General features: G+C 74.9%; 45 protein-coding genes and 1 pseudogene. 27 read left to right on the forward strand and 19 right to left on the reverse strand.

The features are described from left to right. The first annotated feature begins 205 nt into the window (after positions 1-205). From ACWGJO_RS23340 to ACWGJO_RS23350, 3 genes are all read left to right on the forward strand, one after another. Positions 206-934 carry a class I SAM-dependent methyltransferase gene (locus tag ACWGJO_RS23340; protein WP_452186487.1) on the forward strand — a complete coding sequence of 243 codons (729 nt, stop codon included), beginning with the start codon at positions 206-208 and terminating at the stop codon, positions 932-934. A gap of 55 nt (positions 935-989) precedes the next feature. Further along, a complete protein-coding gene (locus tag ACWGJO_RS23345; RefSeq protein ID WP_452186489.1) occupies positions 990-1,778 on the forward strand; it encodes an SDR family NAD(P)-dependent oxidoreductase in 789 nt (262 codons plus the stop codon). 113 nt (positions 1,779-1,891) lie between these two features. Beyond that, positions 1,892-2,497, forward strand: a complete 606-nt coding sequence (locus ACWGJO_RS23350; RefSeq protein WP_452186491.1) for a TIGR03086 family metal-binding protein — start codon at positions 1,892-1,894, stop codon at positions 2,495-2,497. A gap of 123 nt (positions 2,498-2,620) precedes the next feature. On the opposite strand, the gene ACWGJO_RS23355 is transcribed toward ACWGJO_RS23350, so the two are convergent. The 3 genes from ACWGJO_RS23355 to ACWGJO_RS23365 form a co-directional block, all read right to left on the reverse strand. Next, complete coding sequence (locus ACWGJO_RS23355; RefSeq protein ID WP_452186493.1) at positions 2,621-3,787, reverse strand: alpha/beta hydrolase; 1,167 nt, start codon at positions 3,785-3,787, stop codon at positions 2,621-2,623. Positions 3,788-3,954: 167 nt separating this feature from the next. Continuing rightward, positions 3,955-4,422, reverse strand: a complete 468-nt coding sequence (locus tag ACWGJO_RS23360) for a (2Fe-2S)-binding protein (RefSeq protein ID WP_387693503.1) — start codon at positions 4,420-4,422, stop codon at positions 3,955-3,957. Between the two features lie 44 nt (positions 4,423-4,466). Further along, a complete protein-coding gene (locus ACWGJO_RS23365; RefSeq protein WP_452186495.1) occupies positions 4,467-6,557 on the reverse strand; it encodes a molybdopterin cofactor-binding domain-containing protein in 2,091 nt (696 codons plus the stop codon). A gap of 866 nt (positions 6,558-7,423) precedes the next feature. Between ACWGJO_RS23365 and ACWGJO_RS23370 the strand changes: the two genes are divergently transcribed. The 4 genes from ACWGJO_RS23370 to ACWGJO_RS23385 all read left to right on the forward strand — a co-directional run bounded on the left by ACWGJO_RS23370 (position 7,424) and on the right by ACWGJO_RS23385 (position 11,781). Further along, entirely contained in the window at positions 7,424-8,698 is a 1,275-nt protein-coding gene (locus ACWGJO_RS23370) for an MFS transporter (RefSeq protein WP_452186496.1), read from the forward strand. A gap of 163 nt (positions 8,699-8,861) precedes the next feature. Then, positions 8,862-9,686, forward strand: coding sequence for a Mut7-C RNAse domain-containing protein (locus ACWGJO_RS23375; protein WP_452186498.1), 825 nt, complete (start codon positions 8,862-8,864; stop codon positions 9,684-9,686). Between the two features lie 95 nt (positions 9,687-9,781). Then, entirely contained in the window at positions 9,782-9,907 is a 126-nt protein-coding gene (locus tag ACWGJO_RS23380; RefSeq protein WP_452186499.1) for a hypothetical protein, read from the forward strand. Further along, a complete protein-coding gene (locus tag ACWGJO_RS23385; RefSeq protein ID WP_452186500.1) occupies positions 9,904-11,781 on the forward strand; it encodes a CocE/NonD family hydrolase in 1,878 nt (625 codons plus the stop codon). Before ACWGJO_RS23380 ends, ACWGJO_RS23385 begins: the two co-directional genes overlap by 4 nt. Positions 11,782-11,847: 66 nt before the next feature. Here the strand turns inward: ACWGJO_RS23385 and ACWGJO_RS23390 are convergent, their stop codons facing one another. Further along, positions 11,848-12,924 (reverse strand): restriction endonuclease, encoded by a 1,077-nt coding sequence (locus ACWGJO_RS23390; RefSeq protein ID WP_452186501.1) that lies wholly within the window; start codon positions 12,922-12,924, stop codon positions 11,848-11,850. A gap of 298 nt (positions 12,925-13,222) precedes the next feature. Here ACWGJO_RS23390 and ACWGJO_RS23395 point away from each other — a divergent pair, with 298 nt between their 5' ends. Beyond that, entirely contained in the window at positions 13,223-13,723 is a 501-nt protein-coding gene (locus ACWGJO_RS23395; RefSeq protein ID WP_387693510.1) for an inorganic diphosphatase, read from the forward strand. Positions 13,724-13,774: 51 nt separating this feature from the next. On the opposite strand, the gene ACWGJO_RS23400 is transcribed toward ACWGJO_RS23395, so the two are convergent. Then, positions 13,775-15,034: a pyroglutamyl peptidase gene (locus ACWGJO_RS23400; RefSeq protein ID WP_452186502.1), complete on the reverse strand. Its 1,260-nt coding sequence runs from the start codon at positions 15,032-15,034 to the stop codon at positions 13,775-13,777. 223 nt (positions 15,035-15,257) lie between these two features. Between ACWGJO_RS23400 and ACWGJO_RS23405 the strand changes: the two genes are divergently transcribed. Beyond that, positions 15,258-16,340, forward strand: coding sequence for a TerD family protein (locus ACWGJO_RS23405; RefSeq protein WP_452186503.1), 1,083 nt, complete (start codon positions 15,258-15,260; stop codon positions 16,338-16,340). Positions 16,341-16,457: 117 nt separating this feature from the next. Beyond that, positions 16,458-17,072, forward strand: a complete 615-nt coding sequence (locus ACWGJO_RS23410; RefSeq protein ID WP_452186505.1) for an SUKH-4 family immunity protein — start codon at positions 16,458-16,460, stop codon at positions 17,070-17,072. A gap of 153 nt (positions 17,073-17,225) precedes the next feature. Here the strand turns inward: ACWGJO_RS23410 and ACWGJO_RS23415 are convergent, their stop codons facing one another. Beyond that, complete coding sequence (locus ACWGJO_RS23415) at positions 17,226-17,861, reverse strand: TetR/AcrR family transcriptional regulator (RefSeq protein ID WP_452186507.1); 636 nt, start codon at positions 17,859-17,861, stop codon at positions 17,226-17,228. A gap of 117 nt (positions 17,862-17,978) precedes the next feature. Here ACWGJO_RS23415 and ACWGJO_RS23420 point away from each other — a divergent pair, with 117 nt between their 5' ends. Further along, positions 17,979-19,016, forward strand: coding sequence for an aldo/keto reductase (locus tag ACWGJO_RS23420; protein WP_452186553.1), 1,038 nt, complete (start codon positions 17,979-17,981; stop codon positions 19,014-19,016). A gap of 140 nt (positions 19,017-19,156) precedes the next feature. On the opposite strand, the gene ACWGJO_RS23425 is transcribed toward ACWGJO_RS23420, so the two are convergent. Continuing rightward, complete coding sequence (locus ACWGJO_RS23425) at positions 19,157-20,125, reverse strand: NAD-dependent epimerase/dehydratase family protein (protein WP_452186509.1); 969 nt, start codon at positions 20,123-20,125, stop codon at positions 19,157-19,159. A gap of 383 nt (positions 20,126-20,508) precedes the next feature. Here ACWGJO_RS23425 and ACWGJO_RS23430 point away from each other — a divergent pair, with 383 nt between their 5' ends. The 7 genes from ACWGJO_RS23430 to ACWGJO_RS23460 all read left to right on the forward strand — a co-directional run bounded on the left by ACWGJO_RS23430 (position 20,509) and on the right by ACWGJO_RS23460 (position 29,690). Next, complete coding sequence (locus ACWGJO_RS23430; RefSeq protein WP_452186511.1) at positions 20,509-23,292, forward strand: SdrD B-like domain-containing protein; 2,784 nt, start codon at positions 20,509-20,511, stop codon at positions 23,290-23,292. A gap of 119 nt (positions 23,293-23,411) precedes the next feature. After that, positions 23,412-24,221 (forward strand): hypothetical protein, encoded by an 810-nt coding sequence (locus ACWGJO_RS23435; protein WP_452186513.1) that lies wholly within the window; start codon positions 23,412-23,414, stop codon positions 24,219-24,221. A gap of 182 nt (positions 24,222-24,403) precedes the next feature. After that, complete coding sequence (locus ACWGJO_RS23440; protein ID WP_452186514.1) at positions 24,404-25,294, forward strand: ABC transporter substrate-binding protein; 891 nt, start codon at positions 24,404-24,406, stop codon at positions 25,292-25,294. A 31-nt stretch (positions 25,295-25,325) separates the two neighbouring features. After that, a complete protein-coding gene (locus tag ACWGJO_RS23445; protein ID WP_452186516.1) occupies positions 25,326-26,375 on the forward strand; it encodes an amino acid ABC transporter permease in 1,050 nt (349 codons plus the stop codon). Beyond that, positions 26,372-27,172, forward strand: a complete 801-nt coding sequence (locus tag ACWGJO_RS23450; RefSeq protein ID WP_387693519.1) for an amino acid ABC transporter ATP-binding protein — start codon at positions 26,372-26,374, stop codon at positions 27,170-27,172. Before ACWGJO_RS23445 ends, ACWGJO_RS23450 begins: the two co-directional genes overlap by 4 nt. 29 nt (positions 27,173-27,201) lie before the next feature. Continuing rightward, on the forward strand, positions 27,202-28,830 hold the full coding sequence (locus ACWGJO_RS23455) for an N-acyl-D-amino-acid deacylase family protein (RefSeq protein ID WP_452186518.1): 1,629 nt from the start codon (positions 27,202-27,204) through the stop codon (positions 28,828-28,830). Next, positions 28,827-29,690, forward strand: a complete 864-nt coding sequence (locus ACWGJO_RS23460; protein ID WP_452186520.1) for a serine hydrolase — start codon at positions 28,827-28,829, stop codon at positions 29,688-29,690. The genes ACWGJO_RS23455 and ACWGJO_RS23460 overlap by 4 nt, the downstream gene beginning before the upstream one ends. A gap of 50 nt (positions 29,691-29,740) precedes the next feature. On the opposite strand, the gene ACWGJO_RS23465 is transcribed toward ACWGJO_RS23460, so the two are convergent. The 3 genes from ACWGJO_RS23465 to lysA all read right to left on the reverse strand — a co-directional run bounded on the left by ACWGJO_RS23465 (position 29,741) and on the right by lysA (position 32,293). Continuing rightward, positions 29,741-29,914, reverse strand: coding sequence for a hypothetical protein (locus tag ACWGJO_RS23465; RefSeq protein WP_387693522.1), 174 nt, complete (start codon positions 29,912-29,914; stop codon positions 29,741-29,743). 96 nt (positions 29,915-30,010) lie between these two features. Then, a complete protein-coding gene (locus ACWGJO_RS23470; protein WP_387693523.1) occupies positions 30,011-30,937 on the reverse strand; it encodes a LysR family transcriptional regulator in 927 nt (308 codons plus the stop codon). Between the two features lie 9 nt (positions 30,938-30,946). Then, positions 30,947-32,293: a diaminopimelate decarboxylase gene (gene lysA / locus ACWGJO_RS23475; protein ID WP_452186523.1), complete on the reverse strand. Its 1,347-nt coding sequence runs from the start codon at positions 32,291-32,293 to the stop codon at positions 30,947-30,949. 180 nt (positions 32,294-32,473) lie between these two features. Here lysA and ACWGJO_RS23480 point away from each other — a divergent pair, with 180 nt between their 5' ends. Continuing rightward, on the forward strand, positions 32,474-33,163 hold the full coding sequence (locus ACWGJO_RS23480; protein ID WP_452186525.1) for a GntR family transcriptional regulator: 690 nt from the start codon (positions 32,474-32,476) through the stop codon (positions 33,161-33,163). Between the two features lie 89 nt (positions 33,164-33,252). Beyond that, positions 33,253-34,512 (forward strand): MFS transporter, encoded by a 1,260-nt coding sequence (locus ACWGJO_RS23485; protein ID WP_452186527.1) that lies wholly within the window; start codon positions 33,253-33,255, stop codon positions 34,510-34,512. A gap of 249 nt (positions 34,513-34,761) precedes the next feature. Here the strand turns inward: ACWGJO_RS23485 and ACWGJO_RS23490 are convergent. Continuing rightward, positions 34,762-34,851: pseudogene (locus ACWGJO_RS23490) on the reverse strand (Uma2 family endonuclease); the annotation flags it as partial. 164 nt (positions 34,852-35,015) lie between these two features. Beyond that, positions 35,016-35,924, reverse strand: a complete 909-nt coding sequence (locus ACWGJO_RS23495; protein ID WP_452186529.1) for a hypothetical protein — start codon at positions 35,922-35,924, stop codon at positions 35,016-35,018. A gap of 260 nt (positions 35,925-36,184) precedes the next feature. Between ACWGJO_RS23495 and ACWGJO_RS23500 the strand changes: the two genes are divergently transcribed. Then, on the forward strand, positions 36,185-37,690 hold the full coding sequence (locus ACWGJO_RS23500) for an MFS transporter (protein ID WP_452186531.1): 1,506 nt from the start codon (positions 36,185-36,187) through the stop codon (positions 37,688-37,690). Then, positions 37,687-38,328, forward strand: coding sequence for a maleylpyruvate isomerase N-terminal domain-containing protein (locus tag ACWGJO_RS23505; protein WP_452186533.1), 642 nt, complete (start codon positions 37,687-37,689; stop codon positions 38,326-38,328). The genes ACWGJO_RS23500 and ACWGJO_RS23505 overlap by 4 nt, the downstream gene beginning before the upstream one ends. 103 nt (positions 38,329-38,431) lie before the next feature. Here the strand turns inward: ACWGJO_RS23505 and ACWGJO_RS23510 are convergent, their stop codons facing one another. Continuing rightward, positions 38,432-39,307 carry an ABC transporter permease subunit gene (locus ACWGJO_RS23510; protein WP_452186534.1) on the reverse strand — a complete coding sequence of 292 codons (876 nt, stop codon included), beginning with the start codon at positions 39,305-39,307 and terminating at the stop codon, positions 38,432-38,434. Further along, on the reverse strand, positions 39,304-40,227 hold the full coding sequence (locus ACWGJO_RS23515; protein WP_452186536.1) for an ATP-binding cassette domain-containing protein: 924 nt from the start codon (positions 40,225-40,227) through the stop codon (positions 39,304-39,306). The genes ACWGJO_RS23510 and ACWGJO_RS23515 overlap by 4 nt, the downstream gene beginning before the upstream one ends. A 126-nt stretch (positions 40,228-40,353) precedes the next feature. Here ACWGJO_RS23515 and ACWGJO_RS23520 point away from each other — a divergent pair, with 126 nt between their 5' ends. Next, positions 40,354-41,571, forward strand: a complete 1,218-nt coding sequence (locus ACWGJO_RS23520) for a sensor histidine kinase (protein WP_452186537.1) — start codon at positions 40,354-40,356, stop codon at positions 41,569-41,571. Positions 41,572-41,621: 50 nt separating this feature from the next. Continuing rightward, positions 41,622-42,263 (forward strand): response regulator, encoded by a 642-nt coding sequence (locus ACWGJO_RS23525; protein WP_401053574.1) that lies wholly within the window; start codon positions 41,622-41,624, stop codon positions 42,261-42,263. 64 nt (positions 42,264-42,327) lie between these two features. Here the strand turns inward: ACWGJO_RS23525 and ACWGJO_RS23530 are convergent, their stop codons facing one another. Then, on the reverse strand, positions 42,328-43,167 hold the full coding sequence (locus tag ACWGJO_RS23530; protein ID WP_452186539.1) for an SAM-dependent methyltransferase: 840 nt from the start codon (positions 43,165-43,167) through the stop codon (positions 42,328-42,330). A 122-nt stretch (positions 43,168-43,289) separates the two neighbouring features. After that, positions 43,290-44,039, reverse strand: a complete 750-nt coding sequence (locus tag ACWGJO_RS23535; protein ID WP_452186541.1) for a hypothetical protein — start codon at positions 44,037-44,039, stop codon at positions 43,290-43,292. A gap of 454 nt (positions 44,040-44,493) precedes the next feature. On the opposite strand from ACWGJO_RS23535, the gene ACWGJO_RS23540 reads away from it, so the two are divergent. Next, a complete protein-coding gene (locus ACWGJO_RS23540) occupies positions 44,494-47,301 on the forward strand; it encodes a hypothetical protein (RefSeq protein WP_452186543.1) in 2,808 nt (935 codons plus the stop codon). Positions 47,302-47,406: 105 nt separating this feature from the next. On the opposite strand, the gene ACWGJO_RS23545 is transcribed toward ACWGJO_RS23540, so the two are convergent. The 3 genes from ACWGJO_RS23545 to ACWGJO_RS23555 all read right to left on the reverse strand — a co-directional run bounded on the left by ACWGJO_RS23545 (position 47,407) and on the right by ACWGJO_RS23555 (position 50,668). Continuing rightward, complete coding sequence (locus tag ACWGJO_RS23545) at positions 47,407-48,420, reverse strand: DUF1648 domain-containing protein (protein ID WP_452186545.1); 1,014 nt, start codon at positions 48,418-48,420, stop codon at positions 47,407-47,409. Beyond that, complete coding sequence (locus ACWGJO_RS23550) at positions 48,417-48,764, reverse strand: GntR family transcriptional regulator (RefSeq protein ID WP_452186547.1); 348 nt, start codon at positions 48,762-48,764, stop codon at positions 48,417-48,419. The genes ACWGJO_RS23545 and ACWGJO_RS23550 overlap by 4 nt, the downstream gene beginning before the upstream one ends. Before the next feature lie 113 nt (positions 48,765-48,877). Further along, positions 48,878-50,668 carry an oleate hydratase gene (locus tag ACWGJO_RS23555; protein ID WP_452186549.1) on the reverse strand — a complete coding sequence of 597 codons (1,791 nt, stop codon included), beginning with the start codon at positions 50,666-50,668 and terminating at the stop codon, positions 48,878-48,880. Positions 50,669-50,951: 283 nt separating this feature from the next. Here ACWGJO_RS23555 and ACWGJO_RS23560 point away from each other — a divergent pair, with 283 nt between their 5' ends. Further along, positions 50,952-51,500: a universal stress protein gene (locus ACWGJO_RS23560; protein ID WP_359900302.1), complete on the forward strand. Its 549-nt coding sequence runs from the start codon at positions 50,952-50,954 to the stop codon at positions 51,498-51,500. 6 nt (positions 51,501-51,506) lie between these two features. Further along, a complete protein-coding gene (locus ACWGJO_RS23565) occupies positions 51,507-51,923 on the forward strand; it encodes a hypothetical protein (protein WP_452186551.1) in 417 nt (138 codons plus the stop codon). Positions 51,924-52,012: the final 89 nt, after the last annotated feature.

Consider the following 52,012-nt stretch of genomic DNA (forward strand, 5'->3'; position numbering starts at 1 on the left):
CCCGGCGGGGGGGGACCGCCCCGAGGGTGTCTTGCCCCCGGGCCGGGGCGCCGCCCTCGCCGGGCGGGGCCGCCGCGGCCGGTTCCGGTGCGTTCGCGGGCCGTTAACGGCCCGTTACGGCCCGCTGCGAGCCCTGGCAGGCCCTTGCGGGGCCCCGTCCTCCGCGTGCGGTCGGCTGTCGCGCCCCCGCCGGTAGGGTCGGCCGATGATCCGACTGATCGACGACAGCGAGCTCACCGCCTCCCCGGTGGTGGCCAACAGCACGATGAACCGCGAGCGCGGGCTCACCGGGGTGAACAGCTACGCCCGCGAGCTCGGCTTCGACCCGCTCGCCTGGCTGGCGGAGCACGGGGGTGCGACGCCGGGGTGGCTGGACCTGTGCAGCGGCGAGGGCCGGGCGCTGCTGGCGGCGGCCCGGAGGCGGACCCCGGGTGCGGTCGTGGAGCTGACCGGTGTGGACCTGGTCGGCCCGCCGGCCCCGCCGCCGGACCTGGCGGAGCTGCCGCACCTGCGCCTGGTCACGGCGGCGGTGGCGGACTGGGAGCCGGAGCGGTCCTACGACCTGATCACCTGTGTGCACGGGCTGCACTACCTCGGTGACCAGCTCGGTGCGATCACCCGCGCCGCGTCCTGGCTGACCCCGGACGGCCGGTTCGCCGCGCACTTCGACCCGGAGTCGGTGCGCCGCCCGGACGGCTCCGGTGCGGCCCGCGCGGTGGTGGCGGCGCTGCGGTCGGCCGGCTTCGAGTACCGGGCGCGCCGGCACCTGCTGGTCCTGGACGGCGGGCGGAAGGTCGCGCTGCCCTTCGCCTACGCCGGAGCCGACCCGGCGGCCGGGCCCAACTGGACGGGTCAGCCGGCGGTCGGGTCGTACTACCACTGGCGGGCGTGTGCGCCGGGGTGCGGGGCGCCGCACGGAATTGTTGAACGTTGAACGCAACGTCCGAATACCGCCGGAGGTTTGAAGCCCGCCGGACCAGGATCGAGTCATGTCCGAGATCGGAACGAGGAGTTCTGGAGATATGACGATGAACGGTGCGACGGTGCTCGACGGCAAGGTGGCCCTGGTGACCGGCGGCAGCCGGGGGATCGGGGCGGCGGTCGCCCTGCGGCTGGCCGAGGACGGCGCCGACGTGGTGGTGACCTACCAGGGCGCTGCGGAGCGGGCCGAGGAGATCGCCGCGAAGATCACCGCGATGGGGCGGACCGGCTGGGCCGTACGGGCGGACAGCGCCGACCCGCAGGCGGTGGAGGGCGTGGTCGAGGCCGTCGTCGAGCGGTTCGGGAAGCTGGACGTCCTCGTGAACAACGCCGGGGTCGGCGTCCTCGGCCCGATCGGCGACCTCACCCTGGCGGACGTCGACCGGGTGCTGGAGGTGAACGTCCGGGCACCCTTCCTCTACGCCCGGGCGGCCTCCGCGCACTTGGCCGAGGGCGGACGGATCGTCACCGTCGGCAGCTGCATCGCCCAGCGCGTCGCCTTCCCCGGCGCCACGCTGTACGCGACCAGCAAGGCCGCGCTGATCGGCCTGACCAAGGCGCTGGCCCGGGAGCTCGGGCCGCGCGGGATCACCGCCAACCTGGTCCACCCGGGGCCGATCAACACCGACATGAACCCGGTCGACGGCCCGTCGGCGGAGTTCCAGCGCGGGCTCACCGCGCTCGGCCGCTTCGGCACCGGCGCGGACGTCGCCGCCGCCGTCGCCTACCTGGCGGGCGAGGACGGCCGGTACGTCACCGGCGCCGAGCTGGCGGTGGACGGCGGCTTCGCCGCCTGACGCACGGGACCCGGCGGCACGGTGTCGTGCCGGGCGGTTGTCTGCGCCCGCGCTTACGATCGCCCGGCACGACCCGTGCTCCCGCACCGGGACCCCGTACCGAGAGGTGTGCCATGACCGCAGCGGAAGACCCGATCGGGCTGCTCGCCCGGGCCCTCGCGCAGACCGCCGGGCTGATCGACGGCACCGGCGTCGAGCTGGCCGGCCACCCGACGCCCTGCCGCTCCTGGGACGTCGGCGACCTGATCAGCCACCTCCTGCACGACCTGCGGCAGTTCACCGTACGGGCGAAGGGCGGGCAGCCGGACTGGTCGCAGCCCTTCGAACGGGTCGAGGACGACTGGCTGCACGCCTTCGAGGCCGGGGCCGAGGAACTGGTCGACGCCTGGCGCGCGGCCGGCGACCTCGGCGGCACCCTGGAGATCCCCGGCTTCGGCGCCCTGCCGGCCCGCTTCCCGGTCGACCAGCAGACCGCCGAATTCGCCGTCCACGGCTGGGACCTGGCCCACGCCACCGGCCAGTCCACCGAGGGCCTGGACCACGAGGTCGCGCTCGCCGCGCTCGCCTGGGCCGGCGGTGCGCTCAAGCCCGAGTACCGCGGCGCGGAGGAGGAGCGGCACGCCTTCGGCCCCGCCGTCGCCGTCCCCGACGACGCCCCGGCGTACGACCGGCTCGCCGCCTTCTTCGGCCGCGACCCGGCGGCGGGCCCGATGAGTTAGGCAGGGCCTGTCTTCGGACCCCCGGCTGCGGGGAGGCGCGCCACCGGCCCGGCGGCCGGGAGGTGTTCCCGGCTGCGCCGTGCGATGCGCGCACCCCGGCGCCGCACCCCGGCGCCGGAGTGCCTACGAGTGGCTCCAGCGGAACTCGATCTCCGGGTGGCGCGGGGACGGGGCGTCGAGGAGCGGGGCGGGGCGGCCGCGGAGGAAGTGGTCGGCGAAGGCCCGGACGTAGGTGCGGGTGAGCGCCGTGGCGCGGGCGGGGGCGATGGTGCCGAGCAGCCTGGTGTAGACCTCGGGGGGCAGGTGGGCCGGGAGGTTGCCGGGGACGGCGGCGTGCGGCAGGTCGGTGAAAGTGAGGTGGCCCGCGCCCAGGGTGCGCAGTTGGCGGCCCCAGGAGCGGTGGTGCTCGCGCCAGCGCTGCCAGGTGTCGTGGTCGTCGATCGAGGTGAGCAGCAGGAACGGCCGGTCCAGCCCGAGCTCCGGGACGGGGGAGCCGAACAGGCCGCCGTCGAGGTCGAGGCCGATCCGGAAGCGCGGGTCCAGGCGCAGTGCCTCGGCGGCCGCGGCTCCGCCCATGGAGTGGCCGAGCACGCCGATCCGTTCCTCGTCGACCCGGAACGGCAGTCGGCCGTCGGTCAGTTCATCGGTGACGAAGCGCAGGTCGCCGACCCGCGCGGCGATCTCCTTGCGCTCGGCGGCGTCCCAGTCCGGCGGGTCCTCCGGCAGGACGCTGCGCACCAGCCGGCCGTCCGGGAACTCGACGGCGGCGGCGTCGTAGGTGTGGTCGACGGCCGCGACGAGGTAGCCGTGCGCGGCCAACTCCTCGGCCAGCGCGGTGCAGTTGCTGCGTCCGCCCGTGCGGCCGTGGCCGAGCAGCAGCAGGGGGAGCGGGCCGGGGTGGGCGGGTGCGCCGGCGCGGGCGGTGGGGCGGACCAGGTCGAGGGTGCCCGGGTCCAGCGGCAGGATCTGTTCGATCGCGGCCGCGACCCGGGGAGTGGTGTAGGGCACGCGGGGCCGGCCGGCGGTGCCGCGCGCCGGGTACCAGAACTGCACCATCAGCTCGCGCGGGCCGGGGGTGGGTGCGAACGGGTCGGGTCGGTCGTGGTCCACCAGGTGCAGGCTCGTGGTGCCGACCGGCCGGCCGACGGTGGGCGCGGGCAGGTCGATGGTGCGCGGCGGCGCGGGCAGGTCGACGGTCCGCGGCGGGGCGGCGAGGGCGGGCCCGGCGGGCAGCAGGGCGGCGGAGCCTCCCAGGCCCGCGAGGGCGAGCAGTGAACGGCGCCTGATCATGCGTCATCCTTGCCGGCTCGGCGACGTGGTCCGGCAAGCCTAGGTGCTCCGGGCCGGCCGGGCCAGGGGCCGCGGGGTGCCGGTCGGCCCACGGCGGTTCAGGGCAGTTCAGGGCAGTTCAGGGCGGTTCGGGGCGGTTCGGGGCGGTTCAAGCCGACTCGGGCGGCTCAGGGCTTGGCGGCCTGCCGCGCGGCGGCCTGCTTGATCGCCTCACGGATGCGCGGGTAGGTGCCGCAGCGGCAGACGTTCTGGATCCGGTCGATGTCCGCGTCCGTCGGGTTCGGGGTGCGGCGCAGCAGGGCGACGGCGGTCATGATCTGGCCGGGCTGGCAGAAGCCGCACTGGGCGACGTCGCAGGCGAGCCAGGCCTCCTGGACGGGGTGGAGGACCTCGCCGTCGGCCAGGCCCTCGATGGTGGTGACGGTGCGGCCCCCGCAGTCCTTGACGGACCGGGTGCAGGGCTGGAACTCCTCGCCGTCCAGGTGGCTGGTGCAGGCGCGGCAGACGCCCACCCCGCAGCCGTACTTGGGGCCGGTGACGCCGAGCTTGTCGCGCAGGACCCAGAGCAGCGGCATGTCGTCCGGGGCCTCGACGCTGACGGGCCGCCCGTTGAGGACGAAGGTGTGGGTGGGCATGGGGAGTCGGGATTCCTCAGCAGGTGGTCGGATGGTGCCGGAGGTCAGAATTCGATCGGGAAGGAGCGGGGGCTGGTGCCGGTCGCGCGGGCATAGGCGTTGGCGACGGCGGCCGAGGCGGCCGGGACGCCCAACTCACCCGCGCCGCCGGGCGGTCCGCTCGGCGGCATCAGGTGGACCTCGACCACCGGCGGGGTGTGCCGCTGCCGGGCGTAGTGGAAGTCGCCGTAACTTCCTTCCCGGAAGGCCCCGTTGTCCAGGTGGTTGCCGGCCTGCAGGATCACCGAGATGCCGTCGACCAGCGCGCCGGTCAGCTGGGCCTCCAGGCCCTTGGGGTTGATCACCCGGCCGACGTCGGCGACGACGACGGCCTTGGTCACCCGGGGGTTGGCGCGGTCGGTGGCGTCCAGCTCGACCAGGTACCCGGCGCTGGCGCTGTGCTCGTCGTGGTAGCCGATGCCCTGGGCGTGGCCGGGAGGCATCGGGCGGCCCCAGTTGCCGCGCTTGGCGAGCTCGTCCAGCACCGCCCGCCCGGCGGCGCTGCGCATCCGGTCGCGGCGGAAGCCCAGCTCGTCCTGGCCCATCCGGCGGGCGAGTTCGTCCATCATGATCTCGTCGGTGACCCGGACGGTGCCCGAGTAGACCGAGCGCCAGCTTCCGGTGTTCAGCTCCAGCGGCACCTCGGCGAGCAGCTGGGTGGGCACTCCGACGTCGTACGGGATCTTCTCGGTGAGCAGGAAGAACAGTTCGGAGGCGGTGAGCCCGGCCAGCGGGAGGTTGTAGCCGGCGGCGGTGAGCATGTCGCCGAGGCCGTGTCCGAGGTCGGTCCGGACGCCGGCCACGTGGTGCTCCCAGCTGAACACCTGGCCGAGGCCGTAGGTGGCCCGGACGACGTGGTGGCTGGCCGGGCGCACCCGGCCGTGGCGCATGTCGTCGTTGCGGGTCCACATCAGCTTGACCGGGCGGCCGGCGGCCTTGGAGACCTGGGCGGCCTCCAGGGCGGCGTCGAAGAACAGCCGGCGGCCGAACGAGCCGCCGCCGCGCACCACGTGGACGGTGACGGCGTTCTCCGGCAGGCCGAGTTCGGCGGCGATGGTGCCCTGGGCGAGGATCGGGCTCTGCGAGGCGAACCACAGCTCGGCGCGGTTCGGCCGGACGTCGGCGACGGCGGTGAGCACCTCCATCGGGGCGTGGTTGACGAAGGCGAAGTCGAACTCCGCCTGCACCCGGTGGGAGAGCAGCGGCGGCGGGAGCGAGGGCAGGTGGGCGGCGCGCAGCCGGGACCGGACGTCGGCGTCGGACAGGCCCGCGACCGGGCCCGGGTTCCAGGTGGTGCGCAGCGCGTCGCGGGCCTTGAGCGCCTGGTCGAAGGTCTCGGCGAGGACGGCGACGCCGGTCGGGATCGGCACCACGCCGAGCACCCCGGGCATGGCGCGGGCGGCGGAGGCGTCCAGGGACTTGAGGGTGCCGTTGACGGTGGTCGGCCGGGCGACCACGGTGGGCACGGCGCCCGGGATCTGGAGGTCCCCGGCGTACTTGGCGCGGCCGGTGACGATGTCGCGGGCGTCGATCCGGCCGGTCGGCCTGCCCACCAGGCGCAGCTGGTCGGGGGTCTTGGGGACGGCCGGGACGGCGGGTACGGCGACTTTGGCCGCCTCGGCGGCGAGGTCGCCGTAGCCGAGTCGGCGGCCGTCGGGGGCGAGGACGGCGGAGTCGGCGGTGCGCAGGGTGGCCGCGGGAACGTTCCAGCGCCTGGCGGCGGCGGTCACCAGCCGGGCGCGGGCGGCGGCGGCCGCGGCGCGCACCGGGTCGTAGAGCGAGCGGATCGAGTTGGAGCCGCCGGTCAGCTGGTTGAAGAGCAGTTCGGGGCGGGAGTCGCAGAGCGGGACGTCGACGTCGGAGAGGCGGGCGTCGAGCTCCTCGGCGACGATCATGGCGATCGAGGTGGTGAGGCCCTGGCCGACCTCCAGCCGGGGCAGGTGCAGCGCGGCCCGGCCGGCGGGGGTGACTTCGAGGACCAGCAGGTGCGCGGTCGGCAGACCGGCGATGATCATCGCGTCGCCGAGGTCGACGATGTCGGGGATGCCGGGCAGGCCGATCAGCTGATGGGGGAGGGCGGTCTCCCGGACGGGCACGGCGGCCGAGGCGGGCCGCGGGACGGGGGTCGGGGCGGCGGCCCGTGCGGGGGCGGGCGCGGCGGCGTCGAGGCCGAGACCGGCGGCGACGGTGAGGGTGGGCGCGGCCAGCAGGTAGGTGAGGAAGCGCCGGCGGCGGGTGGCCCCGTTCGGGGCCGCGGTGTCCGGGGCGGTGGGGACGGTGGGGCCGGTGGGGGTATCCGGGGAGGTCGGGGCGGTCGGGGCGGCGGCGGGGCCCGGGCCGCCGGGGAGGGCGCGGGTGTGCGGGTGGTCGGTGCCGCCGGGTCGGCTGGGGGAGTCCGAGGGGGCGGTGGAGGTGCTGATGGGGGGCCACCCTTCGAGCCGGGGACGGCGACGGGAACGGGCGGGCGGCGTGGCCCCGGCCCGGTGCCGGATCGCGAACGCCGTTGAGCATAAAAGGGCGCTACTGACGGGTCAACACGGTCAAAGTTGGCCCCTGGTCTGCCCGATCGCGGTTTCGCGGCGGGCGGCCGGAGTGGATTCGGAGCGGGTACGGACGGCGCTTCGGAGGCGCGGGCGAGGCCGGGGCGAGCTCGCCCTGAAGGGCTCGGAGGCGCCAACTGGCGCCTCTCGCACGCGGGTTCAGGGGTCGGTCGGCGGTGCGGCGGCGCGACGGATTGGCCCAGGGAATTCCTTGATCACTGGACCGTTCCACTGGGCCGGTTTTTCTCTAGAGTGGGGGCGCGCCGGCACCGGCGGTCGCGGAGATCGGCTCCGCGTGCCGCCCGTCCGGCGGTCGCGGGCAGGGGTGACGGTCCGTGAAGACGTTTACGCAGGTGGACGCGTGTGGGTGACCGCCCGGATGCGTCCGGCGGGTGACACCCGCGCATCGGAGAAGGAGGAGCATGCCGACCCACCGAGCCGCCCGTTGGGACGCCCTGCCGCCCGCCGGGCCCCAGCGGACCCTCGCGGCCGCCCAGTTGGCCGCCGCCGTGGGCGACGGTGCCTACTACACCTGCTCCGCGCTCTACTTCACCCGGGTCGTCGGGATGTCGCCGACCGCCCTCGGGCTCGGCCTCACCCTCGCCTGGGCACTCGGCTCCGTCGCCGGCGTCCCGCTCGGCCACCTCGCCGACCGGCGCGGCCCGCGCCGCACCTCGGTGGCGCTCGCACTCGGCACGGCGGCCGTGGTCGCCGCCTTCCTGGTGATCCGCTCCTACCCGCTGTTCCTGCTCGCGGTCTGCCTCTACGCCACCGCGCAGTCCGGCCTGACAGCCGCCCGCCAGGCGCTGGTCGCCGCCCTGGTGCCACCCGCGCAGCGCACCGCCCTGCTCGCCCACATCCAGTCGACCCTCAACGGCGGACTGGCCGTTGGAGCGGCGATCGGCGGCATCGCGCTCAGCGTCGGCACCCGCGCCGCCTACCTTTCGGCCTTCGCCGTCACCGCGTTCGGCTTCCTGCTCAGCGCGCTGGTCCTGCGGCGGCTGCCCGAGGCCCCGGCCCCGGCGGGGCCGTCGGACGCGGGGCCGCGGCTCGCCGTGCTGCGCGACCGCCGGTACGCCGCCGTCACCGCGGTCAACGCCGTCCTGCTGCTGCGGATGCCCCTGCTCAGCCTGATCATCCCGCTCTGGATCGCCGCGCGCGCCCCCGGGATCGGCTGGCTCGGCTCGGCGCTGTTCGTGCTCAACACCCTCGCGGTGCTGGCCTTCCAGGTCCGGGCGGCACGCGGCATCACCGGACTGGACCCGGCCGCCCGGGCGGTCCGCTCCGCCGGGCTGCTGCTGCTCGGCTCCTGCGCCGTCTTCGGGCTGTCCGCGCTGGACGTGCCGGTCTGGGCGGTCGGCGCGCTGCTGGTCGCCGCCTCCGTCCTGCAGGTGGCCGGGGAGATGAAGCAGTCGGCCGGCAGCTGGCAGATCGCCTTCGACCTCGCCCCGGCCGGGCGGATCGGCCAGTACCAGGGCTTCTTCGGCACCGGCGTCGCCGTCGCCCGCACCCTCGGGCCGCTGCTGCTCACCACGCTGCTGCTGGACGGGGGCCTGGCCGGCTGGCTGGTCCTCGGCGGAGTGTTCCTCGCGGCGGGGTACGCGATGGGCCCGGTCGCCCGCTGGGCGGCGCGGGACCGCGGCCCCGCGGTGCCACCGCCGTCACCGGTGGCCGCGGGCGCGTCGCCGGGGGCCTGACGGCGAACGCCGCGGTGGCGGGCCCCGTCCGGGGGACGTCGGGTCGGGGGCCGACCCGGGAAGCCGCGACGGCGGGCCCGACCCGGAAGGCCGCGACGGCGGGCCCGGGAGCGGACCGGAAACCCGGTGGCCCCGGCCCGCCGCCCGCTGGCATGCTGGCCGCGTGGACCGACCTCAGATCCGGCTCGACTTCGCCCCCGAGCTGCACCTCTTCGTCTCCGCGCCCCGGCGGGCCGGCCGCACCGCGCTGCGCACCGACGGCAGCTCCACCCTCGGCCACGTCGTCGAGTCGTTGGGCGTCCCGCTCACCGAGGTCGGCGGCCTGCTGGTGGACGGCCGGGCCGTGCCCGACACCCACGTGCCGGCCGACGGCGAGGAGATCGCCGTCCTGGCCGTGGCCAGGCCGCAGCCCGTGCCCGGCCCGGCGCGCTTCCTGCTGGACGTCCACCTCGGCACCCTCGCCCGGCGGCTGCGCCTGCTCGGTGTCGACGCCGCGTACGAGAACCCCGACATCGGCGACGCCGCCCTGGCCGCCCGCTCGGCCGCCGAACAGCGGATCATGCTCTCCCGCGACCGCGGACTGCTGCGCCGGCGCGAACTGTGGGCCGGCGCCTACGTCTACAGCCACCGCCCCGCCGAGCAACTGCGCGACGTGCTCTCCCGCTTCGCGCCGCCGCTCGCCCCCTGGAGCCGCTGCACCACCTGCAACGGCACCCTGCACCCGGCCACCAAGACCTCGGTGCGCGAGCAGCTGCGGGACGGCACCGAGCGCTCCTACGACGCCTTCGCCCAGTGCGCCGACTGCGGCCAGGCCTACTGGCGCGGCGCCCACCACGCCCGGCTGGAGGCGATCGTCACCGAGGCGGTGCGCGACTTCGGCGACGGCCCGGCGGGCGGACCCTCCCAGGACTCCGGACACGTTCAGGACTCCGGACACGTCCAGGACTCCGGGGAGGGTCAGGGCCGCATCGGGGTCGTCTCAGGGTAGGACGCTCTGGTGGACGGCCGGGCGCGCGTGGTCCCATCGACGGTGGGGGACGGGACCACGCTACTCGCTCGTACGAGAGAGGCCAGGTCGTCGCAATGAGCAATCAGGCAGGTCGGCAGCCCTTCCACAGCGCGGACGCCGGGGACGCCGCCGCGGTGACGGTCCCGGACGGCGCCGAGGTACGCCCGGAGGAAGGCCCCCGGAAGGCGACCGTCCGATGAGGCGGGGGATACCGCGCCGCCCGCTGGCGGCGCTGGTCGCGGCTGCCGCCGCACTCGGACTCTCGGTCGTCCCGGCGGCCGCCGCCGGGCCCGACGCGGGGGCCGGCGGGCCCGCCGAGCCGCATCTGCGGTCGCGCTACGTGACCATGCCGGACGGGGTCCGCCTCGCCGTCGACGTCTACCTGCCCGAGGGCACCCGGGCCGGCGCCCACCTGCCCACCATCCTGGTCACCCAGCGCTACTGGCGGGCCCGGGTCCGGGCCGGCCAACCCGGCGGCACCAGCGGCGAGGCCGAGCGGTGGACCGCCCGCGGCTACGCCTTCGTGACCGCCGACCTGCGCGGCACCGGAGCCTCCTTCGGCACCCTCACCTCCGAACTCGGCGCCGACGTGACCGCCGACAGCGGCCCGCTCAGCGACTGGATCGCCGCCCAGCCCTGGTCCAACGGCCGGGTCGGCACCACCGGCATCTCCTACGGCGGCGACACCGCGATGCTCGCCACCTCCCTCGGCAACCACCACATCACCGCCGCCGCCCCCATCTCCTACGACTTCGACCCGTACGAGGACCTGGTGCGCCCCGGCGGCGTGCTCATCGAACCGCGGATCGCCCAGTACGCGCTGCTGCTGCGCATCCTCGACGGGGCCGGCGGCACCACCTGCGAGACCGACGAGCAGACCCGCAGGCTCTGCGTGGACGTCGGCCTCACCGGCTTCCAGCCCCGGCCGGTCGACGGGCCCGACGGCCCGGCCCTGCTCGCCGCCGCGCGCGCCGAGCACACGAACAACGCCAACCTCGTCGAGATGGCGCACACCGGCGTCCACCGCGACTACCGGGACGGCCCGAAGAGCTGGACGGTCGGCAGCGTCGGCGAGCGGACCGACGCCGTCGAGGCCGGCCGGGTGCCCGTCCTCACCCGCGCCGGCTGGCTCGACGCGGGCACCGCCAACGGGGTGCTCTCCCAGTTCACCGGCCTGTCCAACACCCAGGACGACTGGATCGGCCCGTGGAACCACGGCGCCGGCTGGCTCGCCGACCCGTTCCAGCCCGCCCGCCCGCTCACCGCGCGGGAACACGAGGAGAACGACCGGCGCGTGGTCGACTTCTTCGACCGCTACGTCCGGGGGAACGCCCGCCCCGACGGACGCCGGCAGGTGCACTACTACACCTTCAACGAGGGCGTCTGGCGCACCACCACCCGCTGGCCGGTGCCCGGTACCCGCACCCAGCGGTTCCCCCTCGGCGCGGGTGGCACCCTCGGCGGCCTGGCGGACGACCGCCGCGGCGGCTCCGACCTGCTGCGCCTCGACCCGACCGCGGGCACCGGCCCGCTGGACCGCTGGAACACCAACCTCAGCGGAGACGAGGTCAGTTACCCCGACCGCGCCGCCGTCGACGCCAAACTGCTCAGCTACACCACCGCACCGCTGACCGCCGACACCCGGGTCACCGGCAACGGCAAGGTCGCCCTCGACGTCACCGGACTGGCCGGCTCGGCGCGCGGCGCCCTGCACGTCTACCTGGAGGACGTCGCCCCGGACGGCCGGGTGACCTATCTGACGGAGGGTCAACTGGCCCTGACCGAGCGGGCGGTGGCCGATCGCGACGACAACCCGGACTGGCGCCGGCTGCGCACCCCGCGCAGCTACGCGGCCGAGGACGCCGAGGACTTCCCGCAGGGCCGCGCCCAGCGCGTCACCATCGACCTCCAGCCCGTCTCGGTGCTGTTCCGGCCCGGAGACCGGATCAGGCTCACCGTCGCCGCCGCCAACCCCGACTCCTTCCAGCTCCTCCCCGCCGACGGGCAGGCGGGCTACCGGATCGGCTGGGGCGGCGACCGGGGGTCGGTGCTGGAACTGCCCATCGTGAGCTGAGAGTTGCGACGAGACGACGAGAGTCGAACTGCGGGGCACCCGGTGGCGGCCGGGTGCCCCGCGCCGTCACGCGTCCACGACCTCCAGCCCGTACGCGGTCACGGCCTGGCGCAGCCCACCCGGGTACCCGGCGAGCGCCGGGGTGAACTCCCAGTCCCCGGAGGGATCGCGGTCGAACCGGCCGAGCCGCATCGCGGTGTTGGTCTCCGCGCCGTCCGCCAGGTGCACCACGGCCGCGTCCTGCCCGGAGCCCGCCTCCAGGATCAGCGCCGGCCCGGCGAATCCGCCCATGGTGGCCCCGGGGTGGTTCTCGGTGTCGGCGGCGGCGATGACGACCAGCCGGTCGACCTCGGCGGGCAGCGCGTCGAAGTCGACCATCAGGCAGGCGTTCGCGTCTCCGTAGCCGGTCACCAGCCGCACCGAACCGTCGGGCGTCGAGCCGTTGTTGTAGAAGACCAGGTGGTCGTCGGAGAGCGCCGCGTTACCCGTGCAGACCAACGCGGCGATGTCGTACTCCTCCTCCCCGGTCCAGTGCAGGAGCAGCCGGGAGGGCTCGGTGGCCACCTCGATCGCGGGCAGGCCGTCCAGGGCGCCGGCCGTGGCGGAGGCCTCGTCCTGGGCGTCCGCGAACACCTCGTCGAAGCCGTGGTGCCTGAGCAGCCCGACCAGTTCGGAGCCGTTGATCAGGCTGATCGGCTTGCCCGCGACGAACTGGTGCGAGCTGGGGCCGAACTTGCTGGTGGTGACCAGGACGGCCTTGGTCGCGTCCCGGTCGTGCCGCAGCGTCCCGTACAGGTCCCGCACCGCGGAGGGCGTCACCGTGTCCCGGTACCGCTTCACCTGCACGATGACGTTGCCGCCCCGGAACGGGTCCGGGTCGATGCCGCGGACGTCCACGCCGCCGTCCCGCGACCGGGCGGTGAGCTCGACCTTCATGCCCATCGCCTCCATCAGCCGGCCGATGAGGCCCTCGAACTCGACCGGGTCCATCGCCAGCAGGAGTTGGAGTTCGCGGACGCGCCTGGCCATCCGGCCGCGGTTGGCGTTGGTGTCGTCGCGGAGGTGACGGAACAGCGCGCGCTGGGCGCGGCGTTCGTCGGCGTCGGGGTTGCTGAGGCGGTGGAGCTTCCGGCTCCGGGACATGGGCGTGCCCCCTCTTGCGTGGTGACGGTTGTTGCAGGCGTCACGGTAGGGGAATCGTGGACGAAGAACTGTCGGGCCGTCGGTTCCGCCGCACAATCGAGACCTGGGCCGATACGGGCCGCTGCGGCGGGTGCGGGTGCGGGTGCGGCTGGGGGTGCGTGTGTGGGTGGCGCGGGTGCCCGTCCGGGGCGGGGGGCGTTCGCGCCGGGGGGTGGCGGCGCCGGTCGAACGGCGGGGGTGCTTTCGATGGCCGTCCGGACGGCGGACAATTCCCCCAGGAGCCGAGGAGGAGGCCGCGGTGGAGTTCGAGGTCATGATCGAGATCCCGCAGGGGTCGCGGAACAAGTACGTGATGGACTTCGCGGCGGGCCGGATCCGCCTGGACCGCACCCTCTTCACGGCCACCCGCTACCCGGCCGACTACGGCTTCGTCGAGGGCACCCTCGGCGGCGACGGCGAACCGCTGGACGCCCTGGTGCTCGGCGGCGAGCCGGCCGTCCCCGGCTGCGTGCGGACCTGCCGGGCGGTGGCCATGTGGGTGATGCGCGACGAGCGCGGCCCGGACCAGAAGGTGCTCTGCGTCCCGTCCCGCGACCCGCGCTACGCGGACCTGCGGGACATCGACGACCTGCGCGGGTTCGACCTGCTGGAGATCACCCACTTCTTCCTGGTCTACAAGGACCTGGAGCGCGGCAAGTCCGTCGAGGGCTCGCACTGGGCGGGGCGCGACGCCGCCTACGCCGAGATCGCCGAGTCGCGCGCCCGCGCGGTGGGCACCCGCTTCGCCGACCCGGTCTGAACGGGCGTCCGGGGGCGGGCCGGTGCGCCGGCGCCCGCCCCGGACGGTCCGTCAGAGCCGGGCGGCGCTCAGGATCGCCCGCACCTCGTCGCCGATCGCGGTCTCGTTCCGCTCGAACTCCGGTGCGGTGAGCAGGTTCGGGTCGGCCGGCAGGCCGGTCAGGACCGGGGTGTGCAGATGGCCGCCGGGCAGGCCCGGGGCGAGGATCGTGCGCAGCCGGTTGGAGCGGTAGGCGACTTCGTTGGAGAGGTACCCGCCGCCGCCACCGGAGACCGCGCGGGAACCGGGGGTGGGGCCGTCCGGCCGGAACACGGGGGCGGTGGCGCCCGCCGGGATCTCGGTGACGAAGGTGTTGAGCAGTACCGGGTAGGGCTGCTGGACGGCCCTCATGGCGTCGGTCGGCAGGGTGGTGCGGACGAACTGCGGCCCGGGGGCCAGCCCCGGGGCGTCCACCGGGTGCTGGGTGGTGCCGCCGGAGAGCGCGGCGGCGTTGTCGGTCGCCGGGTCGGCGGAGCGGGCGCGCCCGGCCCACTCCTCCAGGGTGAACTTGCCCGGGTAGCCCTGGCTGATGCTGGTGATCAGGTCGGCGGACTGCCGGCCCGGCCGCAGGTGCGGGGCGAAGGCGCGCTCCACGATGCCCCCGTCGAAGTCCCCGTAGCGCACGGGCAGCACGACCGCCCGGACCTCCGCGGTGCTGCCGTCGGCGAGCGTGATCCGCTGCCCGTGCAACTGCAGGACGGCCGAGCCGGAGGGGTTGGCGCGGCGCGGCTCGGTGTCCAGGCCGAACGGGTCGAAGCCGCTGACGAAGATCCGCCGGACGCCGCGGGCGGAGTCGAAGCCGTCGTTCAGGCCGCGCGAGGCGTCCTCGAAACGGGACCGCAGCGCGGCGTGGTCGACGCCGAACCGGGGCTGCCAGCGGGCGAGCTGGACGGTCATGGCGAGTCTGGTCCAGTACAGCGGGCGGTCGTCCCGGGCGGGCAGTTCGCCGCTCGGCCGCCGGCCCTGGGCGCGGTCCAGGCCGGCCTGCCAGAGGGTCCGGCCCCAGGCGGTCACCACCCGCTCGGCCTGCCGGGCGTTGCGGGCCTCGCACAGGGCGGAAGGGAAGCCCCCGGGCAGCTCGCCCAGGCCGGAGCGCTCGGTGAAGCCGGTCGTGCGGGCGTCCTGGAGGCGGGCCTGCTCGGCGTCCAGCGGCACCGTGGCGGAGGTGCGGCAGCCGGCCGGGGCGGCCTGGGCGGCGGCCGGGGCCAGCAGGGCGGCGAGCGTTCCGGTGAGCGCGGCGGCCAGTCCGGCGGCGCGGCGTAGATATGTCATGTCCGCTGACAATAGGTCCGGACCTGACGGCCCGCCAGAGCGCCGCCCCGGCGTCCCCCGCTGCCGGGACGGCTGCCGCCGGGGCGGCCGGACGGTGTTCCGCCGCTGGTGGGGCGCTGTTCCGGCCTTGACGGAAAACTGATGGTTCGACCGGGAACCGAGCCAACTTCTACAGCGTTGTCGTGGTCGAACAGCGGTACTCGTACGGTGGTGGAGGAGTTCCATGAGCGTGGCCCTGACGAAGGGCGGCAACGTCTCCCTGGGCAAGCAGGCCCCCGGGCTGAGGGTGGTCCGGGTGGGCCTCGGCTGGACGGCCGGAGCCGGGTACGACCTGGACGCCAGCGCGCTGCTCTGCGGGGCGGACGGGAAGGTCGCCTCGGACCAGCACTTCGTCTTCTTCAACAACCTGCAGAGCCCGGACGGCTCGGTCCGGCACCGGGGCGGGTCCGGCGGCGGCTCCGACCGCGAGCAGATCGAGGTCCGGCTCGAGGAGGTCTCCGCCGGAGTGGAGAAGATCGTCTTCGCGGTGGCGATCTACGACGCGGCGCAGCGGCGGCAGTCCTTCGGGCAGGTCCGCGGCGCCCACATCCGGGTCGTCGACGCGGACACCGGCGCCGAGGTGGCCCGGTACGACGTGGCGCCGGAGGCCGGCAGCGAGACGGCGATGGTGTTCGGCGAGCTGTACCGGCACGGCGCGGACTGGAAGTTCCGTGCGGTCGGGCAGGGGTACGCCGCGGGGCTCGCGGGCATCGCCGCCGACTTCGGCGTGGACGTCCTGCAGCCGGCGCCCGCCGCCGCGCCCGCCCCGGTGAAGCCGCCCGTAGCGCTGCCCGTGCCGCCCGCAGCGCTGCCCGCGCCGCCGGTAGCGGCCGCGGTGCCGGCCGTGCTGCCCGCCGCCGTACCCGCCGTTCCGACGACCCCGCCAGGACCAGGGAGTTCCCCCGTGACGTGTTTCTTCGACCCCTCGCACGGCGCCGGCACCACGGCGGTGTACTGGTCGCCGCAGTGGGGCGTGCCGCGCCAGATCGAGGCCTGTGTGGCTTGCGCCCAGCGGGTGCAGACCAACGTGCCGCCGTTCTACACCCCGCAGCCGGCCGGCTACCCGCAGCCGGTCCCGCAGCCGGTCCAGCAGGGCCAGCCGCAGGTGCCCGGCCAGCAGGCCCAGGGCGGGCGTCGCTTCGGCACCGGTGCGCTGATCGGTGCCGGCGCGGCCGGCCTGGTCGGCGGAGCGCTGCTGAACGAGGCCTTCGACGACGACCCGCAGGTCGTCGTCAACAACTACTACGAGGACGACGGCTTCTTCTAGGCCGTCGGGCCGGAGCCCCGGAAGGGCCGTCGGGGAGCGCCCCCCGGCGGCCCCCGCTGTCGGAGCGGTGCGCTTGAATGGCGCCGGAGTACCGTTCCGACCGGGGGAGACGCACCGATGACCACGACCGACGCCGAGCTGACGGCCGCCGTCCGGAACCCCGGCGCGGCCTGGCTGGAGTCCTGCTTCGGCCCCGGCACGCTGTGGCGGCCCGAGCCCGCGGCGCTGCCCGAGCGGCTGACGTCGGAGGAGGCCCGGGCGTTCCTGAGCGAGGTCGGCGTGCCGGCCGTCGAACTGGAATTCCTCGGCTTCGACGCCACGAAGCTGCCCGGGCGCGGGATGTGGGAGGCGGACCTGGACGAGCTGTTCGGCGAGCGCACGCCGGACGACGACACCCCGCCGAGCAACTGGGGGTACTGCGTCGGCAGGTTCGACGACCAGCACCTGATGGTGGCCGGCGACACCGGCGCCGTGCGGATCTACGACCCGAACGGCTGGGACCACGGGAGCGGCTACGGCGGCCGGGCGGCCGACTCGCTGCCCGGGGTGATCGGCGCGCTGGCGCTGCTGGCCCGCCTGGAGGGCCGGATCCGCGGTGGGGACGCCAGGGCCGCACTGGACGAGTTCTCCGCGCGTGTGGCCGCGGCGGGGCAGGGGCCGGACGAGTCGGACCTCTGGGTGGGCCTGCTGGAGAACCTGCGCGAGGAGTACGAGGACCTGGACGAGGGCTGACGCCCCGGGGCGTTCCCGGCCCTTCCTGCGCTCTCCCGGCCTCCTCCGGGCCCACCTCGGCCCACCCGGGCCCGACGGCCGCACAACGCTTCGGCGCTGTGCGGCCGTTCGCGTCCCCGGGGACCGGCCGTTCGCGTCCGGGGCGTACCGGCCCTACGCGTCCCGGCGCCGGTACGCCCCGGCCCGGGCCGCCGCCTCGGCGGCCTCCGCCGCACGGTCGGCGGACGCCTCGTCCAGCGGCTCCGCGGTGGTGAGCATCCGGTAGTAGAGCGGCGCCGAGACCGCCCGCACGACCTCGCACCCGTCGGTGTCCGGCGGGAGCTCGCCGCGCTCGACGGACGCGGTGACGCACGGCGCCCACTCCTCGACCCGGCGCCGGTAGAAGTGCCGCAGGGCCTCGGCCGCGTCCGGGTCGCAGGTCGCCGCCACGAGGACGGCGCGGAAGAGCGCGCCCTGCCGCGGGTCGGCCAGGGTGCGCTGGACGAGCCGGGCGTTGGCCCGCAGGTCCCCGGCGAGGGAGCCGCTGTCGGTGCGCGGCAGCGACTGCTCGGCCATGTCCGCGAGCAGGTCCGCGACCAGGGCGGTGGTGCTGCCCCAGCGGCGGTAGACGGTGGTGCGTCCGACCTCGGCCCGCTGGGCGATGTCGCCGAGGTCGAGGCCGCCGAAGCCGTGCTCGACCAGGGCGTCCTCGGCGGCGCGCAGGACGGCGGCGCGGACCCGGGCGGTCCGGCCGCCGGGGCGGACCGTGCCGGGTGTGGAGGGCTCGGGCGTGGAGGGCTCGACGGCCATTAACGGGATTCCTGTTCCATTAGAAGTCCGGGGTCTGCTAGGTTCAGGGCATCCTAACGGAACGGGAGTCCCATTAGGGGCTCCGAGGGGAGAACCGTCATGACCATCGCCACCGACATGGAGTACCGCCGGCTCGGCGCGTCCGGGCTCAAGGTGCCCGCGCTCAGCCTCGGCACCGGCACCTTCGGCGGCCGCGGCCCGCTGTTCGGCGCCTGGGGCACCACCGACGTCCAGGAGGCCCGTCGGCTGCTCGACATCGCCATCGACGCCGGTGTCACCCTCTTCGACACCGCCGACGTCTACTCCGACGGCGCCTCCGAGGAGGTGCTCGGCCAGGCGATCCGCGGCCGCCGCGACCAGGTGCTGATCTCCACCAAGGCCGGACTGCCCACCGGCGACGGCCCGCAGGACGCCGGCACCTCCCGCGCCCGGCTGCTGCGGAGCGTGGACGACGCGCTGCGCCGCCTCGGCACCGACCACCTGGACCTCTTCCAGCTGCACGCCTACGACGCCGGCACCCCGATCGAGGAAGTGCTCGCGACCCTGGAGGACCTGGTCCGGGCCGGCAAGATCCGTTACACCGGCGTCTCCAACTTCTCCGGCTGGCAGCTGATGAAGTCCCTCGCCCTCGCCGACCGGCACGGCCGCCCCCGGTACGCCGCCCACCAGGTCTACTACTCGCTCGTCGGCCGCGACTACGAGTGGGAGCTGATGCCGCTCGCCCGGGAGGAGGGCGTGGGCGCCCTGGTCTGGAGCCCGCTCGGCTGGGGCCGGCTCACCGGGAGGATCCGCCGCGGGCAGCCGCTCCCGGACGGCAGCCGGCTGCACGACACCGCCGACTACGGCCCGCCGGTGGAGGACGAGCTGCTGTACCGGGTGGTCGACGCACTGGACGAGGTCGCCGCCGAGACCGGCCGCACCGTCCCCCAGGTGGCGATCAACTGGCTGCTGCGCCGTCCGACCGTCTCCTCGGTCATCATCGGAGCCCGCAACGAGGAGCAGCTGCGCCAGAACCTCGGCGCGGTCGGCTGGGCGCTGACGGAGGACCAGGTGGCCCGGCTGGACGCGGCGAGCGCGCGCACCGCGCCGTACCCGTACTTCCCGTACCGCCGGCAGGAGGCCTTCGCCCGGCTCAACCCGCCCGTCGCGGGCTGAGCGGCGTCGCGGGCCGGGGCGGCCTGCGGCCGGGCGGCGGGGCTCCGCGTGGGCCCCGGCCCGGGAGATGTCCGGGCCGGGGCCGGACCGGCTGCTGCGGGGCGGCGGTCGGCCCGCGCCGGTGGCCGGTGGGGAGGTGGCTACCGCCGGTGCCAGGCGTCGAGCAGCTCGGCCTCCCGGGCGGGGTCGAGGGTGCCCGGTACGTGTTCGAACGGCTGGATGTCCCGGGCGCTGTCGGCCACCGGGCGGAGAGTCAGCCCGGTGGCGAGGGCGGCGGCCGGATCGGCGGTGCTGGTGGCGCGGATCTCCGGGGCGGCGGGCCACAGCGGCAGGGCGCGCTCCGGGACGCCGGCGGTGCGCAGGAAGTCCTCGGACACCCAGGTGAGGCTGGTGCCGGGCGGGGCGACCGCCGAGGCGACGGCGTCGAGCAGGTCCCCCAGGCCGAACGGCGGGGGAGTGGCGGCGTGGTAGGCGCCGGAGGCGCCCCGCTCCAGCAGGGCGAGCATCCAGGCGGCGAGGTCGCGGACGTCGACGACCTGGAGCGGGGCGTCCGGCCGGCCCGGGGCGAGCACCTCGCCACCCCGGGTGAGGCGCTCCACCCAGTAGTCGAAGCGGTGGGTGTAGTCCCGGGGGCCGATCACGTACGTCGGGCGGACCAGCAGCGTCTGCGGACCGAAGGACTCCCGGGCGGTGCGCTCGCACTGGACCTTGAGGACGCCGTAGCTCTCGACGGTGACCTCCGCGGCCTCCGGGCCGTCGGCGGGAAGCAGCGGGGAGTCCTCGGCGAAACCCGGGGCGGCCGGGACGTCGTACACCGAGAGCGAGGAGACCAGGAGGTAGCGCCCGGCCGCGCCGGGATCGAGTGCTGCGGCCAACTCCCGCACCTGGCGCGGGAAGTAGGCGCAGAGGTCGACGGTGGCGTCCCAGCTGCGGCCGCGCAGCGCGGACAGGTCGGCGTCGCGGTCGGCGATCAGGTGGGTGGCGTCCGGGAGCAGCCCGGCGCCGGAGCGGCCGCGGTGCAGTACCGTGACCTCGTGCCCGGCGGCCAGCGCCGCCTCGGCGAAGTGGAGACCGATGAAGCGGGTGCCGCCGATGACCAGAATGCGCATTCGGCCATCGTGCCAGTCCGCCCCGCACCGGGGCCAATCGGTGCGCGAGTGTTGCTTAAGTTGTGTGTGGGGCGGGTGAGTCGGGGCCGGTGGGCGGGGTTCCGGCGGGAAGCGTGTTCGACGGTCAACGGCGTGGGACGGTGACGATCGTCGGCGGCGGGCCGTGGCGGGCCGGTTGTCGCTGGTCAACAGCGTGCGGGTGGGAGTGAGCCGCACGACGGTGACGGCCTCGTAACGTCTGATGCCGGGTCAAAGTTCCTGGTTCCTTGGCGAACTTATGCGAAGTCCCTTTAAGCTCCCGTTAACAATGGCGGCTTTCCGCCACTCCCGGATGCTCGTTCCCGGGATCGGGCGGCAGGCCCAACTTCACGATGAGAGCAGGGATGACGACGACGAGTGAACGAACCGCCGGTGCCGCGCGCGGCACCGGCGGGCGGCGGACGGGCCCACCCGGCCGCCGTGCCGCGGGCCTTCGCACCGCGGGCGGCGCGGTGACGCTGGCCGTCCTGGCCGGTTCCTGGTCCCTGGCGGCGGCCCCTCCGGCCTTCCCCCAGACCGGCGACGGCACGGTGGCGGTCCATGTGATCCGGGCCGTGGACACCGACGGTGTGTGGACGCCCGGGCTGGAATCGGGCATGGCGGGCGTGAAGGTGACGCTCACCGACGAGGCCGGGGCCTCCGTCGAGGGCACCACCGCGGCGGACGGCACGGTGACGCTGGCACCGGCCGCGAGCAAGCTGACCGGCGGCAAGTACCGGGTCCAGGTGGTGAATCCGAAGCCGGGCGTGCTCTATCCGGCCTTCGCCTCCCGCGAGGGCCTGGACGGCGGGGCGAACAAGCTGAGCTCCAACGAGGAGTTCGTCGACCTCTCCGGCGGCAAGAAGGTGGAGATCACCACGGGGCTCTGGAGCCCGGGTGACTACTGCCAGAAGAACGCGCCGCTGGTGTCGACCTGTCAGAACCCGCCCCAGGACGGGGACGCCCAGCACACGCTGGTGTCCTTCCCGTACGAATCCCGCGGAACGGCCGGTACCGGCTTCACCCTGACCGACGTGGCCACGGCCGGGCAGACCGGCAACCTCTACGGCATCGCCTGGAACAAGGCCGACCGGCGGGTGTTCTCCTCGGCCCAGGCCAAGCGGACCACCGGCTACGGTTCCGGCGGCCCGGGCGGGATCTACGTCACCGACTGGGCGACGAAGAAGACCACGCTGTTCGCCACCGTCCCGGACGCGGGCACCACCCCGCACAGCCCGGGCAACGACGACGGATTCCTGGCCGCGGTCGGCAAGGAGAGCCTCGGCGGCATCAAGATCACCGACGACGGCAAGGACCTGTTCGTCGTCAACCTGCACGACCGCAAGCTCTACCGCTACGACGCCACCGCGGCGACGGCGGCCACGCCCAAGGCCGCCTACGCCATCCCGGACCCGGGCTGCCCGGCGCCGGGGGACTGGCGTCCGTACGGCCTCGGCATCCAGGACGGCACCGGCTTCCTCGGTGGCGTCTGCTCGGGCGAGTCCACCGGCAAGGCCTCGGACCTGCGCGCCGTGGTGCTGCCGTTCGACCTGTCCACCGGCGCGTTCAAGCCGGCCGTGCTGAACCAGCCGCTCGACTACCCGCGCGGCACCACGGTCGGCGGCCCGTGCCCGGGCACGAGCTGGTTCCCGTGGCAGGACACCTTCCCGACCACCCAGAACGGCCAGGCCTGCGGGGCCAACTACCTGGCCAACCCCGAGCCGGCGGTGGCCGAGATCGCCTTCGAGACCGACGGCTCGATGCTGCTCGCCTTCCGGGACCGCTTCGGCGACCAGTCAGCGGCCAGTCCGACGGGCAGCGCGATGTCCAAGGTGCTGCCCGGCGGTGACCTCCTCAAGGCCTGCCTGGAGAACGGCACGTACGTGCTGGACACCAACCTGGGTTGCGGGTCCAAGACCCGGGGCCAGCGGTTCTTCGACAACGCCCGGATCGGCCACAACAACCCCGCCAACGCCGGGATGGCGTTCTCGAAGGTCGAGGACTCCATCGTGGCCTCGGGCTACGACAGCGACAGCCAGGCCTTCGGTTACGGCAGCGCCTTCCAGAAGCGCGACGGCAAGGCGGACGGCGGCGTGCGGCTCAACACGGGCCCGGGCATCCCGCCGTTCGGCAAGGGCGCCGCGATGGGCGACCTGGAGGTGCTCTGCGACCAGGCGCCGCTCCAGATCGGCAACCGGGTCTGGTACGACCCCGAGCGCAGCGGCCTCCAACTGCCGGGCCAGAAGCCGGTGCCCGGTGCCACCGTCCACCTGTACGACGAGTCGGGGAAGCTCGTCGGTACGACCAAGACGACCAAGCGCGGCGAGTACTACTTCGACGACAGCAACGTCGAGGGCGGCCTCAAGCCGAGGACCAAGTACACGATCAAGCTGGACAACCCGGCGGACTACGCCAAGGACGGCCCCCTCTTCCAGTGGGTGCCGACCGACCACGACGTCGGTGACAACCACTTCATCGACTCCAAGGGCATCGTTCCGAAGGACGGCAGGTTCCCGGAGCGGGCGCTGACCACCGGCGGCCCCGGCGAGAACGACCACACCTACGACTTCGGCTTCCGGCTGCAGGAGGGTGCGCTGCGCCTGGTCAAGCACGACCAGGACGGCAAGCCGCTGGCCGGCGCCAAGTTCCAGCTGTGGCACGAGACCAACGGGACCGACGGGCTCCAGCCGACCGGCGACAAGCCCGACGCCAAGACCGACACCAAGGTCGGCGAGCCCTGCACGACCGGGGCCGACGGCATCTGCCAGGGCACCGGGGTGCCGGGGACGTACTACTGGCAGGAGCTGAGCCCGCCGGACGGCTACGCGGCGCCGGAGGTCACCGTCTTCGGCCCGCTGAAGCTCACCTCGGCCAACCTCGACGCCGGTGTGGAGGTGACGGCCGTCAACAAGCTGATCCCCACTCCGACGCCGACCCCGACGCCCACCCCGACCGAGACGCCGACCCCGGCACCGACGTCGGCGGCTCCGGTGCCCCCGGCCCCGGTGCCCCCGGTGTCCGGGCACCTGCCCAACACCGGTGCGGGTGAAGGGATGCCGATCGTGTTGACCAGCGCGGCGGCGCTGATCGCCCTCGGCACCGCCACGGTGCTGATGGCCCGCAGGCGCAAGGCCGCCCGGCGCGGCTAGCCTCGCGCGGGGTACGTGAAGGGGGCCCGGCAGCGGGCCCGATCGGGCGGGTTCGTGGGACCGTTGGTCCCCCGGGCCCGCCCGACTGTCGTGTCCGACCGAGGAAAGGGAGCGGCTGCATGTCCCGCAGGACGAAGGCCGAAGGCCGCGGACCACGGCGGTCCCACTGGCTCAAGGCCCTGATCGCGATCGTGGTGTGCGGCGCCGCGGCGGGCGGCGTGGCCGTCTACCGGACAGCCTCCGACGAGGCCGTCGAACGCCCGGTGACCACCGACGAGGCCGGCCGGCTCGCCCTGTCGCGCCTGAACCTCTACCAGGCGAGCCCGGTGGCGGTGACGCTCACGGCCGAGGAGGGCGGGGGCGTCACCATCCGGGTCGACGGGGTCGTCGACTACCGCAACCACCGGGGGGTCGGCCGCTACCGGACCACCGGCGCGAGCGGACAGCTGGACCACGGCCTGATCGTCTGGGACACCGGCGGCCTCGGGCTGGCCCCCGACCGGGCCGGCACCGACACCGCCACCGCCCCCGCCACCGATGCCCCGGCCTGGGAGCAGGCCGAGCGCATCCCACGCCAGGGCTGGTCGCCGCGGACCTACACGGCGGACCCGCTCGACGCCGGACTGAACCTGCTGGTCCAGCTCGGCGCGGACCGCCCCGACAACCCGCTGCTGCTCGCCCAGTCCGGGGCCCGCTGGCTGGGCCGGGAGCGGATCGACGGCAAGGGCTACGACCGCTTCGCCGGTCCGCGCGCCCAGGGCTCCGCGCCCGACGGCGCCCGATCGCCGCTGACCTACTGGGTCGACGGCGACGGCGGGCTGCGCCGGGTGACGATGCGGATGCCGGGACTGGGCACCCCCACCACCGTCGAGCTCACCGGACGACAGGCGGACGCCAAGCTGCCCGAGGCGCCGTGGCTGACCGGCTGACGGCTGACGGCTGACGGCTGACCCGGCCGGTCGGGCACGGCCGGGCACGGCCGGAAGTCCGCAGGACAGGGCGGTCAGCCGTACAAAAATCGTTGGTGAGGCAGCAATAGCTTCATCATCTTCCGTTCACCCGGACCCGGCTGCCAGCATCGGCGCACCGTCACCGCCCGAGGGAGTAGCCGATGAACCGCCCCCGTTCCCTGCGCTGTCTGGCCGCACTGTCCCTGGTCGTCCTGGCCGCCACCGCCTGCGGGCGCTCCGACCAGGGCGGCTCCCCGGCCGCCGGCGCGGCGCAGGCCGGACAGAACTCCGGGAAGAGCGCCGCCGAGCTGCTCCCGGCGAAGAACAAGCAGAGCGGCGTCCTCAGAGTGGCCACCTCCGTCGGCTACCCGCCGATGGAGATGTACAAGACCGGCACCACCGAGCTGACCGGGGTCGACCCGGACCTCGCCGCCGCCGTCGCCGGGAGGCTCGGGCTGAAGCTGGAGCTCGCCAACTCCTCCTTCGACGGCCTGATCCCCGGCCTCCAGGCAGGCCGCTACGACCTGGTGATGTCCTCCATGACGGACAGCGCGCAGCGCCGCCAGGCCGTCGACTTCGTCGACTACTTCCGCACCGGCGGCGTGATCATGACGAAGAAGGGCAACCCCGAGGGCATCAAGTCCATCGAGGACCTCTGCGGCAAGAAGGTGGTCCTCGCCAAGGGCAGCTCCAACCTGGAGATCGGCGAGCAGCAGAACGCCAAGTGCGCCACCAGGATGGCGATCTCGCAGAGCGAGGACGCCCCGACCGGGCTGCTCCAGCTGGACAGCGAGCGGGCCGTCGCCACGATCGTGGACTACCCGGTGGCGCAGATGTTCGTGCAGAACAGCGGCTCCTACGAGGTGCTGCCGGAGCAGTACGGCACGGCGCCGTGGGGCATCGCGGTCGCGAAGAAGGACGCCGGGCTGCGCGACGCGGTGCAGAAGGCGCTCCAGGAGCTGATCGAGAGCGGTGAGTACCGCAAGGTGCTGGACGCCTACCAGGTCGGCGGCAGCGCGGTGGAGCGCGCCACCGTCAACGCGGCGCAGTGAGAACGGCGGCACCGACGAGATGAGCACCGACATGAGAGACCCCGGGATCCCCGCCGACCCCGCGACGCCCGCCGAGCCCGCGATCCCCGCCGAGCCCGCGATCCCCGCCGCCCCCGCGACGCCCGCCCCGGCACCCCGAACGGCCGCCGCGGGCCCCGTCGACGACGACCTGGCCTTCGAAGTGACCGGCCGGCCCCGCCCGGCACGCTGGTTCGCCGTGCTGGCTGCCGCCTTCGTCGCCGTCTGGCTCGCCTGGACCGTCATCGTCAACCCCAATCTGCACTGGGACATCGTCGCCAAGTACCAGTTCGACGGCGTGATCCTGGAAGGGCTCTGGGTGACGGTCCAACTCACCCTGATCTCCCAGGTGGTGGGCATCGTCATCGGCGTGGTGGCCGCGGTGATGCAGCTGTCCGACAGCCCGGTGCTGCGGACCACCGCCGGCGCGTACACCTGGTTCTTCCGCGGCACCCCGCTGCTGGTACAGCTGATCTTCTGGTTCAACCTGGCGCTGCTCTTCCCGGAGATCAGCATCGGCATCCCGTTCGACGGGCCCAAGCTGGTCAGCTGGCAGTCCAACACCCTGATCACCGGCTTCGTGGCGGCGCTGCTCGGCCTGTCGATCAACGAGGGCGCCTACATGTCCGAGATCGTCCGGGCCGGCATCCAGAGCGTCGACCCCGGGCAGCGCGAGGCGGGCGCCTCGCTGGGCATGTCCAACCGGCAGATCCTCACCCGGGTGGTGCTGCCGCAGGCGATGCGGGTGATCATCCCGCCGTTCGGCAACCAGTTCATCTCGATGCTGAAGACCACCTCGCTGGTCTCCGTCATCGCCGGCGCCGACCTGATGACCGTCTCTCAGCACCTCTACCTCGCCAACTTCGAGGTGATCGCGCTGCTGATCGTCGCGTCCATCTGGTACCTGGTTCTCACCACCGTCGCGAGCGTCGCCCAGCACGCGGTGGAGCGGAGGTTCAACCCGGCCGGCGCCCCGCCGGCGCTGCACCGCCGGGTGCTGGCCAACCTGCGCCCGGGGCGCGGCGGAGCGGGAAAGCGCGTGAAGAAGGGGGAGGTCAAGTGACGACCACGGACCTGGGGAAGCCGGCCGCCGAGGTGGTCCTGTCGGCCCGGAAGGTGCGCAAGCGGTTCGGGGACCTGGAGGTGCTGCGCGGCATCGACCTGGAGGTCCGGGCGGGGGAGGTGCTCTGCGTGATCGGCCCCTCCGGCTCCGGCAAGTCCACCCTGCTGCGCTGCTTCAACCACCTGGAGAAGATCGACGCCGGGCGGATCGAGGTGGACGGCGAACCGGTCGGCTACGAGCCGTACGGCGCCTCCGGCAGCAGGCTGCGCGAGCGCCGGCCGCGCGACATCCGCCACCAGCGCGAGCGGATCGGCATGGTCTTCCAGCGCTTCCACCTCTTCCCGCACCGCACCGCGCTCCAGAACGTCATGGAGGGCCCGATCGCGGTCAAGGGCCGCCCCCGCGGGGAGGCCGAGCGCCGGGCCCGCGAACTGCTCGCCCGGGTCGGCCTGGCCGACCGCGCCGACCACTACCCGGCCCAGCTCTCCGGCGGCCAGCAGCAGCGGGTGGCGATCGCCCGGGCGCTGGCCATGGAGCCGACCCTGATGCTCTTCGACGAGCCCACCTCCGCGCTCGACCCGGAGCTGGTCGGCGAAGTGCTCGGGGTGATGCGCGACCTCGCCCGCAGCGGCATGACGATGATCGTCGTCACCCACGAGATGGGCTTCGCCCGCGAGGTCGCCGACCGGGTCGTCTTCATGGACCAGGGTGCCGTCGTGGAGGCCGGCAGCCCGGCCGAGGTGTTCACCGCCCCGCGGCACGACCGCACCCGGGCCTTCCTCTCGACGGTGCTCTGATGGGAGCGATGGGACTGATGGGAGCGGACGTGACCACGACCCCGGTCGACCTGCTGCTGCGCGGCGCCACCCTGGTGGACGGCACCGGGGCGCCCGCCCGCCCGGCCGACCTCGCCGTCGCCGACGGCCGGGTCACCGTACTGCCGCCCGGCACCGCCGTGACCGCGGCCGAGACCCTGGACGTCACCGGGCGGGTCGTCACCCCCGGCTTCATCGACGTCCACACCCACTCGGACGCGCTCGCCGCCCCCTTCGGCGGCGGCACCCACACCGACGGCGACGCCCTGGACGAACTGCGGCTGGCCCCGCTGCTCCAGGGCGTCACCACCGAGATCAGCGGCAACTGCGGGATCAGCCTGTTCCCGGCGCTGCCCGGGCGGCTGCCCGAACTGGCCGAGCACCTGCGGGTCTCCTTCGGCCTCGGACCGGTGCTGCCAGCCGAGGACTTCGACGCCTTCGCCGCCGGCCAGCGGCCCGAACTGCGCCGCAACCACATCGCCTCGCTGGTCGGCCACGGCACGCTGCGCGCCGGAGTGATGGGCTTCGAGGACCGCCCGCCCACCGGCCAGGAGCTGGCCGCCATGTGCGGGCTGCTCGACCGGGCGCTGACCCAGGGCGCGGCCGGACTCTCCACCGGGCTGATCTACCCGCCCGGCGTCTACGCGGACACCGAGGAGATCGTGGCCCTGGCGAAGGTCGCCGCGCGGCACGGCAAGCCGTACGTGACGCACCTGCGCGACGAGATGTCCCAGGTGGAGAAGGCGCTGGAGGAGGCGCTGGAGATCGCGGTGCGCTCCGGCGCCCCGCTCCAGGTCTCCCACCACAAGACCGCCGGGCGGCACGCCTGGGGCGCCACCCTGCGGACCCTGCCGCGCCTGGAGCAGGCCCGCGCCGAGGGCGTGGACGTGCTCTGCGACGTCTACCCGTACACCGCCGGCAGCACCGTGCTGCACGCCATGCTGCCGCCGTGGACCAGCGAGGGCGGGCCGGCCGCGCTGCTGGAGCGGCTGCGCAGCAAGGAGGTGCGGGACCGGATCCGGGCGGACATCGCGCACGGCGTCGAGGGCTGGGAGAACACCGTCGGCAACGGCGGCTGGGACCTGATCTCGGTGGCCGCCGCGCCCGCCCGCCGGACGGCCGAGGGCCGCCGGATCGCCGACCTGGCCGCCGAGCGCGGCGCCGACCCGGTGGACCTCGTCTGCGACCTGCTGCTGGAGGCGCAGGGCGAGGTGACCATCATCAGCCACTCGATGCGCGAGGACGACGTCCGCCGGGTGCTGGCCAGCCCGCTGTCGATGATCGGCTCGGACGGGGTGCCCAAACCCGGCCGCCCGCACCCCCGCTGGGCGGGCAGCTTCGCCCGGGTGCTCGGCCACTACGGGCGCGAACAGGGGCTGCTGCCGCTGGAGCTCGCGGTGCACAAGATGACCGGCCTGCCCGCCGAACGGTTCCGGCTGGCCGGGCGCGGCGTGGTTCGGGACGGCGCCGTCGCGGACCTGGTGGTGCTCGACCCGGCGGCCGTCCTGGACGGCGCGACCTTCGAGCGGCCGCTGCTGCCGCCGGTGGGCGTGGAGACCGTCGTGGTGGCCGGGCGGGTCGCGGTGCGCGGCGGCCGGCCGACCGCGACCCGGGCCGGAGAGGTGGTGCGGGTCCGATGAGCCTCGCCCAGGTGGCCGCCGCCGCGCGCAGCTCCGCGGCCCTGCCGCTGACCCTCGCGGTGGCCGCCGTCGACGTGGACGCCGCCGAGGCGGACGGTGGAGTCGACGCCGGCGCGGTCGGGGTGGACGACACCGTCGTCCTGCCCGTCGCCAGCGCCTCCAAGCTGCTGCTGCTCGCCGAGGTCGCCCGGCGGCTGGAATCCGGGGAACTGACGGCCGGACAGCCGGTGGAGATCCTCCCCGAGGACGTCACCGGCGGCACCGGCCTGCTCGGCCGGCTGAGCCGCCCCGACTGGACGGTGGAGGACCTGGCCTGGCTGACCGCCGCGGTCAGCGACAACACCGCCACCAACGCCCTGCTGCGGCTGGTCGGCCTGCCGGCCACCGCCCGGCTGGCGCGCGAGCTCGGACTGGAACGGCTCACCCTGCACGACCGGGTGCGCGACGAGCGCGGGCCGGACGTTCCGCCGGTCTTCGCCACCGGAACCGCCCGCGACCTGGCCCGGCTGGTGGCCCTCGCGGTCCGGGGCACGATGGCAGGCCCGGCCGCCTCGGCCCGGCTGCTCGGCTGGATGCGCGCCAACACCGACCACGGCCTGGTGCCCGCGCTGATCGACCACGACCCGTTCGCCCCCGGCTTTCCCGCACCGCTGCCCGGCCGCCTGCTGGTCGCCAACAAGACCGGCACGGACACCGGGGTACGGGCCGACGCGGGCGTCATCGTGGGCGCCCGCCGGGTGGCCTACGCGGTCGTCGCGCACTGGGACGTGGCGCTCGGGCCCAGCACCGAACGGGCCGCCGTGCACGCCATCCGGGACGTCGGCCGCGCCCTCGCGGCCTGGGCCCAGCGACCCGCCTGAACCGGCCGTCCTGAGCCGACCCGCCTGAGCCGGCCGGCCGGCCGGTGGGCTCAACGGCCGGTCGGCTCCGAGCGGTTCGGCGTGTGTCCGCCCGCGGTGGAGTCCTCGGCCTCCTCGGCGACGACGGAGGTCGAGGCGTGCCGGTCGTGGGTCGTCGCCGCCGTCGCCGCGACGGACAGCAGGGCCGCGGCGGCGACCAGGAGTGCGGAGATCCGGCGGATCACGGGGTTCCCCCTCGGAGGACGGTGCTGGCCGGTGCAGCATGGCACAGCCGCGGCCCGCCGCACAGAGCCGGGAACCGTACAGCGCCGTGGGGGAGGTCAGGCGCCCCACCGCATGTCCAGCAGCGACCTGATCTCCCCGGCGGCGGAGCCGAGTTCGGCGAGGAAGGCGCGCAGTACCGGATTGCGGTTGGTGGGCCGGGTGGCCACCCCGATCCGGCGGTACAGCTGCGGATGGTCCAGCCGGCACACGTGCACCCCGGCGCTGTCGGCCAGGCCGAGCGCCGGGATCAGCGCGACGCCCATGCCGGCCCGTGCGAGGTTGATGGTCACCTGGTAGTGGTCGCTGCGGCAGCGCACCCGGGGGCGGAACCCCTCGGCGGCGCAGGCGCGTTCGAGCACCGGCTCGCCGGTGCTGCCGCCGTGGGTGCCGATCCAGCTCTCGCCCTCCAGCTCGGCCAGCCGCACCACCGAGCGCCGCCCGAGCCGGTGCCGCAGCGGCACCACGACCAGCTGCGGCTCGTCGAAGTACATCCGCACGTCCACCGCCGCCCGGCGGCACCACGGGTCCAGCGGGTGCTCGAAGACGACGGCCGCGTCCAGCCGGCCGGCCTCCAGGTCCGGGACCAGCTCGTGCGGCTGGCCCATGATGAGTTCCAGCTCCACCTGCGGGTGCCCGGCGGCGAAGGCGGCCAGCGCCCGGGGCAGCAGGTCCAGTCCGGCGGAGGCGAAGAAGCCGATCCGCAGGACGCCGGCCGCGGCCTGGGCGTGCGCCCGCAGGTCGTCCTGGGCGACGGCCATCAGATCGGCGATCGCCTGGGCGTGCTCGGCCAGCCGGACACCCGCGGGCGTCAGGCGCAGGGACTGCGGGGCCCGTTCCACCAGCGCGACACCCAGCTCCTGCTCCAGACGGGCGAGCTGGTGCGAGATGGCGGACGGGCTCAGGTGCAGGGCCTGTGCCGCGGCCACGATGGTGCCCCGGCGGGCGATCTCCAGGAGGACGTGCAGTCGGGCGCTGTTCAGCATCGGCCCAGGTTAGGCCGTGTGCGCCGGGAGGGCGGCCGCCGGTTCCCCGGTCGGTCGCGCCGTCCCGTCGGCGGCGGTGTCCAGCCGGAGCAGGTCGTGCTCGGTCTCCCGGCGCACCACCACGCGGGCCTCGCCGTCGCGGACGAAGACCACGGCGGGCCGCGGCAGCTTGTTGTAGTTGGACGCCATGGCGTAGCCGTAGGCGCCGGTCACCGGGGTGGCCAGCAGGTCGCCGACCCGGAGGTCGGCGGGGAGCGCGGCGTCGTCGATGATCACGTCGCCGCTCTCGCAGTGCTTGCCGACCAGCCGGGCGCGCCACGGGCGGGGCGCCTCGGGGCAGCGCGGCAGGAAGGCCTCGTAGCGGGCGCCGTACAGGGCGGGGCGCAGGTTGTCGCTCATCCCGCCGTCCACGCTGACGTAGGTGCGCACGCCCTCGATCCGCTTGACGGTGCCGACCCGGTACAGGGTCAGCCCGGCCCGGGCAGCTATCGACCGGCCGGGCTCGACGCCCACCGGGCCGTTCCAGCCGGCGCCGCGCACCGCCGCGCGGACCCGCTCGGCCCAGTCCGCGAAGGAGGGGGCGCTCTGCCCGCCCAGGTACGCCACGCCCAGGCCGCCGCCGACGGTCAGCCGGCGCAGGCCGTGCTCCACCGCGAACCGGGCCACCGCGGCGGCGCCGTCGGCCAGCTCGGCCGGGTCCAGCACCTGGGACCCGACGTGGGCGTGGACGCCCTCCAGCCGTACGGCGGCGCAGGCCCCGGCCCGGCGCACCGCGGCCGCGGCGGCGCCGCCGGCCAGGCCGAAGCCGAACTTGGAGTCGTGGCCGCCGGTCCGGATCGCCTGGTGGGCGCCGGCCGCGACTCCGGGCGCCACCCGCAGCTGGATCCGGGCCGGGGGCAGGCCCTCCTCGTGGTGCAGCCGCTCGATCCGGTCCAGTTCGTCGAAGCTGTCCACCACGATGTGGCGCAGACCGACGGTCAGCGCGGTGCGCAGCTCGGCCTCGTCCTTGTTGTTGCCGTGCAGCACGATCCGGTCCGGGGCGACCCCGGCGTACAGGGCGGTGCGCAGTTCGCCGCCGGAGGCGACGTCCAGCAGCAGGCCCTCCTCGGCGGCCAGGCGGGCCATCGCGGTGCACAGGAAGGCCTTGGAGGCGTAGGCGACGTTGCCCCGGCCGAAGGCGGCCACCGCCTCGCGGCAGCGGCGGCGCAGGTGCTCCTCGTCGTAGACGAACAGCGGCGTGCCGTACCGGCGGGCCGCCTCGTCCAGGAGCACCCCGCCGACGGACAGGCCGTCGGGGCGGAACTCGGCGGTGAGCGGCAGCAGGCCCGGGTCGACGGGTGACAGGGCTGGCGACACAGGGGACACGGCTTCCTCCCGAGGAGCTGGTTGGCCCCGCCCATCCTCGGTCCTGCGGAGGGGGTGAGAAAGCGCATTCTTCCGGCCCTGAGCAGTACGGAAACCGATGCTCCGTCCCGCGGGCGGCCCTGTCCGGGGCCTTGCATCTAAGCTTGCATCTATGGTGTTACGGTGTGGTCCATGGCCGACACCCCGCCTCCCGCCCGCGTCCCGGTCCCCGCCCGAGTCCCGGCCGCCGACCGAGTCCCGGCCGCCGACCGCGCGTACGAACTGACCAAGGACCTCATCCTCGGCGGCGGCCTCCCCGGCGGGACGCTGATCAGCGAGGGTGAGATCGCCGAGCGCACCTCGCTCAGCCGCACCCCGGTCCGGGAGGCGTTCCTGCGGCTCCAGGCCGAAGGACTGCTCCAGCTCTTCCCCAAGCGCGGAGCCGTCGTGGTGCCGGTCGGCCCCGGCGAGGCCGAGGACGTGCTGGAGCTGCGCGAGGCACTGGAGAGCACCGCGGTACGCCGGATCACCCGCCGCGCCGAGCCGCTCGACGACCTGCTGCGGCAGCTGACCGACCTGATCGACCAGCAGCGCGAACCCGCCCACCGGGCCGACCTCGGCGCCTTCGCCGACGCCGACGAGGCCTTCCACCGGGGCATCGTGACGGCCTCCGGCAACGCGCTCGCCGAGCGCTTCTACGAGACGCTGCGCGACCGCCAGCGGCGGATGGCCGTGCAGTTGCTCCAGGTGCGGCCGGAGGGGCGGCCGCAGCGGCTGGCCGCGCTGGTCGAGGAGCACACCGCGCTGGTCGAGCGCATCGCGGCCCGCGACGCCGCCGGCTTCACCGAGGCGCTGCGCGCCCACCTGGACGCGCACCGCTGAGCCACTCCTCCCTCTCTTCTCCCGCGCGGCGACGGCCGCACACCCCGACGGACCGCCGGGACCACCATCCGACAAGGAGCAGCACCACCATGAGCACCACCCGGCCACCGTCCGCCGGTCCCGTCGCGCCCGCCGGTCGGGGGAGGCCCTGGCTGGTCGCGGCCCTGGCCATGCTCTGCTGCGGCTGGGGCGGCAACCAGTTCACCCCGCTGCTGCTGATGTACCGCCACCTCGGCGGCTACTCCGAGGTCACCGTCGACGCCTTCCTGGGGGCCTACGTCCTCGGGCTGGTCCCCGGGCTGCTGGTCGGCGGCGCGGCCTCGGACCGCTATGGGCGCCGTCCGCTGATGATCGGCGCGGTCGTCGCCTCGCTCGCCGCCAGCGGTGTGCTGTGCGGCGGCGTCACGGGCGAACTCCCCATCTACGCCGGTCGGTTCCTCACCGGCACAGCCGTCGGCATCGCGATGGCCGTCGGTACCAGCTGGGTCAAGGAGCTCTCCCAGGCCCCGCACGACCCGGCCGCCGACCAGGGCGCCGGCGCCCGCCGTGCCTCCCTCGCCCTCACCGTCGGCTTCGGCCTCGGCGCCGGCGTGGCCGGCGCGCTCGCCCAGTGGGGCCCCTGGCCGATGGTCACCCCGTACCTCGCCCACCTGCTGGTCACCCTGCCCGCGCTGTTCCTGCTCCCGAAGGCCGTCGAGACCCGGGCCCGCTCGGCCGCCGTCCGCAGCCTCTGGGCCGACCTCAAGGTCCCGGCGGCCGGGCACCGGCGCTTCCTGCGGGTGGTCCTGCCGATGGCCCCGTGGGTGTTCGGCTCGGCCGGCGTCGCGTACGCGGTGACCCCGCAGCTGGTCGGCGACCGGCTCGGCGACTGGTCGCTGGCCTACGCGACCCTGCTGACCGTCCTCACCCTCGGCACCGGCGCCCTGGTCCAGCCCCTCGCCAAGCGCCTGGACTCGCTGGACTCGGCGCGCGGCGTCGTCGTCTCCATGGTGCTCATGGCCTGCGGCATGGCCGTCTGCGCAGGCGACGCGGCGGTGCGCTCCCCGCTGCTCGGCCTCGGCGGGGCGGTCCTCCTCGGCGCCGCCTACGGCATCGGCGTCGTCTCCGGGCTGCTGGAGATCCAGCGCCTCGTCACCCCCGACGACCTGGCCGGCATCACCGGCGTCTACTACGCCCTCTGCTACTCCGGCTTCCTGCTGCCCGCCGTGCTCGCGGCGCTCTCCTCCCTGGCCTCCTACACCGTGATGCTCTCGGCGGTGACCGCCCTCGCCGTCGCCAGCCTCGCCGTGATCGCCTTCTCCTCCCGCCGCACCGCCCCCGCCCCGATCCCGGCGGAAGTCTCCCGCTGACCCCACCGACCGCCTCCCCGCCCGCTCCCGGGCGGGGAGGCGGAATGCTCTGCGAACCGGTCTTGTTGCGAGCGCGAACGGTCAGTGCGCGTCCAATGTCGGTCGACGAGCGAGGCGGCCGCATGATCCGGGGGAGAATCGCACGACGGAAGGAGACGCGTTGTGAGTACGGCACCCCAGGTCCCCGGTGACTACAGCACCGTCAGCGGCCGGATCGCGTACTTCAGTGCCCGCTCGGGGTCGCTTCAGCGCGAGCTCGGCCGGCACGACAGCCAGGTCCGGGATGCACCAGTTCTCGCTGCCCGGCAGGTCGAGATTGCCGGACCCGGACACCGCTCCGCTCTACCTCTTGGTCGACGGCCAGAACCGCAGCTGCACCCTGTACAGCGAGCCCACCCGGCTCGGTTACGCCGCGGAGAGCGGCCCGTACCCGTTCGGCGCGCCCGTGCGCCTTCCGGCGCCCTTCGACCTCGACCTCGACACCACCCGCCTGTAGCCGCTCGTCAGACCTTGGCGTCGTCCTTGGGGCGGGCGTGGGCGGGGAGGCCGTTGGTGAGGTCCTCGACCAGGAGGCGCCAGGCGATGGCGTCGGCGGCGGCGCGCAGTTGGGGGCTGCGGGGGCGGCCGGCGTCGGCGTCGAGGCGGGCGTTGAGCCAGTCGGACCAGGCGTGGGCGAGGGTGCGGACCTCGTGGGTGCCGGCCTCGGTGGGGGAGAGGGCGTCGCCCTCGCGCAGGAGGTAGCCCTCGGCGGCCATCCGGTCGAAGACCGGCTCCAGGACCTCGGGCGGCACCCGCTTGCGGGCGGCGATGAGGTCGAGCGAGGCGTGGCCGACGGCCCTGGTGTGGCCGGCCACCTCCATCAGCGCCCAGGCCCCGGCCAGGTCCACCCGGGCGCCGGCGCCGGCGACGATCGTCCGGACGGCGTCGAGGTCCACCCCGCGCACGATCCGGCAGACCGAGTACTCCAGGTGCGGGTCGGAGTCGGCGGTGGTCGGCTGGGCGAAGGCCTCGCCCATGTCGGTGGAGCCCGCCCGGGCGGTGTCGCGCAGCTGCACCTGTTTGAGGAAGAGCGCCACCACGAAGCCGGCCACGGCCACCGGGATGGTCCACAGGTACACGGTGTGCAGGGCGTCGGAGTAGGCCTGGACGATCGGCGCGGCCTGGTCGGCGGGCAGCTGGTGCAGGCCCTGGGGGCTCTGCGCGGCCTGGCCGAGGAGGTAGGACGTCACCACCCAGGACATGTGCGCGGCCCCGCCGAGGTCCGCGACGATGGTGGGCAGGGCGGTGCCGACGATGGTCTGGTCGAGGGCGGCCAGCAGCATGCCGAGCACGATGGTGGCGAAGACGACGTTCCGCTGCCGGACGTCCAGCACCGGAGGGGCGGAGGGCGGGGTCTCGGTGGCGACGGTCATGCCGTCAGCCTCCGGGGTGCGGGCGGCGGTCGCGATCCCGTTCGGCCGTTCGGGTGGGGACGGGCGGCGGCGTCCCGGGCGGCGACCCGAGTGCCTGCCCGAGCGGTGGCCCGGGTGGCGGCTCCGGGAGGCCCGGGCGACGATGGGCCGAACGAAGCCGACCGACGACGGGCCAACGAAGCCGACCGACGACGGGCCAACGAAGCCGATCGGCGATCATCCACCGACCCGGACGCCCCGGCCCCGGGAAGAGGCTCCCCATGAACGCCGACCCCCCGCGCAGCAGCGTGCACCCGCCCCGGCCCGGCTCCACCGCCGTGGGCGCCCGGGCCGCCACCCGGCGCTGGCGGGCGCTCACCGTCTGCCTGGTCGCCGGCTTCATGACCCTGCTGGACGTCAGCATCGTCAACGTCGCCCTGCCGACGGTACGGGCCGGGCTGCACATGTCCGACAGCGGCCTGCAGTGGGTGCTCAGCGGCTACGCGCTGGCCTTCGGACTGGTGCTGGTGCCCGCCGGGCGGCTCGGCGACGCGCGCAGCCGACGGGCCGTCTTCCTCGCCGGGCTGGCACTGTTCACCGTGGCCAGCGCGCTCGCCGGGGCGGCGCAGAGCCAGGAGTGGCTGGTGCTGGCCCGGCTGTTCCAGGGCGCGGCCGGCGGGGTGCTGGTGCCGCAGGTGTCCGGCTTCATCCAGGTGCTGTTCCAGGGCGCCGAGCGCGGCCGGGCCTTCGGCGCGCTCGGCGCCACCATCGGGCTGTCCACCGCGATGGGGCCGCTGCTCGGCGGGCTGCTGATCCACCTGGTCGGCCCGCAGGACGGCTGGCGCTGGGTGTTCCTGGTCAACCTGCCGATCGGCGTCGCCCTGCTGCCGATCGCCCGCCGGCTGCTCCCGGCGCCCCCGCCCGCCGACCAGCGGGCCGGGCACCGGGACTTCGACCCGGTCGGCGTGCTGCTGCTCGGCGCCGGGACGGTCGCACTGCTGCTGCCGTTCGTCCAGGCGCAGCAGTGGCACGGCTCGGCCCGCTGGCTGCTGCTGCCGCTGGCGGCGGTGCTGCTCGCGGCCTTCGTCGGCTGGGAACTGTACTACGGGCGGCGGCGCGAACCGCTGGTGAGCATGGCGCTGTTCGCGGTGCGGCCGTACGCGGCGGGCACGCTGCTGTCGCTGGTGTACTTCGCCGGGTTCACCGCGATCTTCTTCATCTTCACGCTCTACCTCCAGGCGGGCCTGCACTACTCGGCGCTGACGGCGGGCCTGGCGATCACGCCGTTCGCGGTCGGCTCGGGGGTGTCCGCGGCGGTGGGCGGGCGCCTGGTGAGCCGGCTGGGGCGGCGGCTGGTGGTGGCCGGACTGGTGCTGGTGCTGGCCGGGCTGCTGGCCTCGGCGCTGGCGGTGCAGCTGTGGTCGGGGCCCCGGGTGGGCTGGACGACGGCGCTGCCGCTGCTGGTCGCCGGGGCGGGCAGCGGGCTGGTGATCGCCCCGAACCAGACGCTGACCCTCCAGCAGGTGCCGGTGGCCCGGGCGGGCAGCGCGGGCGGGGTGATGCAGACCGCGCAGCGGGTCGGCTCGGCGGTGGGCATCGCCGTCGTCGGCTCGGTGTTCTTCGCCCACGCGGCCGGTCCCCGCCCGGACTGGGCGCTGGCCTTCCAGCTGGGCGTGACGGTGGCGGCCGGGCTGGTGCTGACGGCGCTGCTGGTGGCGGTCGCCGACATGGCCTCGGGCCGGGGCGGCTTCCGGGCCGCCGGGCCGCGGGTGGGGAACGGGCCGTGACGGGCGCCCGGAGGGACTTCCTGGCCGCCGCCGGTACGGCCGAGGAACTCCTGCGCCGCCCGGAGGTGGCCGGGGCCTGGCAGCGGCCGAGCGCGCTGGCGCGGTGGAGCGTCGGCGGGCTGGCCGGGCACCTGGCCTACCAGGTCCTCTGCCTGCCGGAGCTGCTGGCCGCCGCCGTGCCGGCCGAGCCGGTGGTCGGCCTGCTGGAGCACTACGCCCGCTCGGCCTGGGTCGGTGCCGCGCTCGACGCGGACGTCAACGTGCGGATCCGGCAGGGCAGCGAGGCCTTCGCGGCCGACGGTCCGGCCGCGCTGCACCGTCGGCTGGCCGCCGTGCTGCCGGAGCTCGCGGGCACGCTCGCGGCGGCGGACGGCACCCGGCCGGTCCGGCTGCCGTTCTGGGGCCCGTGGTCGCTCACCCTGGACGACCTGCTGGCCACCCGGACGATGGAACTGGCCGTCCACGGCGACGACCTGGCGGTCAGCGTCGGAGTGCCGGGCCCCGAACTCCCGCCGGAGGCCTTCGAGTCCGTCGTCATCCTGCTGACCCGGCTGGCCGCCCGGCGGCACGGCCGGGCGGCGGTGCTGCGGGCGCTCAGCCGGGCCGAGCGGGCGCCGGGGAGCATCGCGGCGTTCTGAGCGCCCCCGCTCGGGGCCTTCCGGTGCGGGGTTCTCCGCTGTGGGCCTCTCCCCTGCGGGGCTCCTCGCTGCGGGCCTTCCGCTCCGGGCGCCCTCCCGGCCGTCAGTGGTCCCGGCGGTGGACCGCGGCCGCGGCGACGGCCGCCGAGGCCAGCGACCACACGGCGAAGGTGACCCAGGCGCCCGTGACGGTGGCCGGGTACTCGGACGGGCGCATTCCCGCCAGGGTGGTCCGGGCCAGCCGCTGCCAGGCGGGCATCGGCAGGGCGTGCAGCAGGTCGGCGCTCCAGCGGTAGCGCTCGGTGACCAGCGAGGGAAGGAAGAACAGCACCACGACGGTGCCCACCACGGCGCCCGCGCTGTGCCGGATCAGGGTGCCGAGGCCGAGCCCGACCAGCGCGCAGACCGGGCCGAACAGCACCGCCGCCGCGACGTACCGCAGCGCGGCCGGGTCGGTGACGGACTGTCCGATGCCGGTCCCGGCCAGGATCGCCTGGCTCCCGCCGAAGGAGACGCCGACGGTGAGCACCCCGTAGCCGAACAGCACGGCGGCCAGCACGCAGGCCTTGGCGAGGATCACCGCCCGGCGGTCGGGCACGGCCGCCAGGGTGGTGCGGATCAGCCCGGTCGCGTACTCGCCCGCGATGACGATCGCGCCGAGGCCGCCCGCGACCAGCATCAGGATGTCGGCGGAGGCCAGGTTGAAGGCGTCGTTCAGCGCGGTCTGCGCCATGACCGCCGGATCGCCGTCGCCCGGCGTCCAGTGGTCGCGGGTGTACACCGCGGACTTGAGGTTGGCGGCGATGCTCGCCAGGGCGCCGAGGCCGAGCACCCAGGGGATCGAGCGCAGTGACCAGAGCTTGATCCACTCGGCGGCCAGCAGGTCGCCGAAGCGGGCGCGCGGCTCGGTGGCGGCGCGGGTGGGCAGGGCGGCGGCGCCGGTGGGCTCGGTGGCGGTGCGGGTGGGCAGGGTGTTCATCGGGGCTCTCCGGCGAGGTATTCGACGCTGTCGGCGGTCAGGTCCATGAACGCCTCCTCCAGGGAGGCGCCCCGGGTGGTCAGGGCGTGCAGCAACAGGCGCTCTTCCAGGGCGAGTTCGCCGATCCGGGTGGCGTCCAGGCCGCTCACCGCGAGGGTGCCGTCCGGTCCGGGCCGCACGGCCGCGCCGGCCGCCGTCAACACGGCCGCCAGCCGGTCGGGTTCGGCGGAGCGGACGGTGACGGCGGCCCGGCCGGTCCGGGCGGCGAACCCGGTGAGGCTCTCGTCGGCGAGCAGCCGGCCGCGTCCGATCACCACCAGGTGGTCGGCGGTGTGCTCCATCTCGGCCATCATGTGGCTGGAGACGAAGACCGTGCGGCCCTCGTCCGCGAGCCGCCGGAACAGTCCGCGCACCCAGAGCACGCCCTCCGGGTCCAGCCCGTTCAGCGGCTCGTCGAACAGCAGCACCGGCGGGTCGCCGAGCAGCGCACCGGCGATGCCCAGGCGCTGGCGCATCCCCAGCGAGTAGCCGCCGATCCGGCGCCCGGCCGCCGCGGCGAGCCCGACCTCCTCCAGCACCTGCTCGACCCGCGCGGCCGGGATCGCGTTGGCGCGGGCCAGCGCCCGCAGGTGGGCCCGGCCGGTGCGCCCGCCGTGCGCGTCGCCCGCGTCGAGCAGCGCACCGGCGTGCCGCAGGCCGCGCGGCCTGCCGCGGAACGGGCGGCCGTCGACGGTGGCGGTGCCGGAGCTGGGGTCGCCCAGGCCGAGGACCAGTCGCAGGGTGGTCGACTTCCCGGCGCCGTTGGGGCCGAGGAAGCCGGTGACCAGGCCCGGCCGGACGGTGAAGGAGAGGCGGTCGACGGCGGTGCGGACGTGCCGGCCGCGGCCGTAGCGCTTCGTCAGTTCGGTGACTTCGATCATGGGGTCCACGGTGCCCGGGGGAACCGGCCGGGCGCATCGGACCGGCGTCGACACCGCAGGTCACCCGCGGTCGTACAACCAGGGTTGGACGACGGCGTACGGCGGCCGTCGCTACGATCTTGAACCATGCCCTCGACCCCTTCCCCGCCGCTGTTCCGGCGCGTCCCGCCCGAGGTCTGGGTCGGTCTCGCCTGGTGCGCGGCCGCCGGCTACCCCGCCGTACGGCTCGGCGGCGACGCCGCGCAGCACCCCGGCGCCGCCGCGCACGGCGGCTGGGCGTTCACCCTGGCCGACACGGTGCTCGCCTTCGCGGGCGCGGCGCTGGTGCGGCGGCTGCCGGTGCTCTCGGTCGCCCTGCTGCTGGTCGCCGCGTTCACCGAGACCGACGGCTGGGCCGGCGGCGTCCAGGTGCCGCCCGGTGCGCTGCTGGCCGTGGACACCGCGCTCTGCCTGATCACCGCCGACCGGCCCCGGCGCAGCTCCCGGGCCGCGTTCGCGCTGGTCATGGTCTTCCTGTTGCTGCATATCGGCCTGGTGCGCGGCAGCACGGTGGGCATCTTCACCGGCACCCACATCGGCTCGGCCGACGGCGCCGCGCTGCTCGCACTGGTCGCCTGGCTGGTCGGCCGTTCGGTGCGGCAGAACCGGGAGCACGCCGAGGCGCTCAGCGCCCGGGCGGCCGAGGAGGCGGTCACCGCCGAACGGCTGCGGATCGCCCGCGAGATGCACGACACCGTCGCGCACAGCCTCGGCATCGTCGCCCTCCAGGCCGGTGCGGCCCGCCGGGTGATCGACCGTCGGCCGGAGCGGGCCGCGCAGGCGCTGGGCGAGATCGAGGCCGCCGGGCGGGAGACCCTGGCCGCGCTGCGCCGGATGCTGGTCGCGCTGCGCCGGGCCGACGGCGAGGCCTCGGCGACGCTGTCGCAGGGCCTGGCCGACCTCGACCGGCTGGCCGGGGCGACCACGGCGGCGGGGGTGCGGGTGGAGGTCCGGCGGCACGGCGAGCCGGGGCCGCTGCCGCCGGAGGTCGACCTGGCGGCCTTCCGGATCGTCCAGGAATCGGTCACCAACGTGGTGCGGCACGCGGACGTGGACGCCTGCGTGGTGGCGGTGGACCACCGCACGGCGGGGGAGCTGTCCGTCGAGGTCACCGACCGGGGGCGGGGCCGGGGCCGGGCGCCCGGGGCCGGGTTCGGGCTGGCCGGGCTGCGGGAGCGGGCCGTCCTGCTGCGCGGGGAGTTCGAGGCCGGGCCGCTGCCCGGCGGCGGATTCCGGGTGGCCGCCCGGCTGCCCGTGCCGGTGTCGGTCTCCGGGCCGGTCCCGGCCGAGGGGGCGGGCGCGTGATCCGGGTGGTGCTGGTGGACGACCAGCCGTTGGTGCGCGCCGCGCTGGAGATGGTGATCGCGGAGACGGACGACGTCGAGGTGGTGGGCGAGGCGGGTACCGGGGCGGAGGCCGTCCGGCTGGCCGCCGAACTGCGGCCGGACGTCGTGGTGATGGACATCCGGATGCCTGGCATGGACGGCATCGAGGCCACCCGGTTGGTGACCGCCGACGGCGGGCCGACCCGGGTGGTGGTGCTCACCACCTTCGACGAGGACGAGCACGTGTACGCGGCGCTGCACGCGGGGGCGTCCGGATTCCTGGTCAAGGACATGGCGCTGGACGACATCCTCGGTGCGGTGCGGGTGGTCGCCGCCGGGGACGCGCTGATCGCGCCGGGCGTCACCAGGCGGCTGATCGGGGCGTTCATCGCCGGCCGCCCGCAGTGGCCCGGGGGTGGTGGGCACGCCCCTGCCGCCGCTGCTGCGGTGGCGGCCGAGCGGCGGCTGGCGGCGATCACCGGGCGCGAGCGGGAGATCCTCACCCTGGTCGGCCGGGGTCTTTCCAACACCGAGATCGCCGCCGAACTGGTGCTCAGCATCGCGACCGTCAAGACCTACATGACACGGCTGCTGGCCAAGCTCGACGCCCGGGACCGGGTGCAGCTGGTCATCCTGGCCTACGAGGCGGGCCTGGTCTCCGTGTCCGCTTGAACGGGCCCGGCCGGCCGGGCCCGTCGCAGAAACGATTCGGCACTCGATCACGAGGAGCCGGAGCTCAGCGCTTGACCGCCACGCCCGCGTACATCGCGATGTCCCGGTCGCGGACGGGCGGGGCGTCGGCGTCCGGCCGCCAGTGGTGCACCAGCGTGACGCCCGGGTCGAGCAGCTCGTAGCCCTCGAAGAACGCCTCGGCCTCGGCCTTGTCGCGGATCTGGAGCGGGATGCCGCGCGCGTTGTACTCGCGGCCGACGCCACCCACGCCCACTGGGTCGGTGTCACCCGTGAAGACCGTCAGGGCGAGGAAGCTGCCGGGGGCCAGGGCGTCCATGAAGCGGCGCACGATGCCCTGCGGGTCGTCCTCGTCCAGCACGAAGTGGACGATCGCGATCAGCGACAGCGCCACCGGCTGCGAGAAGTCGAGCACCTCGCGCAGCCGGGGGTTGTTGATGATCGACTCCGGGTCGCGGAAGTCGGCGTCCACGTAACAGGTGCGGCCCTCGGGCGTGCTGTCCATCAGGGCCCGCGCGTGGGTCAGCACGATCGGGTCGTTGTCCACGTATCCGACCCGGGCCCCGGGCGCGATCGCCTGGGCGATCTCGTGCAGGTTCGGCGAGGTCGGGATGCCGGTGCCGATGTCGAGGAACTGCCGCACGCCGTACTGCTCGGCGAGTCGGCGCACCGAGCGCTGCATGAAGTCGCGGGTGGTGCGCATCGAGATCGGCAGCGACGGCCAGGCCTGCACCGAGGCGTCCGCCGCGACCCGGTCCGCCTCGAAGTTGGTCTTGCCGCCGATGAGGTAGTCGTAGACCCGGGCGGAGTGCGGAACGTCCATCCGCAGGTCCACCGATGGGTAATCCTCGTGCGGACCGTGCTCCGCCCGGATCTCGTTCGCCATGCTCGTTCTCCCGCTGCTGGGCGTCCGTCAGTGACCGCCGAGGTGGCGGCCCATGGTGCGCATGGTAACGGTCGACCGGTGCGGCGGAATGACGGGCCCTCAGGCCCGCGCCTCCGGGTGCCTCAGGCCCGCGCCTCCGGTTGCTTCGGGTCGAGCGCGGCGGCGCCCGCCTGACGGGGGACGGCGGCGGACCCGGCGTCGCCCCGGCCGTGCGCCGCCAGTTCGAGTGCGGCGCCGATCCACGCGATGCCGAAGGCCCACGTCGCCAGCCACTCGCACAGGTACAGCGGCCGCACCGACCAGCCCGAGCCGAGGCCCGTCACCCCGGCCAGGACGGAGAGCGCCAGGGCGACCAGGATCACCACCCCGGCCACCAGGTAGGCCGTGCTCACCCGGGCCGGCTGGGTGGAACGGGGATTGCGGAAGGAGTGGAGGCAGAACAGTGCCAGCATGACGAACAGCAGGCCGGCGAAGACCAGGTGGAACACTCCGACGGTGCGCTGGACGCCGGAGGCGCCCGCCGGGGCCGTCGGGCACAGCGCGACCCCGACCGCGAAGAACCCGGCGGCCGTGCTCCAGCGGTCGTCCCGGCGGTCGAAGCGGTAGCAGATCAGGAACACCCCGAGGGCGCACAGCGCGCCGACGAAGAGGTTCCGGGTGTCGGTGTAGTACGCGGCGCTCATCGAGCCCGGCCAGAAGTCGTCGGTGCTGCGCCCCGTCACCTCGGCGGCCAGCCAGTTGCCGAACGGCAGGGCCGGCGGCAGCAGGACGCCGATCAGGCCGACGCCGAGGCGAAGGATCGCGATGGTTCGAACGTCCTGGATGCTCCGCCGGACACCGGGGGAGTTCTGCGTGCGCGAGTCGTGCGTCACGGACGCCTCCTTGCCTTTCCACGGGCTCCTCGGCCCGCTGTTCCTCCGGTCGCGGGGGACGGGGTGGGGCGGCGTCGGACGGGCGCCGCCACACACCTGAGCGACCGTCATCTTGTGTACCCGCATCGGCGTTCGAAGCACCACCGATTTGAGCGGTTTACGCCCTCAATGACCGTCCGGAGAACCTCGGGTCACCATTCACCACGGCCGTGACGGCTCCACCGGTTCAACTCCCCCGCGGAGAGCCGGGAAGGCGGCTGCCACCAGCCCAATCGTCCTTGACCGGGCAGGAATTGATATATGCGATTCCCTTCCGATCGGTGATCGGATCTGACAACATCGTCCGCTGTCCGGTCGCCGGAGCCCCGTGCACCGGTGACCCGTGCGCCGCCGTGCGCCGTGTCCACCCCGGCCGATCGGCGGCCGCCGTCCCGCTGCGCCTCGTGGAGGAACCGTGACCACCAAGGCCGACCCCGCCGGGCCCGCCGGGACCGCCCTCCGCCCGGCCCGCTGGGTCCGCACCCGGCTGCGCGCCAGCCCCTCGGCGGCCCTGCTGACGGCCGCCCTCGCCTTCGTCACCGTCCTGCTGGCCGTGGCCGTCCCCCGCGTCACGGACCGGAACGCGGACGCGGCGCTGCGGGACTTCGTGCGCCAGAAGGGCATCCACGCGACCAGCCTGCACTTCGCCTCCAAGGCCCGCCCGACCGACACCGCCGCCGCCCTCGACGCCGTCGACCGGGACATCGTGGCGCGCGTCGGCGCGACGGTGGCGCTGGCACCGGACCGCCTGGCCCACGGCACCAGGACCGAGACCAACCCGGTGTACAACCCGGGCTACCACCGGGTGAGCCAGGACATCCCGCCCAGGATCCTGCTGATCCGGCTGCAGGGCCTCGCCGACCGGGTCACCCTGACCGAGGGCAGCCGGCCCGGCCCCGCCGCGGCCGGCGACCCGGTGCCGACGGTGGTGAGCCGGGAGGCCGCCGAGGCGATCGGCATCAAGGTCGGAGACGTCCTCGACAACGGCAGCAGCGGCCCCGACCACCGGCGGACCACCGTGGTGACCGGTATCTACCGGCAGAACGACCCGTCGGACCCGTTCTGGGTCGGCATCGGCTGCCCGAACCGCCCCTGCCTGGGGCTCGACGCGGAGCACGGCAACTGGCAGGAGGTCACCGGCTTCGTCGACGACGGCAGCGTGGGCGCGCTGACCGCCTGGAGCCCGTCCGTCCAGAACTTCTGGCGGGTCTCCGTCGACCCCGCCCCGCTGCGCGCCGACCGTCTGGAACGGACCCGTGCCGCCGTCGCGCCCCTCCTGGCCGGGCCGGAGGCCGACGCCCTGGTCACCGCGACCGGGCGCGCCGACCTGCGGGTCGTCTCGACGCTGCCCGTGGTCCTCACCTGGGCGGCCGAGCGCTACCGGGCCGCGATGGCGCTGGGCGCGGTCGGCCCGGCCGGCGTCGCGGGCGTCGCCGCCGTGGTGCTCTGCCTGGCCGCCGCGCTCGGCACCGACCGGCGCGCCGCCGAGCTGCGGCTGCTCCGGGCCCGTGGCTGCTCGCGCGGCGGGGTGCTGCTGCGGCTGCTCGGCGAGAGCGCGGTGACGGTCCTGCCCGCCGCGGTAGTCGGAGCGGTGCTCGCCCTGGTGCTGCTGCCCACCCCCCGGTGGGGCTTCGCGGTGGCGGCCGGCCTGGTCGCCACGCTGTTCGCCCTGCTCGCCTTCCCGGTGCGCGCCGCCCTGCTCCGGACGCACCCCCGGCGGACCGGGCCGTGGCGCCGGCTGATCGGCGAAGGCGCGCTGCTGGCCGTCACCGCGGTGGCGGTGGCCGAGGTCCGCCGGCGCGGCGTCGGCCACCCCGACCGGGGAGCGGATCCGCTGCTGGTGGCCGCGCCGCTGCTGCTCGCCGTCGCCGGCGGGCTGCTGCTGGCACGGATCGAGCCCGTGGTGATCGGCCGACTGGCCGCCCTGGCCCGCCGGGGCCGCGGCCTGATCGGCTTCCTCGGCCTCTCCCGGGTCTCCCGCGACCACTCCGGCCGGCGCCGGCCCTCCGCGCTGCCGCTGCTCGCCCTGCTGATCGCCGTCACCGCGACCGGCTTCGGCGCCACCCTGCTCGACGCGGTGGCCCGCGGCAGGCTGAGCGCCGCGCGCCTCGCGACCGGCGGCGACGTCGCCGTCTCCGTCCCGGGCTACGCGACCCTGCCGGAACCGTTCCTCAGGGCCGCGGGCGACCTTCCGCAGGCCCGGGGCGCGACGGCGGTCCGGGTGGACCCCCGGGCGCTGTTCGTCGGCGCCGACGCGAACAACTACACCAAGGTGACCCTGGTGGTCGCCGAGCCGACCGCGTACGCCGAGATCGCCCGCACCCTCGGGGCCGGCGAGTTCGACCCGGCGAAGCTCGCCGGCACCCCCGGCGGCCCGGACACCCCGGTGCCCGCGCTGTTCAGCCGCGACCTGGCCGCGCGACTGGGCGCCGGCGCACCGACGGTGCACCTGTCCACCGCGAGCGAGCTGCGCACCACCGTCGCCGGGATCGTCACCGCGACCCCGGCGCTGCCGGAGCCGGCCCTGCCCTTCGTCGTGGTGCCCAGCGGTCCGGCGGTGGAACGCCTGCCGGAGCTCGGCCGGTGGACCGGGTGGCTGGCCGTGGGCGACGGCCTCGACCCCGGGCGGATCAGGTCGCTCCTCCTGGAACGCGGCCTGGTCGAGCCGACCGGCCTCGCCAAGCTCATCTCGGAGAACGCCGCGGCGGACGGCAAGGGCGACCACGGGCTGCCGCCGGCCTACGCGGTGGGCAGCAGCCGCGAGTACGCCGCGCAGCTCGCCGACGACCCGCTGCAGCAGGCCGCCGGGCGGCTGTTCTGGTACGCGGCGCCCGCCAGTGCCGGATTCGCCGTCCTCGCGGTCCTGCTGACGCTGCTGCGCGCCGCGCCCGACCGGACGGCGGTGCTCGCCCGGCTGCGCACCATGGGCCTGCGACCCCGTCAGGGGCTGGCGCTGATCGTCGCCGAGGCACTGCCGCGGACGCTGGCGTCGGCCGTCGGCGGTGCGGTGGTCGCGGCGGTGGCGGCCGTCCTGCTCGGGCCGGCCTTCGACCTCTCCACCCTGATCGGCGGCAAGGCCGGCGACGGCCTGGGCCCGGCGGTGCTGCCGGTGCTGCTGCCCACGGCGGGACTGGCGCTCGTGGCCTGCCTCGGGGTGGTGCTGGAGACGCTGGTCGCGGGACGGCGGCAGATCGCCACCGAACTGCGCGCGGGGGAGTCCTGACGGCGGTGCGAGCGGTGAGAGCCGTGCAAGCGGTGCGAGCAGTGGAAGCGGTGGGGCGGCCCGGCCGTGGTGGCCGAACCGCCCCTTCGCCTCCGCCGGGACGGTTCAGCCGGCCGGCTGCCCGGCGCGCGCGATCAGCGCGTTGAGCAGGGCCGCCCCGCGCTCGGCGTCGTCGACGCTGACCGCGAAGTCCGTGCCCTGACGGGTGCGGACCACCAGGCAGACGCCCCCGCGCAGCATCACGGTGGTGCCGAGCCGGTTCATCCGGTAGCCCCAGCCGCCCGCCTGCGCGGCGGTGCGCTGCTCGGCGCGGGCGGATTCGAGCTCGGCGGGGGACCAGTGGCGCACGGGCCGGCCGAACGGGCCGAATCCGACGGTCAGGCCGCCGGCGGTCACCCGCGCCCGCACCGAGGAGCAGGCGAGGCACGCGAGGGAGACGACGGCGAACGGCACCACCAGCGCCCAGTTCAGCTCGGCGACCCCGCTCGCGGCGGCCAGCACTCCCGCCACCGTCACCAGCGCGAACACCGCGGCGGCCAGCTGCAGCCACGGGTTGGCGGCCCGGGAGAGCCAGACGAACCGCTCGCCCGCGGGCATCTCCAGCGGATCCGCCCCGGCCGCCGGGAGCCGCTCGGGCCGGCCGCCGAAGCGGCGGCCGGCCAGCAGGGCCAGCAGCCCGGCGAGGCCGGTGGCCAGCAGGATCAGGACCACCTCGACGCCCATCGGTGCGGCGTCCTGCCAGCGGGCGCGGTCGAGGTTGGCGTGCACGATCGAGGTCTGCGCCCCCGTCAGCAGCACCCCGCCGGCCGCCAGCGTGGCCGCCGCCGCCCCGGGCGACCGGTCGGCCCAGTACCGCCGCACGGCCACCGAGGTGAGCACCAGGACCGCCCAGAACGCGGCCGGGAACAGCGCGGCCGCCGTCAGCGACATCGAGCCGTTCGGCTCCCGCCCGCCCCAGTGGGTGGCCAGCGGGTCCGGCAGCCGGTGGCGTGCCACCAGCGGCAGGGCGATCAGCAGTGCCAGCACGCCGACGGACCAGGCCGCCGCGGCCCAGAGGGCACCGCGAGCCGCCGGTCGCTCCGCCGTGGTCGCTTCCTTCGTTGTGCCGTCGTCCGTCACGACATCCCCCTGATCATGTCCACGAGATCGTTCCTGCTGTAGCCGAACCGGGCCGCGTCCTCGACCAACTGCCTTACGCGGTTCACCAGTTCAGATCGGGTGTCGGCGCCGGCCGCGATCGTGATGCCGCGGCCCCGGCGGAACTCCAGCACCCCCTCGTCGCGCAGCGTCCGCAGCCCGCGCAGGACGGTGTTGGTGTTCACCCCCAGCGCCCGGGAGAGCTCCCGGGCCGGGGGCAGTTTGTCCCCGGGGGCGCACTCGCCCTCGGCGACGGCCCGTCTGATCGCGCCGGCGACCTGTTCGTGCAGCGGTCGGGTGTCCCCGATGTCCAGCTTCAGCAACATAGTGCTACTGACGATAGCACCATCCATGTCTTGTGCCACTGCCACTGCCACTGCCGCCACTGCCACTGGCCTCGGGGCGGTGCTCCCCGCCCGCGGCCACCTCCGCTCGTCGGCTACCTCCGCTCGTCCTCGATCAGGCCGAACTCCTGCATCAGCTCGCCGATCTCGGTGGCCTCCAGCCGCCGTAGCAGCCGCTTGCGCAGGAACTCCGGCCCGGGCAGGTCGAGTTCGGCGCCGTCGCGGAGCCTGGTGGTGGCGGCGAGCAGCTTGCGCACGTCGTAGGTGGAGTTGAACACCTCGGGCACGCCGCGCTCGACGTCGAGCAGCCGGTAGACGGCCTCCATGCCGGTGCGCACCGAGTACTCGGTGGTGAAGACGCAGTCCCGGGTGGTCTCCGCGAACTGGCCGATGAAGGCGAAGTTGACGGCGCCCCCGGGCACCACGTCCGGCCGGTCGCCCGCGTGCCGGGGCAGGAAGAACGACGTCACGTACGGCATCATCACCGGCACGCAACGGGCGGCGTTCGCGGCCAGGTCGGGGATCTCGCCGACCGGCACGCCCAGGTGGTACAGCCACTCCTGGGTGATCTCCTCGCCGGTGCACGCCTGCATGGGCTTGCGCACGAAGTCGCCCGGGCGGTCGACGAACAGCGAGTAGACCCAGACCACGATCCGGTCGGCGGGCTGCTGCTTGAAGTGCGGCTGGCGGTTGACCGTCCAGCTCAGCAGCCAGGAGGAGTCCCGGGCGGTCACGATGCCGCCGGTGACCACGCCGCCGCTGAACGGGTCGCGCTTGGCGACCTTCTGGATGTAGTGCGGGATGCGCGGGTCCAGGGTGGTGACGGTCGCCGACTCCCACTTGCTCTCGGCGATGTTGCCGCAGAACACCTCGGGGCGGCCGAAGGCCGGGTCCTTGGCGGCGATCCGGCACCACAGGTCCCAGGCCGGGGCCGGGCCCTCGTCCAGCCGGGCCGGGGTGTGCTGGTCGCCGTCGTCGGAGTTCTCGGTGAGCGAGCCGATGGTGGTGAACACCAGGTCGTCCGGGCCGAGGTCCACCCCGCCCTCCCGGCCGGCCTCCCGCCAGTGGATCCGGGTGGCCTGCTTGCGGCCGGGGGCGTCCCGGGTGGCGGGGGAGACGTCGAAGTCGATGTCGGTGACCTCGACCTCGTACCGGAACCGGACGCCCTGGTCCATCAGCCAGTGGGTCAGCGGCAGGACCATCGACTCGTACTGGTTGTACTTGGTGAACTTCAGCGCGGACAGGTCCGGCAGGCCGCCGATGTGGTGGATGAAGCGGTGCAGGTAGAGCTTCATCTCCAGGGCACCGTGCCACTCCTCGAATGCGAACATGGTCCGCCAGTACAGCCAGAAATTGCTGTCCAGGAAGTGCCGGGAGAAGACCTCGTCGATCCGCTTGCCTTCCAGCTCCTCGCGGGTCGCGAGGAAGACCCGGACCAGGTCCTTCTGGGCCTTGTCGTCGAGTGCGAACAGGCCGTCGGTGCGGGCGTCCTGGCCGCGGCGCTCGGTGACCCGCTGGAGGGAGAGGTTCGGGTCGTCCTTGTTGAGCCAGTAGAACTCGTCCAGCACGGACGCGCCCTCGATCTCCAGCGAGGGCACCGAGCGGAAGAGGTCCCACAGGCATTCCATGTGGTCCTCCAGCTCGCGCCCGCCGCGGACCACGAAGCCCTTCTCGGGCACCTCGATCCCGTCCAGCGCGCCGCCCGCCAGCTTGAGCCGCTCCAGGATCGTGATCCGCTCGCCGGGCACCTGCCCGTCCCGGACCAGGAAGGCCGCCCCGGCCAGCGCCGCGAGCCCCGACCCCACGAACCACGCCCGCTTGCGTTCGGCCCCCTCGGGCTTCCTCGGCCGGGCGAACGCCTCGTAGTTGCCGCTGCTGTAGTACAAGACCGTGCTCCCTGGAACGTTCGACATCGAACCGCTCGTCGGGCATGCCGCATCCCGGCGGGCCGTCTCCATCCACCCATCCGGCGGTGCTCCTCGCCTGTTGAGTAGGCCGAACGGGTGAGGCCCGGACGGCCCGGACGGTTCGGACGCCCGGCGGGCCGCGTATGGAGCGCGTTGGGAACACCGGCCGGAACGTCAGGAAGCCGTCAAGGAGAGCAGGTCAGCCCCTGTGGCGGCGGTTGGGTGGAGGACGACGGCGAACACGACCACACGAGGACGGATCATGCACGGCAACGGGAGTTCGAAGGCCGCCCCCAGGGTGGTGGTCGGGGTCAGCGGGTCGCTGGGAAGCCTGGCCGCCCTGCACCGCGGCGTCGCCGAGGCCCGCGACCGCGGTGCCGTCCTGGTGCCGGTGCTCGCCTGGGAGCCGCCCGGCGGCGAACACGGTTACCGGCGCTCGCCCTGCCCGCCGCTGCTCGCCGCCGTCCGGGAGGCCGCCGAACGGCGGCTGCGGGACGCCCTCGACGAGGCCTTCGGCGGCGCCGACCCCGGCGTGCCGCTGAGCCCGGTCGTGGTCCGCGGCGAGACCGGACCGGCCCTGCTGCACATCGCCGACCGGCCGGACGACCTGCTGGTCCTCGGGCGCAGCGGCGGCCCGCTGCACCGCCGGCTGCGGCGATCGGTGCCCGGCCACTGCGCCCGGCGGGCGGGCTGCCCGGTGCTGACCGTCCCGGTGCCCGAGCTGCTGCACGACCTGGAGGCCCTGCACCGGCGCACCCGATGGCACCTGCCGGTCGCCACCGAGCGCGAACTCGCCTCGATGCAGCGGTAGTCCGCGGTGCGGATGTACTCGGCCCGGCCCGGCGGGCGGCGCTGCCGCCCGGTGCCCGACCGGTTCCCGGACGGCACCTCCGGCGCCGTCGCGCTGCTCGCCGGCGGCGCTCTGGCGCTCGCCCTCGGCGCCGTCGGTGAACTGCACGCCGGCCCGCTGCCGTACCTCGCCCACCTGGCGCTGTGCGCCCTGGTCGGCCGCCGCTCCCGGCCGGTGGACGCACCGCTGATCGGCCTGGCCGCCTGGCTCTGCCACAACGCCTTCTCGGAACACCGCCACGGCGAACTCGGCTGGGCGGGCCCCGGGCCGGAGGTCGGGCACTACGCGCTGTTCACCGCCGCCGCGCTGCTGGCGGCCCTGCCCGCGGCCCTGCCGCGCCGCACCGTACGGGCGTTCCCGCCGCGCCCCGACGGCCCGCGCTGAGGCGCCGCCCATGGACGGTCCGCCCGTTCGGACGGACTGCCCGTTCGGACGGACCGCACCGGGGAACCGCGGTCCCGGCCTGTATCCGG

Source organism: Kitasatospora sp. NPDC054795, from assembly GCF_053611565.1.

Excerpts from the sequence above, each read along its gene's own strand:
- ACWGJO_RS23550 (WP_452186547.1), bottom strand. The coding sequence starts at position 48,764 with ATGTTGCTGAAGCTGGACATCGGGGACACCCGACCGCTGCACGAACAG.
- ACWGJO_RS23560 (WP_359900302.1), top strand. The coding sequence starts at position 50,952 with ATGCACGGCAACGGGAGTTCGAAGGCCGCCCCCAGGGTGGTGGTCGGG.
- ACWGJO_RS23340 (WP_452186487.1), top strand. The coding sequence starts at position 206 with ATGATCCGACTGATCGACGACAGCGAGCTCACCGCCTCCCCGGTGGTG.
- ACWGJO_RS23510 (WP_452186534.1), bottom strand. The coding sequence starts at position 39,307 with ATGAACACCCTGCCCACCCGCACCGCCACCGAGCCCACCGGCGCCGCC.
- ACWGJO_RS23345 (WP_452186489.1), top strand. The coding sequence starts at position 990 with ATGTCCGAGATCGGAACGAGGAGTTCTGGAGATATGACGATGAACGGT.
- ACWGJO_RS23380 (WP_452186499.1), top strand. The coding sequence starts at position 9,782 with ATGAGCAATCAGGCAGGTCGGCAGCCCTTCCACAGCGCGGACGCCGGG.
- ACWGJO_RS23515 (WP_452186536.1), bottom strand. The coding sequence starts at position 40,227 with ATGATCGAAGTCACCGAACTGACGAAGCGCTACGGCCGCGGCCGGCAC.
- ACWGJO_RS23500 (WP_452186531.1), top strand. The coding sequence starts at position 36,185 with ATGAACGCCGACCCCCCGCGCAGCAGCGTGCACCCGCCCCGGCCCGGC.
- ACWGJO_RS23350 (WP_452186491.1), top strand. The coding sequence starts at position 1,892 with ATGACCGCAGCGGAAGACCCGATCGGGCTGCTCGCCCGGGCCCTCGCG.
- ACWGJO_RS23525 (WP_401053574.1), top strand. The coding sequence starts at position 41,622 with ATGGTGATCGCGGAGACGGACGACGTCGAGGTGGTGGGCGAGGCGGGT.
- ACWGJO_RS23410 (WP_452186505.1), top strand. The coding sequence starts at position 16,458 with ATGACCACGACCGACGCCGAGCTGACGGCCGCCGTCCGGAACCCCGGC.
- ACWGJO_RS23360 (WP_387693503.1), bottom strand. The coding sequence starts at position 4,422 with ATGCCCACCCACACCTTCGTCCTCAACGGGCGGCCCGTCAGCGTCGAG.
- ACWGJO_RS23495 (WP_452186529.1), bottom strand. The coding sequence starts at position 35,924 with ATGACCGTCGCCACCGAGACCCCGCCCTCCGCCCCTCCGGTGCTGGAC.
- ACWGJO_RS23485 (WP_452186527.1), top strand. The coding sequence starts at position 33,253 with ATGAGCACCACCCGGCCACCGTCCGCCGGTCCCGTCGCGCCCGCCGGT.
- ACWGJO_RS23390 (WP_452186501.1), bottom strand. The coding sequence starts at position 12,924 with ATGTCCCGGAGCCGGAAGCTCCACCGCCTCAGCAACCCCGACGCCGAC.
- ACWGJO_RS23415 (WP_452186507.1), bottom strand. The coding sequence starts at position 17,861 with ATGGCCGTCGAGCCCTCCACGCCCGAGCCCTCCACACCCGGCACGGTC.
- ACWGJO_RS23480 (WP_452186525.1), top strand. The coding sequence starts at position 32,474 with ATGGCCGACACCCCGCCTCCCGCCCGCGTCCCGGTCCCCGCCCGAGTC.
- ACWGJO_RS23435 (WP_452186513.1), top strand. The coding sequence starts at position 23,412 with ATGTCCCGCAGGACGAAGGCCGAAGGCCGCGGACCACGGCGGTCCCAC.
- ACWGJO_RS23420 (WP_452186553.1), top strand. The coding sequence starts at position 17,979 with ATGGAGTACCGCCGGCTCGGCGCGTCCGGGCTCAAGGTGCCCGCGCTC.
- ACWGJO_RS23405 (WP_452186503.1), top strand. The coding sequence starts at position 15,258 with ATGAGCGTGGCCCTGACGAAGGGCGGCAACGTCTCCCTGGGCAAGCAG.
- ACWGJO_RS23370 (WP_452186496.1), top strand. The coding sequence starts at position 7,424 with ATGCCGACCCACCGAGCCGCCCGTTGGGACGCCCTGCCGCCCGCCGGG.
- ACWGJO_RS23445 (WP_452186516.1), top strand. The coding sequence starts at position 25,326 with ATGAGAGACCCCGGGATCCCCGCCGACCCCGCGACGCCCGCCGAGCCC.
- ACWGJO_RS23470 (WP_387693523.1), bottom strand. The coding sequence starts at position 30,937 with ATGCTGAACAGCGCCCGACTGCACGTCCTCCTGGAGATCGCCCGCCGG.
- ACWGJO_RS23430 (WP_452186511.1), top strand. The coding sequence starts at position 20,509 with ATGACGACGACGAGTGAACGAACCGCCGGTGCCGCGCGCGGCACCGGC.
- ACWGJO_RS23520 (WP_452186537.1), top strand. The coding sequence starts at position 40,354 with ATGCCCTCGACCCCTTCCCCGCCGCTGTTCCGGCGCGTCCCGCCCGAG.
- ACWGJO_RS23460 (WP_452186520.1), top strand. The coding sequence starts at position 28,827 with ATGAGCCTCGCCCAGGTGGCCGCCGCCGCGCGCAGCTCCGCGGCCCTG.
- ACWGJO_RS23530 (WP_452186539.1), bottom strand. The coding sequence starts at position 43,167 with ATGGCGAACGAGATCCGGGCGGAGCACGGTCCGCACGAGGATTACCCA.
- ACWGJO_RS23355 (WP_452186493.1), bottom strand. The coding sequence starts at position 3,787 with ATGATCAGGCGCCGTTCACTGCTCGCCCTCGCGGGCCTGGGAGGCTCC.
- ACWGJO_RS23425 (WP_452186509.1), bottom strand. The coding sequence starts at position 20,125 with ATGCGCATTCTGGTCATCGGCGGCACCCGCTTCATCGGTCTCCACTTC.
- ACWGJO_RS23400 (WP_452186502.1), bottom strand. The coding sequence starts at position 15,034 with ATGACATATCTACGCCGCGCCGCCGGACTGGCCGCCGCGCTCACCGGA.
- ACWGJO_RS23385 (WP_452186500.1), top strand. The coding sequence starts at position 9,904 with ATGAGGCGGGGGATACCGCGCCGCCCGCTGGCGGCGCTGGTCGCGGCT.
- ACWGJO_RS23440 (WP_452186514.1), top strand. The coding sequence starts at position 24,404 with ATGAACCGCCCCCGTTCCCTGCGCTGTCTGGCCGCACTGTCCCTGGTC.